The following is a 46,185-nucleotide window of genomic DNA, read 5'->3' as shown; positions in this document are numbered from 1 at the left end:
CCGCCGGCTCGGCCGCCGGCCCGGCCGCGGGCGACGCACTTCGCGAGCCCGCCGAGCTCCGCAGCCGGGCGGGACTGCTCGAGCTGCGACTGGATGCCGCCGCCGGACGGACGCAGATCGGCGGCAGGACCGCCACCACCCTCGGCTACAACGGCGGCCTTCCGGGGCCCACCCTGCGCCTGCGCGCCGGCGACCGCCTGCGGGTGAGCCTGCGCAACGGCCTGACCGACCCGACGAACCTGCACGTGCACGGCCTGCACGTCTCCCCCGAGGGGAACGCCGACAACCCGTTCGTCATGATCGACCCGGGCGCCTCCTTCGACTACGACTACCTGCTGCCGCAGGACCACCCGCCCGGCCTCTACTGGTACCACCCGCACCACCACGGCCTCGTCGCCGACCAGGTGTTCGGCGGCCTCTACGGCGCCATCGTGGTCGAGGACCCTGACCCGGTCGACGTCGCCCGCGAGCGGCTGCTGATCATCTCCGACCTCACCCTCGACGGGTCGGGACGGGTCGCCTCGGCCGGCCGGGCCGAACGGATGGCCGGCCGCGAGGGCGAGCTCGTGCTGGTCAACGGCCAGCTGAACCCGACCCTGGGCATCCGCCCGGGCGAACGGGAGCGCTGGCGGATCGTCAACGCCTGCGTCTCCCGCTACCTGCGCCTGCGGCTCGACGGGCAGGCCGTGCAACTGCTCGGCCTCGACTCCGGCCGATTCGAGACGCCCCAGGACGTGGCGGAGGTGCTGCTCGCGCCCGGCAACCGCGCCGACCTGCTGGTCACCGCCGCGGAGGGGACGGCCGTGCTGCGGGCGCTGCCCTACGACCGCGGCAGCATGGGCGGGATGATGGGCGGCACCGCCCGGTCGACGGCGGAGGTCTCCCTGGCCACGGTGACCGTGTCCGGCGAGGCCGCGGCCGCGGCATCCGTCGTTGCCCGGCGTCCGGCGGCCCGCGATCTGCGCGCCGAGCCCGTGACGGCCCGCCGGGAGCTGATCCTCTCGATGGGGATGGGCGGCGGGATGGGCGGCGGGATGAACTTCACCATCAACGGCGAATCCTTCGACGCCGGACGGGTCGACACCACGGTGCAGGGCGGCAGCGTCGAGGAATGGCTCCTCACCAACACCAGCCCGATGGACCACCCGTTCCACCTGCACGTCTGGCCGATGCAGCTCCTCGAGACCAACGGGCGGGCCGCGGACTCCCCCCCGTGGCAGGACGTCGTCAACCTGCCGGCCCGAGGGTCGGCGCGGGTGCGGATCGCGTTCGACGACTTCACCGGCCGCACCGTGTACCACTGCCACATCCTCGACCACGAGGACCTGGGAATGATGGGCGTCGTCGAGGCCCGGGGCCCTCTGCTCGGCGGATAGTCAGGCTGCTCTTCTAGACTGAGCCGGAAAGAAACGAAGGATATGAAGCACTCTGGGTTGTTCCGGCGCACGACGCCGAACCCGAGCACGACCGACAGCCAGGCCGCCCGAGCGGATGATTTCTCCTACCTCGACCCCGGCTCGACCTACCTCGACTCTGCCTGCCAGAGCCTGCGTCCGCAGCCCGTGCTCGATGCGATGACCGAGTACTACACGGCCTACAACGCCTGCGGCGGGCGCGTGAAATACGCCTGGGGCACGCGCGTCGACAACGAGGTGCAGGACGCGCGCCGCGCGGTGCTCGACCTGCTCGGGCTGTCCGCACGCCAGCGAGCGGTCTCCTTCACCCTCAACACGACCTTCGGCCTGAACCTGCTGCTGCAGCAGCTGCCGCAGGACCGGTTCGCCTCCATGGTGACCAGCCACATCGAGCACAACTCGGTGTTCCTGCCCACGATGACGGCCGCCACCCGGCTGGGGGTGCCGCGCCTCGTTCTCGACCGCACCCCCGACGGCGCCCTGGTCTACCAGCCGGCCCAGCTCGAGCGGGCGGTCGTCGTCGTCAACGTCGCCTCCAACATCGACGGGCGCCTGCTGACCAACCTCACCGACCTCGTGCGCGACACCCATGCCCGGGGCGGTATCGTCATCCTCGACGCGGCGCAGGCGATGGCGCACAGCCGCGCCCTGCTCGCCAAGACCGAGGCGGACGCGCTCTGCTTCTCGGCGCACAAGATGTACGGCGCGAGCCTCGGCGTGATCGTGGCCACGCACGAACTGATCGAATCCCTCGACCTCACCTTCGTGGGCGGCGGCATGGTGGCGGATGTCCGGGAAGACTCCTACGACCTGCTGCCGGGCGACCCCGGCGCCCTGCTCGAACCCGGGCTGCAGGCCTGGGGCGAGATCATCGCCCTTCGCCGCGCGATCGGCTGGCTCGGCACCGTTCGCCCGGGCGGGCAGACGCCGGCCGCGCACGTCGCGGCGCTGTCACAGCAGATGTTCGAGGGACTCGCCGAGATCCCCGGACTGACCCTGCTCAACACGGAGCCCAGCCCCGTGATCAGCCTCTACGCACCGAGGCAGGATTCGCACCGGCTCGCCGTGTTCCTGTCCCAGTCGGGCGTCATGGCGCGCAGCGGTTACTTCTGCGCCCATCACTACCTGAAGGAACAGCTCGGCCTGCCGCCGCTGCTGCGCTTCTCGCTCGGACTGCACTCCACCCCGGCCGACATCGACAAGGCCGTCCAGGCCCTCGCGCGCCTGATGAAAGGCCTCTCGTAATTGTTCTGTGTTGCCGCATTCATCGTTCTCGTCCTCATGGCCGCCGTCTCGGCCAGGTACCGCCGCTACCTCGGCAAGGCGTGGAACTGCACCCTCCGCCGCGTCACCTTCCGCCCCTGCGACACCACCTTCAAGCAGGACATCAAGGACCACCTGCTCGCCCCGCTGGCCGTGCGCCGTCCCGGCCTGGTCGGACCGGCGAGCGTCACGCTCGAGGTGCTCGCGGTCCTGGTGGTCCTGACCACGATCTGGAGTGGGTACACCGTCGTCAAGAGCGGCGTCAACCTCTACGTCTACGGCACCTGCAACAAGCAGGATTCCGCCTCCTGCAGCCTGGGCGCGGAGGCCTGCGCCATCCCCGACCAGACCCCGACCTTCGGTGAGTCCCTGGCCGAGGGCGACGTGATCGGGGCGTTCGGCAACGACTTCGCCAGCCTCGGCAAGACGTTCTCGGCCATTCCCGCCCGCATGCAGAACTGGGACGCGAAAGACTACCTGCCCGCCAACGCCAGTTACCTGAACCCGTTCGACGAGAAGAAGGAAACGGCGCTCGAGGTCATCGACCCCGGCTGCACCTACTGCCTGCAGCTCTTCCAGAACATCGAGAAGGCCGGCTTCGACCAGAAGCAGAACCTCACCTACATCGCCTACCCGATCGCATCCGAGGACGGCTACAAGTTCAAGAACTCGCTGCTCGTCACGCAGTACCTTGAGGCCCTGCGCCTGAACCCGCTCGACGGCGCGAAGACACCGGTCGACTGGGAGATCCTCAGCCGGATCTACACGGAGAAGAACGAGGCGGGCGTGTCCTGGCAGAGCGTGATCAACGGCGCAGACCCCGCCGTGGCCACCGCACTGCTCCAGGACTGGTCAGCCGAGTTCGGCCTGAGCCCGGCGCAGGTCGCCGAGGTGGCATCCGTCGCCGCCTCCGACGAGGTGGCCGGCATCATCGCCGCGAACACGGAGCTGGTCGAAGAGAGCATCCACACCGTGAAGATTCCGTCGATCATCTTCGACGGGCGCCGCCACGACGGACTCGTCTCGCTGGACGACCTGGACTAGACGCGGGGCGGGCGGCCGAAGCGGCCGAAGCGGCCGAAGCGGCCGGACCGGGTGGCTGCTACGGCTTCCAGACCATCAGCACGACGATGAGCACGAGGAGCAGCGACGCGATGCCGGAGCCCATGGCCACGCGGGAGTAGCCGGCGATCTTGGTGCCGGTGGCGGGCATGGCGTTCGTACTCAGTGCCTCTGTACTCAGTGCCTCGGCGGCGGAGCGCATCGCCGGGACCACCAGGAACAGGTTGATCGCGAGGGCGATCACGTACAGCACGATCGACAGCCAGACCCAGGTGGAGCCGAAGGAGAAGCCCTCGTCCGCGTCCGCCATGCCCAACGCGCCGAAGCCGAAGAACGCCACCAGCACGGACAGCAGGCTGAACAGGTAGACCGATTTCGCCAGCGCGGCGACCTGTCCGGCTTCCCCGGCGCGCATGGAGCGCATCGCCGTCATGGGCAGGATGGCCATCGGGCCGACGATGAAGACGGCGGAGACAATGTGCAGGGTGTTGAACAGAAGTTCCATGGCTTCAGAGTAGGCCCGGGGCGGCGGCGGCGGTGAACCGACACGTCTGAGGCGTTGACGGCGGCCCGCACCCCTCAGAGCCGTCGTTGGGCGGCCGTCACCTCGGGGTGGTCCTCGGGGAGGGCGTGCCGGGCTCCGGCGTGCAGCAGGGCGACGTTCTTCTTCTCCCAGTCGAGCACGGCCTGCCGTTGCGGGTCGAGCGCCCGGCCCTCGGCGCAGGCGGACGCGCTTCGGCCGCAGGCACAGACCGTCGGCTTCGCCGGGTCGGCGTGGTGCAGCTGTCCGACCCGCCAGAGCACGGCCATCGCCCAGTCGATCTGGCGCTGCGCCAGCACGGTCTTGCGCTCGGCGCGCCGCACCAGGTCGCTCTCGAGGAGGGCGCGCACCCCGTCGCTCTTCGTCCGGTCGAACTGGCCGGCCACGACGCCGCGCAGCTCCGCCACCTGGGCGGCGAGGCCGTCGATCACCGCCTGCTGCTCAGCGTCCACCACCGCCGACTTCTCCGCGAACTTGCGGTGGTTCTCCTGCTGGTCCGCATACTGGCCGACCCAGAGCTTGATGTGTTCGGCGTCGCGGCGTTCAGCCTTCTCCGGCCCGAGGTGGTGCAGGCACGACGCACACACCACCTGGTCGGTCGGCGAGGTGAACGTGAACGGCTGCAGAGACTGGCAGCAGAAACACTGGGCCCGGATGGCCACATGCAACGGATACGGATGGGTCACGGAACTCCCTGCTTAGCCCTGTGCCGAGCGTACTGCTAATGCTGCCGTGGCCGCCCGCCGGCTGCGCCCTTCGCGCAGCAGCCCGCGGCGCAGGCATCGGGCCACGGCCCGAGGGCGGTCAGCGCGGCGCGCGGCGAGGCCGGCCCGGGTGCCAGGCGCTCCAGCAGCAGGTCGACGAGTCCCGAGACGAAGGCCGGGTGAACGCCCGGAGTCGGCACCCGCAGGAATTCGATTCCCACTCGGTGTGCGGTCGCGGCCGCCTCGGTGTCGAGGTCCCACACCACCTCCATGTGATCGGAGATGAAGCCCAGCGGCACGACGACCACGGCCCGGGTTCCGGCCGCGGCAAGGCGCTCGATCGCGTCATTGACGTCGGGTTCGAGCCAGGGCATGTCTGGCGGGCCCGACCGGGACTGGAAGGCCAGCGACCAGGCGGGTGCGGGCGGCCATTGAGCATCGGGGTCAGCGACGGGCAGTGCAGCCATGACCACCGCCGCGACCGCCAAATGCTGGGCCTCGTAGGCGCCGCCGGGGCCGAGATCGCGATCCGGGAGGCCGCTGCGCACGGCATCCGCGATCGGAATGGAGTGGGTCGTGAAAAGAACGTGGGTGTCGGCGACGCAGATGCCCCGCCGGGTGAACCGGGCCAGGGCCTCCCGCACGCCCTCGATGAAGGGAGCGACGAAGCCGGGGTGGTCGAAGTAGGGGCGCACGGCGTCGAGCTGCACGCCGCCGATACCGGTGGGCAACGCCTCGGCGAGGTCCTCGCGATACTGGCGGCAGCTCGAGTAGGAGCTGTACGCGCTGGTGGTGAGGGCGAGCAGCCGGGTGTGCCCGTCGAGAACGGCGGCGGCGACCTCGCCGGGCAGGTACGGCTCCCAGTTGCGATTGCCCCAGTACACCGGGAGGTTGACGCCGCGTGCGGCGAGTTCGGCCTCGAGCGCCGCCCGGAGGGCACGGTTCTGGGCGTTCACCGGGCTCACGCCGCCGACGGCGCGGTAGTGCGTCGCCACGGTCTCGAGGCGGGCCTCCGGGATGCCCCGGCCCCGGGTGACATTTCGGAGGAAAGGGATGACGTCGTCCTGGCCCTCCGGGCCGCCGAATCCGACGAGCAGGATGGCGTCGTACCGGTACGGGAGCGGTTCGGCGCTCATCCCGCCGCTAGGCGCCGGCACCGACGGCCGCCGGGGCCGCCGCGCCAGGTTGGAAAGGACACGCGGGGTCTTCGCCGAGAGGGTCGCCGCTGTCCGCGAACGCGCGGGCCCGGGATCCTCCGCACAGGTCGGCGTACTCGCACCGGCCGCAGCGCCCGCTGAACTCGGTGGCCCGGATCTGCTTGAGCAGCGCGTTGTCCCGGTAGATCTCGGCCAGGGGTGTCGTGCACACGTTTCCGAGGCCGAGGGGCAGGAAACCGGCGGGGTAGACCTCGCCGTCGTAGGCGACGAATACGATGCCCTTGCCGTCGCGGGTCGACGCGGTCTGGGCGCGCGGCAGGCCGGCGGGCGGTCCCATCAGGGTTTCGAGCCTGGCGGACAGCGCGCGGTACCGCTCGCTTGCCGGCGCCGGGTCGCCGGCGCGGCGCCGGGCGACGACGCGACGGAAGAAGGGAGCCTCGACCGTGCGCACGATGAAGCCGTGCTGGGAGGCATCGAAGAGGAAATGGCAGATGTCCTCGTGCTCGGCCGGGGTGACGGCTTCGGTCGAGACGCCTCGGCCGACCTGCACCAGGAAGAAGACCTCCCAGATGGCCGCGCCCGCCTTCTTGATCAGGGCCGCGACATCCGCGAGCTCGCCCACGTTGGCGCGCATGACGGTCGTGTTCACCTGAACGGTGAGTCCGGCCGCTGCGAGGGCACGGATGGCGCGCACGGTGTCGTCGAAGTGGCCCGGAATCCCGCGCACACCCTCATGGGTCGCCGCGACGGCGCCGTCGAGGCTGATCGACACCGCCTTGACCCCGCTCGCCACGATCCGGTCGATCATCAGGGGGGTGAGGGTGGGGGTGACGGACGGGGAGAGCGCCGTGGGCAGTCCCAACCCGGTGGCGTAGTCGACGAGCTCGAACAGGTCGGGCCGCATCAGGCAATCGCCGCCGGTGAGCACCAGAATCGGATACGGTCGGCCGAAGCCCGCCACCTGGTCGATCAGGTCCCGGCCCTGCGCGGTGGTGAGTTCGCCCGGAAGGGCCTGCATGTCGGCGCTGGCCCGGCAGTGCTTGCAGGCGAGCGCGCAGGCGCGGGTCGTCTCCCAGAAGACCAGCATCGGGCGCTTCGCGTAGTCCGGCCCCTTGCCACGACGCGCGGCCGGCACGGCCGGCAGCACGGCGGTCTCCCCGAGCGGGATGCTCAGCCCGCTCATGCGGACGCCTCGCTCCGGGCACGCGCATCGGACAGGACCTGCGCGATGCTGTCGGCGGTGCGCTCTGCGTCCGCCACGCAGCTGGCCAGCCCGACCCCGCGGTAGGCGGAGCCGGTCAGGCGGATCCCGGGCAGCCGGCCGAGTGCCTCCTCGGCGGCCGCGAGCCGAGCCTGGTGGCCGACGACGTACTGCGGCATTCCCTGCGGCCACCGTTCGATGTGCTGTTCGGTCGGGCGCCCGGTCAGGCCCATCGCCTCCACCAGCTCGGCGTGCACCTGGCTGACCAGGGTATCGTCATCGAAGCCCACCCAACGCTGGTCACGGCGCCGGCCCACCATGCAGCGGATGAGGACGGTGTTCTCATCGGCAAGGTGCGGCCACTTGACACTGGACCAGGTGCAGCCGACGATGAGGCGACCCTCTTCTGGCGGCACCAGGAAACCGGTGCCGTCGAGGTCGTGAGCCACCGCGGAGTGCGGGTAGGCCAGACAGATCGTGGCCACGTCGACGTAGGGAATGCCGCCGAGTGCGGCCGCCAGATCCGGCGCCTCGGCGGCGATCATGCCGGCGGCCACGAATGCGGGGATGGCGAGCACGACCGCATCGGCCGGAAAGACGGTCCCATCCTCCAACGCGACCAGGTAGCCGGTGCCGTTCTCGTCCCGTGTCACGGATACCGCGGCACTGCCCAGACGCACGTCATCGCCCGCCACGCGGTCGGCCAGCGCGTCGATCAGGCGGGCCAGCCCGCCGACCAGGGTTACGAGGGCAGCGCCGCCGGTTCCGGCCGGTTTCGGCGCGTTCCGCCGGCGGCGGCGCAGGCCGAGATAGAGACTGCGGTTGGCCCGGCCCAGTGCCTCGATATCCGGTGCGGTGCTGCGAGCACTGAGCTCGTCGGCCCGGCCGGCGTGGACGCCGCCCAGGAGCGGGTCCACGAGCCGGTCGAAAACCTGCCCGCCCATCCGGGGCCGCACCAGTTCGGCGATTGTGGGGTCCTCCGGCAGCGCCGCCCGGGTCGGGAGCACGACGTCAAGGGCCGCGCGCGCCAGGCCGAGGGGCGAGAGCAGTCGCGATTTCATCAGCGGCAGCAGCCGGTCGGGGATACCGAACAGGGTGCCGGCCGGGAGGCGGCGCAGCGCGCCGCGCGACCAGATCCGGGCGCCGGACCCGGCCGGGGCCACGACAAGATCACTGAGACCGAGGTCCTCGATCAGTGCCGCCGCCACGGGCGCCCGCACCATCAGGGCGTCGGGTCCGACGTCGACCAGGTGCCCGCCGAATTGCTCGGTCGCGATCTTGCCGCCGAGCCTGGGCCCGGCCTCGACCAGACTGAGTTGCACGTCCGCGCCGAGCCGGCGATGCAGGTAGTGCGCTGTCGCCAATCCGCTGATTCCGCCGCCGACAATGACGATCCGTGGTTGAGAGAGCACTTGTATATTCCTCCAGCTGCCGGTACGTCCAGCGCAGCCGGCAACCGATGGCAATCCTTGTTGCCTCGATCCTACGACCGTCGTGCGGCCCCGTTCCAACCGGGGCACCGGCCGTGGGCGTCGAGTATCAGGCGAATCGCCGCCCGGACCGGGGCCTGATCAGATGACGGATTGCCTGGACGGCCGCCTAATATTCTCGTTTTGGCATACGCTTTTCGGTGGGTAGGGAGACCGCGGCGCGGGCTCGCTCCACCGCCTCGACGGAGCGGGCGACGTCCTCCGCATCCGTCGACCAGTTGCTCACCGATACCCGCAGCACGTCTCTGTCGTGCCAGCGGGAGCCCGACATCCAGGTGACTCCCTCGGCGAGCAGCGCCTCGGTCACCCGGCGGGTGCTCTCGTCGTCACCGAAACTCACGCACACCTGGGTGAACACCACGTCGTTCAGCACCTCGGCGCCCGGGATGCGCCCCAACCCGTCGGCGATGGCCCCGGCCTGGTCGGCCAGGCGCTCCACCAGCGCCACGGTACCGGACCGGCCCAGCGATCTCAGGGCCGCCCAGACCGTCACGCCGCGGGCCCGACGCGAGAGCTCGGGCACCTTCTCGTGCGGATCGCCCGGGCCGCGCTCATCCGCGACCAGATAACTCGTGTGCACCCCGAACGTGGTCCTCAGATCGGCGGGGCGGGCCACGATGGCCATGCCGCAGTCGTAGGGCACGTTGAGGGTCTTGTGCGCGTCGGTGGCCCAGGAATCGGCGGTGTCGAGTCCGGCCAGCTGCTCCCGATAGCGCGGGCTGGCCGCGGCCCAGAGGCCGAACGCGCCGTCCACGTGCACCCAGGCTCCGTGCTGCCGGGCGAGGGCGGCGAGTTCGCCGACCGGGTCGAAGGCGCCGGAGTGCAGGTTGCCGGCCTGCAGGCAGACGATCACGGGCCCCGTGACCCCGGTGAGCGCGGCGGCCAGGGCGTCAGGACGCATCCGGCCCTGGTCGTCGGCCGGCACCACGACGGGCGCGCCGAGGCCCAGGTAGCGCAGGGCTTGGTCGATCACCGCGTGCCGTTCCTCGCCCACGAAGACCTTCACGCGCGGCGATCCGGCCAGCCCGTTGACGGCGACATCCCAGCCGGCCCGGCCGAGCACGTGGTCCGGCCCAGCGGCCAGACCCGTGAAGTTGGCCATCGTGGCGCCCGTGGTGAAGCCCACGTCGGCCCCGGCGGGGAGCCCGAGCAGGTCGAGGATCCAGCCGCCCGCGGCCTCCTCGGCGGCCGCAGTGGCCGGCGTCGCGAACCGCATGCCCGCGTACTGGTCCCAGGCGCTGACGAGCCAGTCCGCGGCCAGGGCGGCCGGCAGCGTGCCGCCGATCACCCAGCCGAAGAACCGGCCGGACGGCATCGCCATCAGCCCGGGTTCGGCCAGGGCGGCCAGCTCGTCGACGACCTGGGCCGGGTCGGTCGGCTGATCCGGCAGGGGCGCAGCGAAGCCGGCGACGAGCGCGTCGGCATCCAGCCGGGGGCCGACGGGCCGGGTGGGAACGGAGGCGAGCCAATCCATCGCGTGCACCCGAGCCCGCTCCAGCGCTGCGCGGTAGTCCTCCGGGCGAGCAGTCATGGCGCGATTTTATCGCCGCGCACCGAGCGCGGAAAGGGTGCTGGTCTCCGGCCGCAGGTCGAGGCGGCGCAGCAGCTGCGCGTTCACGGCGACCACCACCGTCGACGCGGACATCAGCAGCGCCCCGACCTCCATCGGCAGCACGAAACCCACCGGGGCCAGCACCCCGGCGGCCAACGGCACGGCCAGCAGGTTGTAGCCGGCCGCCCACCACAGGTTCTGGCGCATCTTGCGGTAGCTCGCGCGGGACAACTCGATCACCGAGAGCACCGACCGGGGGTCGTCGCTGGCGAGGATCACGCCGGCCGAGGCGATGGCGACATCCGTGCCGGCTCCGATCGCGATGCCGACATCGGCCTGGGCCAGCGCCGGCGCGTCGTTGACGCCGTCCCCGACCATCGCGACCGTGCGGCCCTCCCCCTGCAGTTCGGCCACCTTCGCGGCCTTGTTCTCGGGCCGTACCCCCGCGAACACGCGGTCGATGCCCAGTTCGGTTGCGACCGACCGGGCCACCGGTTCGGCGTCGCCGGTGATCATCACCACCTCGATCCCCTCCGCGTGCAGCGCGTCCACGGCCTGCCGGGATTCCGCCCGCACCTCGTCGGCGAGCCCGATCGCGCCGACCACGTCACCGTCCCGGAGCACGTGCAGGACGATGGCGCCCTCCCCGGCCCATGCTTCCGTCTCCGGCAGCGGAGCCCGGTGGTGCCGCCGCAGCAGTCCGGGGCCGCCGACGCTCACCTGCCGCCCGTCGACGAACCCGGTCACCCCGACGGCCGCGGACGCCTGGAACCCGGTGGCCCGCGGCACTTCGAGCGCACGGGACCGGGCCGCGGCCACGATGGCGCGGGCAAGCGGATGCTCGCTGTCGGCTTCCACGGCGGCGGCGAGCGCGAGCGCATCCGTCGGCGACGCGTCGGCGGGGGCAGCGAGGCGAGTGAGAGTCGGCTCGCCCCGGGTCAGCGTGCCGGTCTTGTCGAACAGGACGGCGTCGACCAGGCGCATGCTCTCCAGGGCCAGCCGGTCCTTGACCAGCACGCCGCCCCTCGCGGCCCGCTCGGTCGCGATCGACACCACCAGCGGAATCGCAAGCCCGAGCGCGTGCGGGCAGGCGATCACCAGCACCGTCAGGCTGCGCACGATCGCGGTCTCGGGGGTGCCCACCAGGGTCCAGACGGCCGCGGTCAGCAGGCCGGTGCCCAGCGCGAACCAGAACAGCCACCCGGCGGCCCGGTCGGCGATCCGCTGCGCGCGCGAGGACGAGCCCTGGGCCTCCGCGACCAGGCGCCGGATGCCGGCCAGCGCCGTGTCCTCGCCCACCGCGGTGACCCGCACCCGCAGGGCCGAGTCGGTGGCGACGGTGCCGGCGACGACCTGCCCGCCCGGCCCGCGGCGAACGGGCCGCGACTCGCCCGTGATCATCGACTCGTCGACGTCGGCCGTGCCCTCCGTGACCTCGCCGTCGGCGGGCACGCGCCCGCCCGGCCGCACGATCACGAGGTCGCCCACGGAAAGCTCGGTCGGGGAGACCACGACCACTTCGTCGCCGACCACCCGCTCCGCCTGGTCGGGCAGCAGGGCGGCCAGGGACTCGAGGGCGGTGGAGGTCTGCGCGAGCGAACGCATCTCGATCCAGTGGCCGAGCAGCATGATCGTGATCAGCAGCGCCAGTTCCCACCAGAAGTCGAGTTCGGGGGCCAGGATACCGAGGCTCGCCCCCCACGATGCGGCGAACGCCACCGTGATCGCGAGCGCGATCAGCAGCATCATGCCCGGCGTGCGCGCCCGCAGCTCCGAGACGGCTCCGGTGAGGAACGGCCGGCCGCCCCAGACGTACATCACCGTGCCCAGCACCGGTGAGATCCATTCGATCCCCGGCAGGCCGGGCAGGCGGTAGCCCACGAGCATGGCGAACATGGGGCTGAACCAGACGACCGGAACGGTGAAGACCAGCATCACCCGGAACAGGCGGCGGAACCGGGCCACGTGGTCGCCGTGCCCCGCGTGCCCGGCGTGCCCGGAGTGCCCGGAGTGCCCGGGCGGGCCGGGGGCGGCATGGTCCATCTCAGCGTGGTCGTGCTCCATGCCGCCACGTTATGCCCCTTGGGGATGTCCTGCCAGAGCGCTGCCGCGGCCCGTCCTCAGCGTCCGGTGTTCGCCTCCGGACGCAGCCGGATCAGCCGCTGCGGCCCATCCTCGTCCAGTTCGGCCACGTCGCCGCGCGAGGAGAGGAAGTCGGTGAAGGAACGGAAGCCTAGCGGCTTCTCGTTGAATGAGGGGTCCATCCGGCGCATTTGGTTCTTCACCGATCCGGTGTTCAGCCACTCGTCGGCGTCGCCTTTCGCGTGACCGATCTGCAGGGCCCGCACGAGGAGCTTCGTCGCGATGGTCTGCGGGTCGGTGTCATCGGCCGGTTCGGGCTCGTCGTATTGCGAATCGTCGGTGTGCGAGAACATCGGGATCGTCGTCAACTGGCGCACCGGGATCGGGGTCGTCTGGGGCCCGGCCACCTCGGGTTCCGGCGCCGCCCTGCCCGACGGGGGCTTCTCCGCCGTCACCGGCGCGGTCACAGCGGCGGCCGCCGCGGTGGCGGTCACCTTCGCGATTCCCGGCAGGGAGTCATAGTCCTCGAATTCGTCACAGGCGGCCGCGAGCGAGGTGCTCGTCGACCCGGCGACTCCGATGCCGACGACGAAGCGGCCGAGCCTCTTCGACTTCTGGGCGAGGGCGATGTAATCGGAGTCCCCCGCGACGATGATGATGTGGGTGAGGTCGGGCAGCCGGAACAGGTCTTCGACCACGTCGACGGCGAGACGGATGTCCGCACCGTTCTTCGTTCCCCGCGTGGTCGTCGTGAACAGCTGGGTGAGGTCGACGGCTCGGGACATGAGCTGGCGTTGGTAGCTCGCGTTGACGGGCACCGACCAGTCGGCGTACGCCCGGTTGACGACCAGGGTTCCGAATGACGCGGCGAAGTCGATGATCGCGTTGAAGTCGACCGTCGCGGCGTTCAGCCGCGTGGTGACCAGGGGGTCGGAGGCAGCGCTCGATCTGTCGAAATTGCGGATGCCATCGCGCTGGAAGGCATTGCGGCCGTGCAGTTGCTGGTATCGAGAGATGACGATGTTGTCAAAGTCGATGTAGAGGCCGACGCGTGAATCGCTCGGTTCAGTCATGTGATGGGTTCCTTAGCTACCGGCGCACGAATCGGTCCGGGCCCGGCACTTCAGTCTGCTGCGACCGACGCGAGAACAGCAACTCTCCGTCCTGTGACTTCGCCGACGGATGCTCAGAAAGCGCGCACCGTGAGGTGGTTGTGCACCTCCGACACGTGCGGCGACCGCCAGGCGGCCTTGCCGGCCTGTTTCTTCTCCGCCCAGGACCGCACCGAGCCGGTGAGCGTCACCTCGCTGCCCTGGATGCCGACCGCGATGTTGTCGGCGTCGAGCTGGGCGCTGCGCAGGATGGCCTTGTGGATCAGTTCCTCCGTGTCGGTAGCCGACGGGCGCCTCGTCAGGCCGATCCGGCTGTCGACGAGGTGCACCCCCGAGATGCGCTCCACGGCTGCGCGGGCGGCTTCTCGTTGGTAGTTCCAGTCGACCGTGCCGGACAGCGTCACGATGTGGTCCCGCGCCTCGGCCTTCACCGCGTCCCGGGGGATGCCGGCCGCCCAGGAGAGCGCGTTCTGCACGGCACGGGCGATCTCGGTGTCGGTGTGCTCGGCGACCGCCGAGGAGCGCACCGTGAGGTCGTCGGCGACGGCGGTCACGCCGCGCACGCGCAGCGCCGCCTCGGTCGCGGCGATCCGCTCCGCGTGGTTGCTGACCTCTCCGGCCAGGGTCACGACCCCGTCGTTGACGGAGACGCCGATATGGGCCGGGTCGAGACCCGGCATCCAGTTCAGTTCGTCGCTGACCTCGGCCTGCACCTCGAGGTCGTTCGGTTCGTCCTCTGTTGTCGTCATGCGCCCAGCATGGGCCTGCGCGGCCCGGCCGTCTAGGGCCGGGGTGCCGAATCCGGCGAACGGGGCCGGCGGGTGGAGAATGCGACTATGACCAACGTCGATCCAGTCCCGGTTTTCTTCCTCTCGGACAGCACGGGCATCACAGCGGAAACGCTGGGGAACACCCTGCTGACCCAGTTCCCGGAGATCGACTTCGACCGCACCACCATCCCCTTCATCATGGACGTGGCCCAGGCACAGTCCGTGGTCGCCACCATCGACGGCGTGGCCGCGCACGGCGGCCACAAGCCGATCGTGTTCTCCACGGTCGTGACCAGCTCCATCCGTCATACCCTGGCCGAGTGCACCGGCACCCTGGTGGATCTGCTCGGCACCTATCTGGGCCAGCTGGAGCAGGCCCTGGCCACCCGGGCCAGCAACGAGCCGGGGCGGGCGCACGGACTCGGCAACGCCGCCCGCTACCAGTCACGTATGACCGCGGTGGAATATGCCATGGAACATGACGACGGCCAGAGCCTCCGCGCCCTGGAGAAGGCCCAGATCATCCTGGTGGCGCCCTCGCGGTGCGGCAAGACGCCCACCACGATGTACCTGGCCCTGCAGCACGGGATCTTCGCCGCGAACTTCCCTCTGGTCGACGAGGACTTCGAGCGCGAGGGTCTGCCCAAGCCCCTGCGCCCCTTCGTGGACAAGTGCTTCGGCCTCACCACCAACCCGTTGCGGCTCAGCCAGGTGCGCACACAGCGGCGGGAGGGGTCACCCTACGCGTCCCTGCGCCAGTGCGGGTTCGAACTGCGCAGCGCGGAGCGACTGTATGCCTCCCACGGCATTCCGTTCCTCAACTCGGCGAGCATGTCGGTGGAGGAGATGTCCGCCACAATCCTGCAGCAGATGAAACTCAAGCGCTGAGGCACCTGACACTATGGAAGCAGGGACTCGCCCACGACGACGAGCCACCTCACCTCGCGGCCGCACCCCTGGCCGCACACCTGCAAGGGAGCAGAAACATGACGACGGACATCCTCTGGTTTTCAGAAATCGGACTCACCGACCTGGATCGCGTGGGAGGCAAGAACGCCTCCCTGGGTGAGATGGTGCAGAACCTGACGTCCGCCGGGGTCAAGGTGCCAGACGGCTTCGCCACCACGGCCGACTCGTACCGCCGGTTCCTGGCCGATTCCGGCCTCGACCGGAGGATCATCGAGCGCCTGCGGGGCCTCGACATCGACGACGTCACCGAGCTGGCCGCCGCCGGCCAGGAGATTCGCACCCTGATGCGCGACACCCCCTTCCTGCCCGAGTTCGAGGCTCAGATCCGGGCCGCCTACGCGACCCTGGTCGGCAAGCACGAGGGCTCGGAGGAGCTGTCCTGGGCGGTTCGCTCCAGCGCCACGGCCGAGGACCTCCCCGATGCGTCCTTCGCCGGCCAGCAGGAGACGTTCCTGAATGTGCGCGGGATCGAGAACATCCTGCCGGCGATCAAGGATGTCTTCGCCTCGCTCTACAACGACCGTGCCATCGCCTACCGGGTGCACCACAACTTCGAGCACGCCGAGGTGGCCCTCTCCGCCGGGATCCAGCGCATGGTGCGCGCGGACATCGGATCCTCCGGTGTCATGTTCACCATGGACACCGAATCCGGGTTCCGGGACGCGGTCTTCATCACCTCCTCCTACGGACTCGGCGAGGCCGTCGTGCAGGGCGCCGTGAACCCGGACGAGTTCTACGTCTACAAGCCGGCCCTGCTGGCCGGACGGCCCTCCATCCTCAAGCGCACCCTCGGCGAGAAGGCGCTGCAGATGACGTTCACGCAGAACCGTGAAATCGGCCGCACCATCGACTTCGTGCCGGTGGAGGCCCGCCAGCGCAACCTGTTCAGCATCACCGACGCCGACGTGGAGGAGCTCGCCCGCCACGCGCTGGCGATCGAGGCGCACTACGGGCGACCGATGGACATCGAGTGGGGCAAAGACGGCCTCGACGGCGGCATCTACATCCTCCAGGCGCGCCCGGAGACGGTGCAGTCGCGGGCGTCCGCGGTCTCGATGAGCCGGTTCAAGATGCATGAGACCGGCAAGGTGCTCGTCGAGGGCCGCGCCATCGGCCAGCGGATCGGCGCCGGGCCGGTGCGCATCCTCTCGTCCATCGACCAGATGGCGAGTTTCACGACCGGGGATGTGCTCGTCGCGGACATGACCGACCCGGACTGGGAACCGATCATGAAGCGCGCCAGCGCCATCGTGACCAACCGCGGTGGCCGCACCTGCCACGCGGCGATCATCGCCCGCGAACTCGGCATCCCCGCGGTCGTCGGCACCGGTACGGCCACCGACGTCCTGTCCGACGGCCTCGAGGTGACGGTGTCCTGCGCCGAGGGCGAGAGCGGCCTGATCTACGAGGGCATCCTCGACTTCGGCATCGAGGAGACCGCGCTCACCCTGCTGCCGCCGGCGCCGGTCAAGGTGATGATGAACGTCGGCACGCCCGAGCAGGCGTTCACGTTCGCCCAGCTGCCCAACCACGGCGTCGGCCTGGCCCGGCTCGAGTTCATCATCAACCGCCAGATCGGGATCCACCCAAAGGCGCTGCTGAACCTCGCGGACCAGCCGGCCGACGTCGCCGCAGAGATCAACACCCGCATCGCCGCCTACGGCAGCCCGCGGGAGTTCTACATCAAGCGGCTGGCCGAGGGTGTCGCCACCATCGCGGCCGCGTTCGCGCCGGAAACCGTGATCGTGCGGATGAGCGACTTCAAGTCGAACGAGTACGCCAACCTGATCGGCGGCCCGGCCTACGAACCGCACGAGGAGAACCCGATGCTGGGCTTCCGCGGGGCGTCACGCTACCTGGAGCCGTCCTTCCGGGACTGCTTCGACCTCGAGTGCGAGGCGCTCTCGTTCGTGCGCAACGAGATGGGACTCACCAACGTCAAGCTGATGATCCCCTTCGTGCGCACCCTGGACGAGGCGCGCGGAGTGATCGACCTGCTGGCCGAGAACGGGTTCCGCCGGGGTGAGAACGGCCTCGAGATCATCATGATGTGCGAGCTGCCGGCCAATGCGCTGCTGGCCGACGAGTTCCTCGACCACTTCGACGGGTTCTCCATCGGCTCCAACGACATGACGCAGCTGACCCTCGGCCTGGACCGGGACTCCGCGATCGTGGCCGGCGGTTTCGACGAGCGTGACCCCGCCGTCAAGAAGCTGCTGAGCATGGCGATCGCGGCCTGCAAGGCCCGCGGCAAGTACGTAGGAATCTGCGGCCAGGGTCCGAGCGACCACCCCGACTTCGCCGAGTGGCTGGTCGAGGAGGGCATCGACTCCGTGTCCCTGAACCCGGACACCGTGGTCGACACCTGGCTGCGCCTGGCCGCCGCCGCGGCGGTCGAGGTCCCGGCGGTCTGACGCGAGGCGGGCCGACGCGGGGCGGTCCGGCTCGGCGCGGGCGTCAGAGGGGGCGGATCAGGTCAGGGCCGCCGTTCGGCACGCCCGCCTGGAGCTCGACCCGGTTCACCGATGTGGACACCGGGTAGCAGTCCAATTGGCCCGCGATGGCGGCCGAGTCGCTCTCGAGCATCCCCAGCAGCTCCTTCGCGCCGAGGCCGTCGCCCAGCCACGCGTCGTAGGAGCCTGCCCACAGGGCCGCCGGCATCCGGGCGAGGCTCGAGGCCCGGCGCGACGCGCGCGTCGCGGGTGATGATCGACATCGACAGCCGCCACCGGCGCGGATCCTTCTCGGCCAGGGACAAATCCGGCCAGGCGCACACGATTCCCGCCATCGCCAGCGGATGCTGCGGCTCCCGGATGAAGTACGGCTGCTTGCCCGATTCCTGTTGCTCCCACTCGTAGTAGCCGGTGGCGAAGACGATGCAGCGTGACTTCAGGAACGGATTCTTGAACAGGCCGAGCCGGTCGACAGACTCGATCCGCGCGTTGAAGACCGGCTTCCCGCCGCCGAAGGTCGGCGATCCGGGCGCGACCATGCCCCAGCGCACGTCCGCGACCTCTCGATCACCGTGACGTTCACGCATCACCGGCACCTCGTTCGTCGGCGCGATGTTGTAGTGCGGCTGTCGCTCTGCGAGCGTGGCCGGCTGCGCGCCGGGCTGCTTCGGGTCGAGCTGCTGCTCCGCAACCAGGAAGTCCAGCAGCTGGTACACCGTGCCATCCATCGCGAATCGACCGCACACCGCCGACCTCCGTCCTTTCGTCCCCTCCAGTAAACCCCTCCGCGCGAGCCTCTGCCGGAGTCCACGGGTCAGAAGCGACCGGGCCTCATCCGGTGCACCAGTCCGGCATGAAGCCGGACACGCTGCGCGTGCTGGTGCCGGTGGCCAGGTCGACGAATGTGGTGCTCATGCCGGAGAACGCGGGCACCTGCCGGTAGGCGTCGGCCCGTCCGCTGCCCGCAATCGTTTCGACCGCGAGGTACTGGCCGTTCGGGGAGGCGCAGACGTCGCGCACACGGGAGGACTCCGACGCGGGCGTGAAGACCACGTTCGAACCGTCATCGTCGGTGACGGCGATCAGGGAGATGAGGTCGTTGATTCCCGTGCTCTCCTGCAGGTACAGCCGCGCGTACCGCCCCTGCTCGTTCAGCAGGATGAGTTTGCCGGGGTACGCGGCCTCGTCGAGCGGGCTGGGCGCCAGCTCGAAGGGCGTCACCTCGCCGTCGGCGAGGTCGAGGGTCGAGCCCCGCTCGGGATCGGCCAGGATCAGCGCCCGGGAGCCGGGAACGAAGCCGCGCATCTCGGCGTGCACGCCCAGGGGCTCCAGCGCGCCGTCACCGAGCACGTCGACCAGGAACAGGCTGTGGCCGGAGTCGTGCACGACCAGCGAGGCGGTGTCCGGCACGAACGCCAGGTCCATCGCCTCCACCGCCGGCCCGTCGGCGCCGGCGACCTCCTCCGGGAGTCCGGACTCCGCGGTCAGGTCGTAGATGAAGGGCGTCTTCTGATGACGGCGCCCTTCTGCGGCCGGGCCGCTGGTGAAGGTGTAGGCGATGAGGTGCCTGGAGGGCGACGCCTGCAGGTTCTCGACCGTGCCAGCCGAGGGCAGGGGCAGCCGCACCGTCTCCCCGATCGTCTCGCCGCCCGCGAACGAGACCACCTCGATCGCGGCCGCGGCCGCGTCGTCCAGGGTGACGGCGGCGAGATGGGAGTCCAGCGCGACATACTGCTGGATGCGCGGGGCGCTGAACACGACCTCACCGTCGCCGCGGCCGCGCAGGGTGGTGCGCCGAACGGTGTCCGGCAGCTTCGCCCCGTCCTCCCCCACCCGGTCGTCGCGCTGCAGGGCGTAGAGGCCGGGATCGGGGGTCGTGAACCGGTAGTCCAGCGTGGCAGCGGCGTTCCGGGCCGACCCCGCGACATCCGTGACCGTGACGGTGTACTCGGTGTTGTAGCGAAGGATGCCGGTGAACCGCACCGTGAGTTCGGCGCCCGACACCGAGGTCGAGACCGCCGTCTTCGGGGTCACGGACACCTGGCCGGCCTCGATCTCGGCGAGCGGCTGGTTCGCCGTGAGGCTCAGCCGGGATCCGGCGTGCACGATGGACCGGTCGAGGTCGATCTCGACGGAGGCGAGCCGGGGCGCCTGGGCGAAGTTCACCGCCGCACCGGCTGCCGCGAGGCCCGCCACCAGCACCACCAGCACCACGACGACGAGACCGAACGAGCGGGTGAAGCGCCGGTTCGCGCGCCGGTCGGAGCGGATCATTTGAGTAATCGTAGCGGGCCGATCGACGCCATCTTCGCCGGATAAGCCGGGCACTCAGGCCGGGGGCTTAGGATCGATGATGTATTCAGGCGCATGCTGCCCGCCAGCCGGCCGCATCGTCGTCAATTGCGTTCCCCCGCCATTGGCGCCCATGATGACGATCCACCCCGATCGAGATCGTGACCTACTGACCGATTCGATCACCCCCCCCCCCCACTTTGGCACCTACCCAGCAAGGCTCCCCATGACATCCACGCAATATTCTCTGTCGTGCGCCGAAACGCGCGACCGCCTCCTGACCCTGCGCGGCGTTCTGTTCGACCTCGACGGAGTGCTCACGCCCACCGCCGACGTTCACATGGCCGCGTGGTCGCGACTGTTCACCCCGTTCCTCGAGGAGCAGGGCGTGAGCCCCGCCTACAGCGACGCCGACTACTTCCGCTACATCGACGGCAAGCCCCGCTATGACGGCGTGCGCTCCCTGCTTTCCTCCCGCGGGATCACCCTGCCCGACGGGGATCCGACGGATGCCCCCGAACTGAACACCGTCTGCGGCCTCGGCAACCGCAAGAACGAGGCGTTCAGCGAGACGCTCGCCGAAGACGGAGTCACCCCGTACCCCGGATCGATCGAGTTCCTCGACTACGTCGTGTCCGCCGGCCTCGCCGTGGCCGTCGTCACCAGCTCCCGGAACGGGGAGAAGACCCTCGCCGCCGCCGGCATCCGGGGCCGCTTCGAGATCCTCGTCGACGGTCTGCTGTCCGCCGAACGCGGCCTCGCCGGCAAGCCGGCCCCGGACACCTACGAACTGGGCGCCAAGCTGCTCGGGCTCACCGCCGCCGAGTGCGTCGTGGTCGAGGATGCGCACTCCGGCATCCAGGCCGGCCGGGCTGGCAACTTCGGCCTGGTGCTCGGCGTCGACCGCGGCGTCGGGGCGCAGACCCTCCTGGAGGCCGGCGCCGACGTCGTCGTACCCGACCTCCACGACCTCCTGCCCGACGCTTCCCCCGTGCACTCGAACACGTCCCACCCCACGGAGGCCGGCGAATGAACCTGAACCCCGATCCCCTGGACCGCAACCGGTTCCCCGTCGACGAATGGGCCCTGGTGGAGAAGAATTTCTCCGGGTCCGACATGGGCCGCACCGAGACCCTCTTCGCCGTCGGCAACGGCTACCTCGGCCTGCGCGGCAACGTGGATGAGGGCCGCGACGCCCACGCCCACGGCACCTTCATCAACGGGTTCCACGAAACCTGGCCCATCCGCCACGCGGAGGAGGCGTTCGGCTTCGCCCGCGTCGGCCAGACCATCGTGAACGCACCGGATGCCAAGATCATCCGCATCTACGTCGACGACGAGCCGCTCGTGCTCACCAACGCCGACCTGCTCAGCTACGAGCGCCGCCTGGACTTCGCCGACGGCGTGCTCTCCCGCGAGCTGGAGTGGCGCACGCCCTCCGGCAAGCGCGTGTCGATCCGGTCCCGGCGCCTGGTCTCGTTCACGGAGCGCCACCTCGCGATCCTCGAATACGAGGTCACGATGCTCGACGCCGACGCATCCGTCGTCATCTCCAGCCAGATCCTGAACCGTCAGGACGGTGCCAGCGAGTACGACGCGTCGAAGCTGATCTCCGACAAGAAGTTCGACCCGCGCAAGGCGGAGTCCTTCACCGACCGGGTGCTCATGCCCCGGTTCAAGCGCGCATCCGACGGCCGCTACGTCCTCGGCTTCCGCTGCACGAACTCGGGCATGACGATCGCCTGCGCCGCCGACCACGTGATCGAGACCGTGAACGAGTACGACGTGGACTCCCACATCGACGACGACCTCGCCAAGCACGTCTACCGGGTCAAGGCCAAGCAGGGCAAGACCATCCGCATCACCAAGACGCTCAGCTACCACACCTCCACCGGCGTGCCCACGCACGAGCTCGCCGACCGGTGCGACCGCACCCTCGACCGGGCCCGCGAAGAGGGCACCGCCGTGTTCCTCACCCAGCAGCGCGAGTGGCTCGCCGATTTCTGGGCGCGCACGGATGTCGTCGTGCACGGTCAGCCCGCGCTGCAGCAGGCCACCCGCTGGAACCTGTTCCAGCTGGCCCAGGCATCGATGCGCGCAGACGGCCAGGGCGTGTCCGCCAAGGGCGTCTCCGGCTCCGGCTACGGCGGGCACTACTTCTGGGACACCGAGGTCTATGTCGTGCCGTTCCTGACGTACACGTCGCCGAACGCCGCCCGCAGCGCGCTCCGGTTCCGCCACTCGATGCTTGACCACGCCCGGGCCCGCGCCACGGAGCTGAACCAGCTCGGCGCCTTGTTCCCGTGGCGCACGATCAACGGCCTCGAGTCCTCCGCGTACTACGCGGCCGGCACCGCGCAGTACCACATCGACGCCGACATCTCCTATGCGCTCAGCCAGTACGTGGCGGCCACCGGCGACGAGGACTTCCTCGCCCGCGAAGCCATCGACATCCTGGTGGAGACCGCGCGCATGTGGGCCGACCTCGGCTTCTGGCGCGGCAACGGCAAGGATGTCTTCCACATCCACGGCGTCACCGGGCCCGACGAGTACACGACCGTCGTCAACGACAACCTGTACACGAATATCATGGCGCGCTCGAACCTGCGCACCGCGGTGACGGCGGTGCGGCGGCTGCGCTACATCGATGTGGAGTCGTACAACTCCATGGTCGCCAGGCTCGGCCTGGACCTGGCCGAGGTCGCGGAATGGGCGTTCGCCGCCGAGGCGATGCACATCCCGTTCGACGAGACCCTCGGCATCCACCCGCAGGACGCCCAGTTCCTGGAGAAGGAACGCTGGGACCTCTCGAAGACCCCGGCGGCTCACCGGCCGCTGCTGCTGCACTATCACCCGCTGGTGATCTACCGCTTCCAGGTGCTCAAGCAGGCGGATGTCGTGCTCGCCCTGCTGCTGCAGGGTGACCAGTTCACGGCCGAGCAGAAACGCGCCGACTTCGACTACTACGACCCGATCACCACCGGCGACTCGACCCTCTCCGACGTCGTGCAGTCGATCATCGCAGCCGAGGTCGGCTACCACGAGCTCGCCCTGAAGTACTTCACCTCCGGGCTGTTCGTGGACCTGGCGGACCTGCACCACAACGCCGCGGACGGCGTGCACGTGGCCTCCGCCGGCGGAGTGTGGAGCGCGCTGGTCTACGGCTTCGGCGGGATGCGCGACCACAACGGCCGCATCACCCTCGACCCGCGGCTGCCCGTGGACTGGGAGGGGCTCAGCTTCCGGATCACGCTCAAGGGCACCCGGGTGCGCATCGACGTGCGCCAGACCGAGGTCGAGATCACCGTCGAAGACGGCGACGAGGCCAAGCTGGCCGTACGCGGCGTTCCCGTGCACGTTCGGGAGGGCCAGCCGGTCACGGTTCCGCTCGCGCACCAGGGCTCACGCGACCCGGGCCAGCCGGCAGCGGCGGCGATCGAGGGTGGCCGCCGTTCCGACGGCACCGTCATCACGTCCTCGATCCCGACGATCGCCCACGAGGCCGATTTCTTCGACGCGATCGACTAGCTCCCGGTCACCGCGGTTCGCCGCGACGAGGAACGGCCCCCGACGCACGTTGTCCGGGGCCGTTCTTCGTCCCCGGTTCTTCGTCCCCGCCCTGCCGCCCCAGGTCCCTCCACCCCCGGTCCCTCCGCCCCCGGTCCCTCCGCCCCGGGTCCCAACCAATTCGACGGAGATTTTGCTCTAAACGGCCAGTTTCAAGCGATACGGGTCAGTTTTCGTCAAAATCTCCGTCGAATTCGTTAGTGGGGCCCGACGGGTCAGGCGCGGCAGTCACGCTACAGGGCCGCCCGGATGGCGTCAGAGTAGGCCAGATAGCCGGCGGGGGTGGGGTGGAAGGCATCCGGGCCGGCCATTTGGATCCAGGGGTCCGTGCTCCCGATCCCGTGGCCGGAGAAGGCCTGGGCGACATCGACGTACTCGATGTCCGCGCCCGCGGCCTGGGCCTGGGCGACAGCGCCCTGAATGTTTTGGTTCAGCAGCAATGTTGCACCGTTGAGTTGGTTGATCAGCGGGTCTGTCGTGGATGGTTCGAACAGGTACGGGTAGCCGGTGACGATCGTGTGGGCCTTGGGTGCCGCCGCGTCGATCTGGGCGTAGGTGTCTGCCAGCGAAGCGGCGAGCGCACCCAGGAGGCTGCCGGCAGTGGTGATGGCATTCGAGCAGGTCATTGCGTCCGCCGAGACGCAGACGGCCGCGATCCCGGCGACGTTCAGGTCATTGCCGCCCACGGTCAGTGTCACCAGGGTGGTTCCCCGGTTCAGGGCGGAGAGCTGCGTGGCAGTGACGTCGGTGGTCTTCGCCGAGCTGCAGCTCACGTTGCGCAGCAGGTTGATGCCCTTGACCGCGTCCAGCAGCGCCGGGTAGCCGTTCGGGCTCTGCAGGCAGCCGTCCAGGTAGCCGCCGCCGCCTTGCCCGGCCGCGTAGGAGTCGCCGAGGGCGACGTATTTGCTGACCGGGGCCGTGGGCGCGGCAGTGGCCGGGAGGTCGCCGGCAGCACCCACGCCCGAAGCGGCGAGGACGACGGTGATCACGCTGGATAGGAGTCGGGTTCGTGGTTTCATGACCTGAACCTACTCGCAACGTGCACGGTCCGCAGGACTATCTTTGGCGCGGCCTCAGCGATTCCACTAGGGCGGCCCGCCGCTCGGCCATCGCGGTTTCCTGAGCCGCCCGACGCATCCGTTGCCTCTCCCGTTTAGCTCGGTTGAGTTCCCATCGGCCGCGGTCGATCGCACCGCGGATGTCCATGAGGATGCATTGCCGCCCCTCCCTGGGTACCAGCCCGCTGCGCATCACCGCCGTGGCCAGAATCTCGGCCAGGTCGAGCTGCACGCGCTGTTCCAGGTGATTCGGACGCAACCACGGCGAGGTGAGAAACAGGGGAAGCACGAAGAGCAGGTCCTCCGCGTGCATCGTCCTGGTGAAGGCCCCGTCCGGCTCGAACTGCCGCTCCGCGGCGAGCAACACCCGATCCGGCTCGACCAGGATCCTCTCGCCGTCGGTCTCCAGACATTCGCGCAGGAGTGACTCGACCAGGTCGATCCGTCGTCGTTTGACTCCCGTGGCGCGCTCACGCTCCGCGTGGATGACGTGACCGAGGATGTCGTCGATGGTGGGGACCGAGGGTGTCATGCGCCCAGTGTCACCAGAGCCTCTGACACTGCCCCCGCCGCATCCGGCCGCCGCCTGCCCGGCGTGCTCGCCCGGCGTGCTCGTCCGGCGTGCAGAGTTCACCAATTCGACGGAGATTCTGCCCAAATCACTTCGTTTTGGCCGAAATACCGTTTTTTAGAGCAAGTTCTCCGTCGAATTGGTTCGGGCGCTCGGGGACTCTCGGGCAGCGGGGAGCTCTCAGGCAGTGGGTGGGACGTAGCGGTAGTACTCGATGCCCTGGTCGTAGAAGTCGGGCCCGTTGGACGTGCCGAGGTGGTCGACGACGAACACGTCGCTGGGTTCAGCGGCGACGAACTCACCCAGGCGTCCCTCGTGCAGGGCGATGTACTGCGCCTCGGTGAGGTCGATCGGGTCGTCCAGCGCGCTCTCGAAGTTGATCCGGGCCGCCGCATCCTGCCAGCCCGGCACGACCCGCATCGGCAGCGCCTCCGCGGCGTCACCGCTGCCGTAGCCCAGGGCCAGCCACTCCTGGCCGGAGAGCTCGAGGCCGTCGGCCAGGGCCTGCTGCAGGCCGGATGCGAGCCACGCCGGCAGAGCCGCCGTGTACAGGTTGCCCAGGTCGCGCATGGCTTCGGAGCCGAGGCCGAGCTTGTCGCGCACCAGGGTGCCCCAGAGTTCGGTGCTGCGCAGGTGCTGGCGCAGGCGGCGCGACAGCGGGAAGACGTCGCCGGTGATTTCGCCGATCTCCGCCCCGTTGCCGTGGAACGGGGAGGGGGCACACAGTTCGGCGAGCAGGAGCTCCGCGTCGATGCCGGCGTCGGCGCAGTGGGCGCGCAGCTGGTCCCGGCCCGATTCCTCGTCGGCCGCCAGCGCGAACAGGTAGGCCATCACCCAGCCGGTCGCGGGCATCTGGTGGTACGGGCGGTGCATGAACACGCGTTCGACCACGTCGAAGTAGTCGAGGGCACGCCCCGGGCGCTTGCGCAGCACGGCCGCCATGGCGTGATGGGTGGCATCGATGTAGCAGCTGGTCGAGTAGCGGCCGTTAAACACGGGAAGGTCCTGCATCTGCCCGTCGTCGCGGGGCGGCTGGCCCCGAAAACGTGCGAACGGCTTGCGGAAGTCCGCCACGCGGTAGTCGGAGTCGCTGCCGGACCCGGCCAGATTCACTTCCAGCAGGCGGGGAGCGGACTCCAGGAGCATGGCAACCGCGCCGGCGCCCTGGGTGGGCTCGCCGCTGCCGCCGCGGGCGTACTCTGCGATGTCGGCGGAGACGACGATCGCCTGGCGGTCCGCGCCATCCGTCGCCAGGTAGCGCAGCGCGGCCTTGACGCCGTAGACGCCGGCCAGGCACGCCTGCTTGAACTCGGGCACCTCGCAGTCCCGGGCCAGCTGCGGCAGGCCGTGGGCGCTGAGGGCATCGTTGACCATGCCCTTGACAATGACGGCCCCGGCCGAGTTGTCACTGCTGGATTCGGTGCCCAGCGCCAGGAAACCGACCTGGGTCGGGTCGATGTCGTAGTCCCGGATCAGTCGCCACACGGCGTTGGCGGCGAGCGTGTACACGCTTTGACCGGGGCCGCGCATGCGGAAACTGCGGCCGACGACGTTCTGCACCTTGTTCCAGGGTTGATCGTTCCACTCGCACCAGTCCTCCAACTGCACACGGTACGGCGGGACAAACAGAGAGAATCCACTAATTCCAGGCGTCAAGAGGTTCCACTTCGCGGCTCGCGTGCTCGTTCACCCACACCGGGCATAAAACGCACCCTTACATTATGAAGGGAGCGGTTTGAGATGTGCTGTGCGAATAGCGGCTGAACATCGATCTGCGGCCCCGGTCAGGCACGCTAAAATCGAGGGAATTCGATCGGAGCACCACTGTGGATCAACTCATCAATGGTGGCGCCACCGCCGCGGCCCGTGCGCACAGCAATATCGCGCTGGTCAAGTACTGGGGCAAGCGCGACGCCACCTTGAACACCCCCGCCGTCGGCTCGATCTCGGTCACCCTCGACGCCCTCTATACCGACACCCGGGTGACCTTCCGCAGCGATCTCACCGACGACGAGCTCTGGCTCGACGGATGCCGCAGCGACGCCACCCGCGTCCGTCGCGTGCTCGATCTGGTGCGCGGGTATGCCGCCAGCGCCGGTCACCCCGCCGGCGGACAGCACGCCGTCGTCTCCTCAACGAACAACTTCCCGACGGGAGCAGGCCTGGCCTCGTCGGCATCCGGGTTCGCCGCCCTCGTCGTGGCCGCCACGGGCGCCGCCGGCCTCGCCCTGCCCGCCCGGGAGCTGTCCATCCTCGCGCGCCACGGCTCCGGTTCGGCGGCCAGGTCGATCTTCGGCGGTTTCGCCGAGATGCACGCCGGCACCGCGTCCGACGGGTCGGACTCGTACGCCGAGGAGCTGCAGGGCCGGTCCGCCTGGCCGCTCGCGGTGGCCGTGGCCATCACCGAGCGCGGCGAGAAGTCGATCAACTCCACGATCGGCATGGTCGAGAGCGCGGCCACCTCGCCCTTCTATCCGGCCTGGCTCGACTCGGCCGACGGCGACCTCGCCGAGATGCGGGCCGCGATCGCCGCGCGCGACTTCACCCGGCTCGGGGAACTCACCGAGTACAACTGCCTCAAGCTGCACGCGCTGATGCTGTCGACCCGCCCCGCGCTGATCTACTGGAACGCCGCTACGGTGGCGGCCATGCATGCCGTGCGCGAACTGCGCTCCGGCGGCGTGCCCGCCTACTTCACCATCGACGCCGGGCCGCAGGTCAAGGTGCTCTGCCTGCCCGGTGACGCCGAAGAGGTGCGGCAGGCGCTGGCGGCCGTCCCCGGGGTGCACGAGGTACGGATGAGCACGCTCGGCCCGGGCGCGTACCGGCTGGAGTGAGCTCGTGACGATCCGAACATCCGCGCCCGGCAAGCTTTTCCTGCTCGGCGAGTACGCCGTGCTCGAGGGTGCGCCGGCCCTGTTGACGGCCGTCGACCGACGCGTCCTGGTGTCGATCGACGACATCGACGACCTCAACGACCCGGCATCCGGCGCCTGGCAGCTGACCGCCGCCGGCCTCGGCATCGGCATCGGCATCGAGAACCTAACCCTGAACACGGATGGCGCCCTGCCCGCGGGCCTCGATCCGCGGCTGCGCGCCCGGCTCACCCTGTTCGACGCCGTGCGCGAAACCGTCCTGGCCCGGGCGCCCCGGCCGGTCCGCCCGCTGCGGATCTCGATCGACAGCACCGCGTTCTCCCGGGGCGGCCACAAGCTCGGCCTGGGGTCGAGCGCCGCCGTGGCCGTCGCGCTGACCGCCGCCCTGGCCCGGTCCGCCGGGCTCGACCTCGGAAGCGAGGAGCTCTTCCGGCTCGCCCACGCGGCGCACCGGAGCGCGCAGAACGGCACCGGCAGCGGCGGCGACGTCGCCGCGAGCGTCTACGGCGGACTGATCGGCTACACCCCGGGCGCCGACCCCGTGCGGCTGCGCTGGCCGGCGGGACTGAGCCTGATGGCCGTCGTCACCGGCGAGGGGTCCCTGACCACCCGGCTGGTCGGCCGCGTCGCCGAGTACGCCGCCACGGATGCCGCGGGGTACGCAGCAGACCTGTCCCGTCTGGCGGGCCTGGCCGCACGAGCGGAGACGGCCCTGGCCGATCCCGCCGGTTTCCTCGGCCTGGCCGCCGACTATTTCGCGGCACTCGCCCTGCTCGACGCCCACGCCGGGGCGGGCATCGTGACGGAGCGCCACCTCGAGCTGCAGGCCTTCGCGCACCGGGAGGGCGGCGTCTTCAAGACCTCGGGAGCCGGCGGCGGTGACGTCGGCCTGGCATTCAGCCTCAGCGGCGAACCCACCGAACGTCTCTCCGCGGCACTCGAAGCCGCCGGTGCCACGGTCGTCCCTCTCGGTTTCTCCGCCCCCGGTCTGCAGGAAGGTTCCCTCGAATGAGCGACTCGCGCATCCCTAAGTTCTATCGTTTATCCGTCCCCGAACGCCTGCAGGTGCTCCACGACCGCGGTGTCCTCAGCGACGCCGATCACGCCGCGCTCCGAGACGGCGACTCCTCCCTCGACGTGGAGACCGCCGACCGTCTGATCGAGAACGTGATCGGAGTGTTCTCCCTGCCGATGGGACTCGGCTTGAACTTCCGCGTCAACGAGCGCGACTACCTGGTGCCGATGGTGGTCGAGGAACCGTCCATCGTCGCCGCGGTGAGTTCCACGGCCCTGCTGGTGCGCCAGGCCGGCGGGTTCACCAGCGTCGCGGACGAGTCGCTGCTGATCGGTCAGATCCAGGTCGTCGACGTCGACGATCCCGAGGGCGCCCGCCTGGCCGTACTCGCCCGCAGCCGGGAGATCATCGCCCTGGCCGACAGCGGGCATCCGAACATGGCGGCCCGCGGCGGCGGCGCGCGCGGCGTCGAGGTGTTCCTGCGCGGGGAGACCGCGCAGAACGGCGAGCTGCTGGTCGTGCATCTCAGCGTGGACACCCGGGATGCGATGGGCGCGAACCTCGTCAACTCGATGTGCGAGGCGCTCGCGCCGTTGATCGAGGAGATCACCGGCGGGCGCGTCTTCCTGCGCATTCTCTCCAACCTCACGGATCGCGCCCTGGTGCGTGCGCGGGCCGTGATTCCGCACGCGCTGCTGGCGACCGGGGAATTCATCGGCGAGCAGGTGCGCGACGGCATCGTTCTGGCGAATGAATTCGCCGCGATGGACCCGTACCGGGCGACCACGCACAACAAGGGCATCATGAACGGGGTCGACGCCGTCGCCCTCGCCACGGGCAACGACTGGCGGGCGATCGAGGCTGCCGCGCACGCGTATGCCGCGCGGGGCATGCGCTACGCGCCGCTGACCGACTGGAGCGTCAACGAGCACGGCGAGCTGGTCGGCGAGCTGACCATGCCCCTGAAGGTGGGAACGGTCGGCGGCCAGGTCGAGTCGAACCCCGCGGTGCGGCTCGCGCGCACCATCCTCGGCGTGTCCTCCGCCCGGGAACTGGCCGAGGTGATGGCGGCCGTCGGCCTGGCGCAGAACCTGGCTGCGCTCAAGGCGCTGTCCACCAGAGGCATCCAGCACGGCCACATGCGGCTGCACGCGCGGGCCGTGGCGGCCGCGGCCGGCGCCCAGGGAGCCAGGTTCGACGAGGTGGTCGAGAAACTCATCGCCGACGGCGAGATCAAGGTCTGGAAGGCCCGGCAGATCATGCAGGCCCTCGACGGCGCCGCGGCTTCCGCCGTGGCCGAGAATGCCGCCGCGACCGAGGGCACCTCCGAAGCCGAGACTCCCGCCGCCGTGACGGCGCCGCGCCCCGCGGCATCCGTCCTCGTCGCGGCGCAGCCTCCGGTCGCCCCCGGCGCCCCGGGACCCGATGCCCACGTCGGGTACGGCAAGATCATCCTGCTGGGCGAACATTCCGTGGTCTACGGCCACCATGCCATCGCGGCGCCGATCGGCCTGTCCGTGCGGGCCGAGGCCACCCGGACGACGTCGTCGGCTGAGCCGGTGATCGCTGACTGGAGCGTGGACGGGTCCTTACGCGAACCGATCCGGGAGGATATCTCGCACCGGGTCGCTGCCCTGATCACCGGGCGCCTCGGCGTGCCCGCCGCGGGCCTCCGCGTCGAGGTCTTCTCCGACCTGCCGCGGGCGAGCGGCCTGGGAGCGTCCGCCGCCTTCGCCGTGGCCGTCATCCGCGCGGTGGCCAGCCGCTTCGACCTGCGGCTCAGCGACGCCGAGGTGTCGAACCTGGCCTTCGAGTGCGAGCGGATCGTGCACGGCACCCCGTCGGGCATCGACAACACCGTCGCCACCTTCGGCCGCCCGGTCCTGTTCCGAAAGACGGATGCCGCCGGCGGGCACGAGATCCACGATATCGTCACGCCCTATCCGATCCCGGTCGCGATCGGGCTGTCCGGGGTGCACGCCCTCACCTCGCAGACCGTCAGCCTGGTGCGCACCGCCTGGCAGAAGAACCCGGCACGCTACGACTCGATCTTCGCCCAGATCGACGCATTGGTCCTGGCCGGGGTGGACGCGCTGCGGCATGGAGACATCGCCGAACTGGGCGAGTTGATGAACATCAACCAGGGTCTATTGAACGCCCTGCAGGTGTCGAGCCCGGAGATCGAGCAGCTCGTGGCCATCGCCCGCCGCGCCGGAGCCCTCGGGGCGAAACTGACCGGCGGCGGGGGTGGCGGCGCCATGATCGCCATCGCCGAACCCGGCGGCACGGAACCGATCATTGCCGCCATGCGCCGCGCCGGGTTCGCCACTTACCTGACGGAGCTCCGTTGACGGCGAGCGACGCGCCGCAATCCGAACCTTAATTCGATTTTTCGGATTCATCTCCTCGCCCTTCGGTGTTCACTCCACCGGCCTGTAAATGCCACTTTTCACAGCGTGGGTGCGGAGTTATCCACAAGTGGAATCCCAGTCAGGACAACACACAGACGGCTGTTTTCACATTTTCTACACAGAGTTGTCCACAGGCCTGTGGAGAGAATCATCTTCTACTCTTTGGGTGCTCGATCTGTCTGACGGGCGCAGCCGGTCCCTTCATCCGAACAGGCACCGCGTAAGCCCGTCGTACCCCCGACTCAGCCGCCTTCTTCTTCCTCTTCCTCCTCGTCTCCTTCCTTTTCTTCGCCGAGCCGTGAGTATCGCCCCCTTTTCGCGCCGGCGGAGGGGCGGTACTCACGGCTCGGCGAAGTTGCGGGCGCCGCGTTATCGCCGCCGCACGCCACCCTGGTGGTCCCACGGGCAACACCAGTCTCAAGTGCCACGGGCGGCGCGGGACGAGCCCGGGCCATCCGCGGCCACGACTCCTCACCTGGAAGCAGGGCGCCGGCAACGGCCTCGACCTGATCACCCGCGTCACCGGCGCCCCGGCCGCGACGTCGGCACCGGCCGTCGCACACCACCTGATTGAGCGCCACGGACTCCAGAAACGACGAAAGGCCCCCGATTGCTCGGGGGCCTTTCTTGTCCGACCGGGGTCTTTCAACCCTGTGTGCGCGAGGGGGGACTTGAACCCCCACGTCCTTTCGAACACTGGCACCTGAAGCCAGCGCGTCTGCCAATTCCGCCACTCGCGCGAACTTTTGAAGATTAGCATTTCCGGGACCACTTCGCCATTCGAGAGCCGTGAGCCGTGAAACCGGTCCGGAAACGGAGACGATGAAGCCGAGATGGCACCACTTCCGGAGGGGAGCGATCAGGCCGAGATAAGGCGAGACAGGATCGCTCCCGTAGGATGACAACTCCTGCCGTCAGTTGCCGGGCAGGTGAGTTAACACTTGAGACAAGTAACATGCTCATAGCCGAAAGGATCGGATCGGGAGACCTGTGGGCATTCTGGATAGTTTTGAAAAGGGCCTTGAGCGCGCCGTCAACGGTGCTTTCGCCAAAACCTTCAAGTCGGGCCTGCAGCCGGTGGAAATCACCTCGGCGCTGCGCCGCGAACTCGACACGAAGGCCGCTGTCGTGTCCCGCGACCGCATCCTCGCGCCCAATCGCTTCACGGTCCGCATGAGCCACGCCGACTTCCAGCGCATGTCCGCCCTCGGCCAGACGCTCATCGACGAACTCACCGGCCTGGTGCAGCAGCACGGCCGTGAGCAGCGCTACCAGTTCGCCGGCGGCGTCTCGATCAGCCTGTCCGACGACCGCGGCCTCAGCGAGGGCATGGTGCAGATCGACTCCAGCACGGTCAAGGGCGGCGTGGCCTGGATCCCGGTGGTCGAGGTCAACGGCAAGCGCTACCCCCTGACCCAATCCCACACGGTGATCGGTCGCGGCAGTGACGCCGACATCACGGTCGACGACTCGGGCACCTCCCGCCGCCACGTCGAGATCCTCTGGGACGGCACCCGTGCACAGGTGCGCGACCTCGGTTCCACCAACGGGTCCCAGCTCAACGGGTCGCCCGTCTCGCAGGCCATCCTCGAACCCGACTCCGTCGTCACGATCGGGCGAACCCGCATCATCTTCCGGGTGATCGCCCAGGCCTCGGCCGGCGAACCCGTCAGCGAGCGTCGCAGTGATGCCGCCCGCGACCGCGACCGCCATGACATGGGCGGATTCTGGGGGCCCTCCGCATGAGCGTCAGTGAACTCACCCTGCTCGTGCTGCGCCTCGGCTTCCTGCTGTTGCTGTGGCTCTTCATCTTCGGCATCGTCTACGCCCTGCGCAGCGACCTGTTCGGCCAGCGGGCCCGCAAGATGCAGCCGGATGCCGCGACCGCCCCGCCCGCCCCGTTCCCGAGTGCCGCGCCCGTCTCCCTCACCCAGCCCCCCGTCCCGGCAGCCTCGGCCTCGGCGAAGACGGAGCAGTTCACGGCCCGGCCGAGCCCGGCCGCCGGCGGCGCTCCGGAGAACGCGAACGCCAGGAACGCGACCCGCCTGGTGATCACGTCAGGCCCGAAGGCCGGCACCGAGTTCCCGTTGACCGGTGAATCGATCACCATCGGCCGGTCGGGCGACTCCAGCCTCGTCATCCGTGACGACTACACGTCCACCCATCACGCTCGCCTGATGCTCTGGCATGACGAGTGGATGATCCAGGACCTCGACTCCACCAACGGAACCTTCCTCGCTGGCAATCGCCTCGCGGTGCCGACCCCCGTGCCACTGAACACCCCCGTCAAAATCGGCGCGACCAGCTTCGAGCTCCGGCGGTAGCTCCATGGCGACAGTCAGCAACAGCGCGGCCGTGTCCCACGTTGGAAAAATCCGGTCCAACAACCAGGACTCCGGGTATTCCGGGCGCCACCTCTTCGTCGTTGCCGACGGCATGGGCGGGCATGCGGGCGGCGACGTCGCGTCCGCCATCGCCACCAAGCGCATCGTGGAGGCCGACCAGGACTACCGGTCCCCCCAGGATGCCGAATTCGCCCTGCAGGCCGCACTCATCGCCGCCAACTCGCAGTTGGCCGAGACCGTGTTCGAACACCCCGAGCTCACCGGGATGGGCACCACCGTCAGCGCCCTGATCGTGCTCGAAGACGAAGTCGCCATCGCGCACATCGGCGACTCCCGCATCTACCTCCTGCGCGAGGGCGTACTGTCCCAAATCACCATCGACCACACCTTCGTGCAGCGGCTGGTGGACAGCGGCCGCATCACCGAGCAGGAAGCCATGGTGCATCCGCGCCGTTCCGTGCTCATGCGCGTCCTCGGTGACGTCGAAGCGTCGCCCGAGATCGACACCTCCATCCTCGCCACCTTTTCCGGCGACCGCTGGCTGATCTGCTCCGACGGGCTCAGCGGTGTGGTCTCCAACGTGGGCATCGCGGCGGCCCTCAAGTCCGACCTCGACGCCCAGGCGGTCGCGGACCGACTGGTCAAGGAGAGCCTCGACGGCGGCGCCCCCGACAACGTCACGATCGTCGTCGTCGACATCGGCACCGGTGCCGAGCGGGTCGACCTGCCCACCGTGGTCGGGTCGGCATCCGCCCCTCTGGCCTTCGGTGAAGAGCCCGGCCGCAGCCGGGCACTGCGCATGTCCAGCCTGCGCCTGCACCCGGTGCGCGAGACGCACTTCGAGCCGGACTCGCAGGATTACCTCTCCGAGCTGATCGAAGAAGACAACCGCCGGGCCCGCCGCCGCAAGATCACCTGGCTGGTCGGAATCATCCTGCTGGTCCTCGCCATCGTCGGCGCCGCGGTCCTCGGCTACCGGTGGACCCAGACCCGCTACTTCGTCGGGGTCGAAGGCAGCACCGTGGCCATCTACCAGGGCATTCAGCAGGACCTCGGCCCGATCTCCCTCTCCTCGCTCTATGAGGACACCAACCTGGAGGTGTCCGAACTGCGCGTCTTCGACCGCCAGCAGGTCGAACAAACCATCAGTGCAAGCTCCCTCACGGACGCGTTGCTCATCGTCGAACGGCTCCATGATGCCAGTGTCCAGTAACCGCTCCACGACCACGGATGCGCCCGCGCGCCCGGGTCGCGTGCGCCGCCTCCACCTGCCGCAGAAGCTGCGCAACCTCGAGCTGTTCCTGCTGCTCATCGCCTGTGGCATCAACGCCGCCACGGTCGTGCTCGTTCAGCTCGGCGCCCTCGGTCGCATCGACACCACCCTCGTGCTGCTGGGAGCCGGTCTGTCCGTCCTGGTTCTCGGCATGCACGTCGTGCTGCGCGCGGTGGCCCGCGAGGCCGACCCGTTCATCCTGCCGATCGCCACCCTGCTCAACGGTCTCGGCATCGCCATGATCTACCGGATCGACCTTGCCAACAAGGAATCTGGCTGGGCCAGCGCGGCCGTGCGCCAGACCGTGTGGAGCGCTCTGGCGATCGCCTGCGCGATCGCGGTCGTGCTGATCATCCGCAATCACCGCGTGCTGTTCCGCTACACCTACATCGCCGGTTTCGTCGGTGTCGCCCTACTGCTCCTGCCGCTGGTGCCGGGGCTGGGCCGTGAGGTCAGCGGAGCGCGTGTGTGGATCGGGGTCGGCTCCTTCGCCACGTTCCAGCCCGGCGAGATCGCGAAGATTGCGCTGGCCGTCTTCTTCGCCGGCTATCTGGTGCGCAACCGCGACAGCCTCTCCATGGTGGGCAAGAAATTCCTCGGCATGCGGTTCCCGCGCCTGCGCGACCTCGGCCCGATCCTGGTCGTCTGGGCCCTCTCGATGTCGGTCATCATCTTCCAGCGCGACCTCGGTACCGCGCTGCTGTACTTCGGCCTGTTCCTGGTCATGCTCTACGTGGCCACCGGTCGGCTCAGCTGGGTGCTCCTCGGCATGTCCCTCTTCCTCGGCGGCGCCCTCATTGCCAGCCAGACCCTCGACTACGTCAACGGACGGTTCACGAACTGGCTGGATGCGCTCAACCCCGACGTCTACGGAGCCGACGGCGGCAGCTACCAGCTGGTGCAGGGTCTCTTCGGTCTCGCCAAGGGCGGTCTTCTCGGCACCGGCCTCGGCCAGGGCCGCCCGGACATCACCCCGGTCCCCCAGAGCGACTACATCATCGCGAGCCTCGGCGAGGAACTCGGGCTGGCCGGCCTCTTCGCCATCCTCGCCCTGTACCTGCTCTTCGTTGCCCGCGGCTTCCGTATCGGCTTCGCCGGCAATGACGACTTCGGCAAGCTCCTCGCCGTCGGCCTCTCGTTCGTGGTGGCACTCCAGTGCTTCATCGTGATCGGCGGCGTCACCCGGGTGATCCCGCTCACCGGCCTGACCACGCCGTTCCTGGCGGCCGGTGGCTCCTCCCTGGTGGCCAACTGGATCATTGCGGCCCTACTTCTGCGCCTGTCGGACACGGTGCGCAACCAACCAAGGCTGGTGGTCTGATGAATCGCGAACTCAAGCGTGTCAGCATCGTGGTGCTGCTCATGTTCCTGGCTCTGCTCGGCTCGACGACGGTCATCCAGGTCTTCCAGGCCGACAGCCTGTCAGCGGATGCCCGCAACACCCGCACGCTCTACGACAGCTACGCCGTCGAACGCGGCGCCATCCTCGTCGCCGGTGAACCCATCGCCCAGTCCATGCCGGTGGACGACGACTACAAGTTCCAGCGCACTTACAGCAACGGGCCCCTCTACGCGCCCGTCACCGGCTTCATCCCACTCAACGGCGCTCCGACCGGCCTCGAACACGCGATGAACGCAGAACTGAGTGGCACGTCGAACGCGCAGTTCTTCGAAAAAGTCAACGGCCTGATCACGGGCAAGAATCCCAAGGGCGCGTCAGTGGAGGTCACGATCGACCCGGTCGCGCAGCAGGCGGCCTGGGATGCCCTCGGCAACCTCACCGGCTCAGTGGTCGTGACCGAGCCGAAGACCGGGCGCATCCTGGCCATGGTCTCCAAGCCCAGCTACGACACGAACCTCCTCACGGTTCATGACAACCAGCAGGTCGCCGACACCTACCAATCGCTGCTCAACGACGATAGCGACCCGCTGATCAACCGCGGCATCAACGCCCTCAACCCTCCCGGCTCGGTGTTCAAACTGGTCGTGGTGACCGCCGCCCTGGAATCGGGCAAGTTCACCCCCGAGAGCGCGTTCCCGAACCCGGGCACGTTCCAGCTGCCCGGATCCAGCGCGGTCGTCATCAACTCGGGCGGCGGGACGTGTGGCGGCGGCGACACCGTGACCATCGCGACGGCGCTGCGGCTCTCCTGCAACATCCCGATGGCGGAACTGGGGCTGCAACTGGGCGACAAGGCCATCCGGGACACGGCCGAGAAGTTCGGTTTCAACTCGGATTACACGGTGCCGCTCGACGTCTCCCAGAGTGTGTACCCCACCGATCTCGACGATGCGCAAACGGCACTGTCGGCGTTCGGCCAGACCGATGTGCGGGCCACGAACCTGCAGATGGCCATGGTGTCGGGCACGATCGCCAACGGCGGCATGGCGATGGCGCCCAACCTCGTGGAGAAGGTGATCGCCCCGGATCTGAGTCCGCTTCAGGTCTTTGAACCCAAAACGATGAAGCGCGTGATGAGCGCCGAAACGGCGGCCACAATCACCCAAATGATGGTCAATGGAGTCCAGGACGGCGCCGCCAGCAATGCAAGAATAGATGGGGTCAAGGTGGCAGGTAAAACGGGCACGGCGGAGAACGCCGAGGACGAGCCTTACACCTTGTGGTTTACCGGATTCGCTCCTGCGGAGGATCCGAAATACGCGATCACCGTTCTCGTCGAGGATGGCGGGGGACTTGGACAGACGGGGTACGGCAATCTTGTTGCCGCACCCATTGCAAAGCAGGTACTAGAGGCGGTGCTGAACAAATGAGACCCACATCAGGGCTCACCTTCGGGGGACGATACGAACTGCAGTCCCGGATCGCCATTGGCGGCATGGGTGAGGTTTGGAAGTCCGTCGACCTCGTAATCGGACGCACGGTCGCCATCAAGATCCTGAAGGACGAGTACCTCGGTGACCCTGGATTCCTCGAGCGCTTCCGTGCCGAGGCCCGCCACGCAGCCCTCGTCAATCACGAAGGCATCGCCAACGTGTTCGACTATGGCGAAGAGGACGGCAGCGCGTTCCTGGTGATGGAGCTCGTTCCCGGCGAGGCGCTCTCGACCATCCTCGAGCGCGACCACGTCCTCCCGACCGACAAGGTCCTCGACATCGTGGCCCAGACCGCGGCCGCACTGCACGCCGCGCACGCCGCGGGCCTGGTACACCGCGACATCAAGCCGGGCAACCTCCTCATCACCCCCGACGGCCGGGTCAAGATCACCGACTTCGGAATCGCCCGCATCGCCGACCAGGTCCCGCTCACCGCGACCGGCCAGGTCATGGGCACCGTGCAGTACCTCTCGCCGGAGCAAGCCAGCGGACGCTCCGCCTCCCCGACCACAGACATCTACTCCCTGGGGATCGTCGCCTACGAAAGCCTCGCCGGCCGGCGCCCCTTCACCGGGGAGTCCCAAGTCGCCATCGCCATGGCGCAGATCAACGAGATCGCGCCCGACCTTCCGGAGACCGTGTCCGAGCCGGTGCGCAACCTGGTGATTTCCTGCCTGGCCAAGAACCCGGCGGACCGCCCGGCCTCGGCCGCGCACCTCTCCCGCGCCGCGGCGGCCCTGCGTCGCGGCGATATTGCCGCTGCGGCGGCATCCGTTCCCGCCATCATGAACGGCGTCACGCCAACCTCCGCGACCATGCTGATGCCCGGTGCCGGCAGCATGGACGCGACCACCGTCCTGCCCACCGGCGCGCCGGCCACGCGCACCTCGGTGGCCGCTGCTGGAGCCGACGCCGAAGCCGAGGGCACCAAGAAGCGCAGCCCGTGGACCTGGCCGTTGATCGCACTGATCGCCGTGCTCGTGCTGGTGCTGACCGGAACCCTGATCGCGCTCTTCACGCAGGATGCCGGCACGCCGTCACCTTCGGCGTCAACGTCCCAGAGCGCCAAGCCGACGCCGAAGGCCACACCGAAAGCGACGCCGTCGTCCGCGCCCGCGCCTACCGCCACGACCCCGCCGGCCGCCACCACCGTGCAGGTGAATCTGTCCGACTTCCAGGGGCTGACCAGCTCGGAAGCCCGTGACAAGCTCTCGGAGATGGGATTCGTCGCCGACGTGCAGACCGGCAATGCCTCCACCACGCCGGAGCAGGTTGCCGACACCGTCTACGACGTCAACCCGACCGGGCCGGTAAAGAAGGGTGAGAAGATCACCGTCAAGGTCTACGCCCCGGCTGTATCCCCTGACGCCCCGACCGCTGCCCCGACCGCGGCGCCTGCGACGGTCGCGCCCGGGGGCACCGTGACGGTCAGCTGGGCGGCGCAGTCGTGCCCGAGTGGCCAGACCCTGTCCGGCTACGAGGTTCTCGCCGAAGGCCAGGACGCAGTGTCCCCGGGTCCCGTGGGCCCCGATGCCACCACAGCCACCGTCACGGCAGGACCGGCAGTCGGCACGTTCACGGTCAAGTTCCGCTATTTCTGCGGCCAGACGGAATCCGACTGGTCGGCATCCTCGACCCCGGTCGTCGTCAAGTAAAGGCGTCCCTCACGTTCCGGGTAAAGTTGGAAAATCTGTGTCCGCAAGCTGGGGAGTATCGCTTTGACTGATGAAGGCCGTCTTCTCGCTGGTCGGTACCGGGTCGGAGCTCTCATCGGGCGAGGTGGCATGTCCGACGTGCACATCGGCACCGATTCCCGGCTCGGCCGCACGGTCGCCATCAAGCTCCTCAAGTCCTCGCTCGCCGCCGACCCCGCGTTCCGCACCCGCTTCCGCCAGGAAGCCCAGGCCGCTGCACGCATGGCTCACCCCACGATCGTGCGGGTTTTCGACGCCGGCGAAGAGACGGTGATCGAGAACAGCGGCCAAGAGGCCCAGATTCCGTTCATCGTTATGGAGCACGTCGATGGCCGGCTGCTCAAGGACATCATCCGTGAGGGCCCGATCGACTCGGCCGAGGCCGTGCGAATCATCGAAGGCGTTCTGACCGCCCTCGAGTATTCGCACCGCGCGGGCGTCGTGCACCGGGACATCAAGCCGGGCAACATCATGATCACGAAGGCCGGCCAGGTCAAGGTCATGGACTTCGGCATCGCCCGGGCCATTTCCGATTCCTCGACGACGGTGGCGCAGACCACCGCGATCCTGGGCACGGCGTCCTATTTCTCGCCCGAGCAGGCCAAGGGCGAATCCGTGGATGCCCGCACCGACCTGTACTCCACCGGCGTGGTGCTGTTCGAGATGCTGGCCGGGCGCACGCCGTTCCGCGGTGACTCTCCCGTGGCCGTTGCCTACCAGCACGTCAGTGAGACCCCGGTCAAGCCGAGCTCGATCAACAAGAAGGTGTCACCGGCCCTCGACTCCGTTGTGATGCACGCCCTCGCCAAGGACCGGTTCCAGCGGTATCAGAGCGCGGTCGAATTCCGGAACGACGTCGAGACAGCCGCCTCGGGCCAGATCCCGGTTCACCGCAACGCCGACGATGCCGGTGCCGGGCTGTTCGGTTCCCCGCCGCCGTCCGCCTCCGGCTCCGAGCTGGCCCTCAAGCAACTCGCCGAAGACGAGACCATGGTGCGCACCCAGCGTCGCCCGCCGGTCATCTGGATCTGGGCGGGCATCCTGAGCGTCGTCGTCATCGTCATCTCGGTCATGATCTGGGCATTCAGCCTCACGCCGAGCAGCGATCTGCCGGACAACTCCCGCAGGGTGCCCTCCCTCACCGGGCTCAGCTACGACAACGCGCAGAACAAGCTTCTCGACCTGGACCTCGCGGCCACCATGGCCGAGGAGGCCAGCGCCACCGTGCCCAAGGGAGAGGTCACTCGCACCGACCCTCCGGCCGGTACGATCGCCCAGCCCGCCGACGTCATCAAGGTCTTCGTCTCCACCGGCGCACAGCCGGTCGATGTTCCCGACACCACCAATCAGCCCCTGGCAGACGCTCAGGTCGCGATCACGGCGTTCGGCCTCATCCCGGGGTCGGTCACCCGGGAGAACTCCGCGACAATCGCCTCCAACCTCGTGCTGCGCACCACCCCGGCCGGCGGGAGCCCGGAGAAGACCGGCGTCACGGTCGACTTCATCGTCTCCAGCGGTCTCGTCACGCTGGATGATCTCAAAGGCCAGACCCTCAGCGCCGCGAGCGACCTGCTCGAGGGGGCGGACGTTCAGTTGGTTGCGATCCCCACCCCGGACAACACCTGCCCGTCCGTGTCAGGTTCACCGGTACTCAAGCAGTCCCTCGCTGCCGGCGACGTGCCGCAGAAGTCACAGGTCGAGCTCTTCTACTGCGCCGGCTGAGACTTCTCGGGCCGGCCTCAGCTGCGCTTGAGCATGGGCGTCAGGCCCTTCGCGGTTTCCTGCGCCTCCGGGAGCCCGGCCAGAGCGAGCCAGTTGCCCAGCATCCGGTAGCCGCCCTCGGTCAGAACCGACTCGGGGTGGAACTGCACGCCCAGGATCGGCGCGATGACATGCCGCAACCCCATGATCACGCCGCCCTCGGTGCGCGAGGTCACGATGAGGTCATCGGGCACGGTGTCGTCGACCACTGCCAGCGAGTGATACCGCGTCGCCGTGAACGGCTGCGGAACACCCTGATAGAATCCGCTCTCGTCGTGCGTGATCAGGCTCGTCTTGCCGTGCATGAGCTCGTCCGCGTTGGTCACCGTTGCGCCGAAGGCCTCGGCGATGGCCTGGTGCCCGAGACAGACTCCGAAAAGAGGCAGCCCTGACGCGAGCGCGGCCCTGACGATGGCGATCGAGACGCCGGCGTCGGCGGGCTTACCGGGCCCCGGGGAGACCAGCACGCCGTCGAATTCCGCGATGCGCGCCGCGGCATCTTCCGGGGGGAAGGCATCATTTCGAAGCACCACGGTCTCGGCGCCGAGCTCCATCAGATAACCGTTGAGCGTGTAGACGAAGCTGTCGTAATTGTCGATGACGAGGATGCGGGTCATGGGCTTCCCACCGTGGCTTCCTGATTGTTGAGGATGACGTCCACCCAGGGGAACACCCAGGTGGAGAGAACGGACAGTACGCCCGCCAGCAGAATGAAGACGAGCAGGACCCGCACCCACACCGGGCCGGGCAGGATGCGCCACAGGACAGCGTACATCGGAGTCTCCTACCCCTTGGCCTGGACGGCGATGAGCGCCGCGAGTTCGGTCGGTGGTCCGGCGGCTATCGGCTGCCAGCTCTCGAGCACCCCGTAGGCGATGATGCGCTCGGCCGTGGAATAGAAGGGGTTGCAGCTGGTGAGGGTGACCAGCCGGTCCACCGGAGCCAGGTCGGGCTCGTGTGGAACCGCATCGAGCACGGCAACCGTTTCGGGCGAGACGTATTCGAGGTCACGGAACCGATAGGTGTAGTAACCGTCCGCGGTCTGAACGTAGATGGCGTCGCCGAGCTGCAGCTGGTGGATGAGGTGCATTGCGCCGCCGTTGGCGCTGCGGTGCGCGGCGATGGCGAAGTTCCCCACCTCCCCGGGCATCTGGGTGCCGGGATAGTGGCCGATTCCGAGACGAGGACTGTTGAGGACGTCCATGCCAGTGCCCTCGGCGATCGTGCGGTGGTAGTCGTCTCCGAAACGCGGCACGTAGAGAACGGCGAACGGATCCGCCTCGGCCGGAGGCGCCGCAACGACCGGGTTGCCATAGTCTGCGGAAGCCGGCACGGGAAGGGTGTGATCCTGGGCGGCGTGGTCGTCGGAGATCCAGACCTGACTGATCTTCGCGGCCGCCTGGGACTGCTGGTCGGCCATGATCATGTCATTCCACCAGAGCTGCCAGCCGAGGAACAGCATCACCAGAGCCCCCGCGGTGATGAGAAGCTCACCAAGAACCCCGACGACGCTGACGCGGCGACGACGATTCCTGCGCCGGGACCGACGGGTTGCCTCGACTGCGGGCAGATCGGGGCTCTCGGACATGATGTCGATTCTAATCGCGGAGGTTCCCTCCGCCCACCGGTCCGCCTGTGGGCACGCCTGCGGCCTGTTTCAGTCAATGACGCTAGAATCGCAGGCATGTCACGCACGAATCCCCGCACAAAGCCCGCCCGTACCGAGGCCGTTCGCTCCGGCGAGGCTGGGCCGAACGCCGTGTGGTTCAAACCGGTGATGTTCGGTTTCATGCTGCTCGGACTGGCCTGGATCATCGTCTTCTACGTGAGCCAGGGCACGTTGCCGGCTCCGGGCCTCGGCTCGTGGAACATTCTGGTCGGGTTCGGGATCGCCTTCATCGGCTTCCTGATGACCACCCGCTGGCGCTGATCCGGCCGCCCCGCGGGGCGTGAATGACAACGGTGTAATTATCCCCATGGTGTGGACAAACCTGTGGATAACTCCGAAGCCCGGGGATAACCGTCAGGCTGGCCGTCCCGCCGATGGGGCTCTCAGCCCAGGAACTTCACGAAGCCCAGGGCCAGCAGCACAACGCCGAAACCGGCGAGGAGTCCGGTCTGCAGCGTCTGCTGCCTGATCCGTCGTGTCTGCACGAAGATCAAGCCGATGCTCGCCCCGGCGATCAGGCCGCCCACGTGCGCCTGCCAGGCGATGTTGAAGCCGGGTACGAACCCGATCACGAGGTTGATGCCGACCAGGATCAGCAGCTGGGTCGAATTGCCGCCCAGGCGCCGCTGGATGACCAGGAACGCACCCATCAGGCCGAAGATCGCGCCGGAGGCCCCCACCACGGGCACGAGGGGATCGGACAGGAAGAGCACTCCCAGTGAACCCGCCAGGCCGCTCAGGAGGTAGAGGGCGAGGAAACGCCACCGGCCCAGCATCTCCTCGAGGATCTGACCGAAGATCCAGAGCGTGTACATGTTGAGCAGAACGTGGAAGATCAGGCCCGTGGAGTGCACGAAGACGGTGGTCAGCATCCGCCACGGCTCGAAGCTGCCGGGATAGGAATAGATGCCGGCGTAGAGCAGTTTGTCGGTCACGCCCAGGCCAGGGATGAGCTGGAGGAGGAAGACCGCGACCGTGATGACGATGATCGAGGACGTGACCGGGTGGGAACCGCTGCCGGAGAAGCGGGTCAGGATGGCCGGCTTCGTTCGAGGGGCGCTTCGGCGCTGTTCGTTCATGCACTCGGGGCAGATCACGCCCACCGCGGCCTGGGTCTGGCAATCGGGGCAGATGGTGCGGCCGCAGCGCTGGCAGAGGATGAAACTCGGCCTGCCCGGATGCCGGTAGCAGTAGTTAGCAGCGGCTGTTCCGGGCAGGTCGGTCATCGGGGTCGGAGCCTAGACCTGCTCGACGGTGACGCTCTCGATGACAACGTCGGTCAGCGGGCGGTCACGGCCGTCGGTGGGGACGGTCGCGAGCTTGGCGACGATGGCACGCGATTCTTCGTCTTCGACGGCGCCGAAGATGGTGTGCTTGCCCTGGAGCCAGGTGGTGGGGACGACGGTGATGAAGAACTGCGAACCATTGGTGCCGCGGCCCCCCTGGATACCGGCGTTCGCCATGGCGAGCACGTACGGCTGGGTGAAGTCGAGGTCGGGGTTGATTTCGTCGTCGAACTGGTAACCCGGTCCGCCGGTGCCCTGGCCGAGCGGGTCGCCGGCCTGGATCATGAAGTCCTTGATGATGCGGTGGAAGACCGTTCCGTCATACAGAGGAGCGGTGGAGGTCTGACCCGTGGCGGGGTGCTTCCACTCGATCTCGCCCGTGGCGAGACCGACGAAGTTCTTGACGGTCTTCGGCGCGTGATTGCCGAAGAGGTTGACCTTGATCGGTCCGAGGGTGGTATTGAGTGTTGCTACCGCGGTGTGCTTTGACATGGGGTCAATTCTTGCACAGCCGGTTTGGTGGATTCCGTCCGGACACCCCGCACTCAGAGCCCTCCCAGACGATTGCGTGGCAAGATGGACATTGTTCGCCACATGACATCGATGGAGGGTCCAGATGAGCCTGTCACGCAAGCGCCGCAAGGAACTTACTCGGCTGCGTAAGAGCGCAGACGAATTATGGAACAACCAGCAGGAAGTGCTGGAGCGTGTAAACGCCCTGGCACGAGAGGCCAGCCGGCAGGCGGGTGTACTCACGCGTGAAGAAGTCGTCCCCAAGGTTCGCGAAAGCTACGACCAGATCGTGCGCCCCAAAGTGCAGGCCACCCAGGAACTCGCCGAAGGCGTGCGCCACCAGGTCGTCGACAAGGTACTGCCGGGCATCGGCACCGCCGTCGGCACGCTGATGAGCGTGGGCGACGTCGCCCACGACGCCCGCATTCGTGCCGCACTCAACCGCGTTCGCTTCCAGAAGCCCATCGTGGTCCAGAAGAAGGGACCCGGAGCCGGAACCTACATCGGCCTCGGTGTCGCCCTGGCCGCCGCCGTGGGTGTCGCCTACGCCGTCTGGCAGACGTTCCGCGCCGATGACGAGCTGTGGGTCGCCGAAGACGAGCCCGCCGCCGCAACGTCGGTCGAAGACTAACCGACAGTCTTTTCAGGGAGGACCCGCATCCGTTGGATGCGGGTCCTTCCTTTTTTCGTGCCCGGCGGCTGACCCTTCCGGGCCTCGTTTCCTTCGCCGAGCCGTGAGTTTTACCCCTTTTTCTTGCCTGAAAAGGGGCGATACTCACGGCTCGGCCGGGTTTCGGGCCCGGTTTTGCGGCGCCTCACCGGCCGGGGAATCCCACGAGTAACACCAGCCTCATTCGTAACTATCTGCGAAATACTTTNGCCTCATTCGTAACTATCTGCGAAATACTTTGGTAAATAGTTGAGATAGTCTCGACACCACGTACGCTTTTTGCTAAAATCGGGGCATGGCAGGAGCATCCGCACCGCAGTCACCAGCCGCCCCGGCAGAGGCGGCAGATTCACCTGTGCAGCTGATCCGGCGGGCGGGGTTGGCTGTGGCCGCCGCACTCGACTCCCTGACGTTATCGCGGCTCACCGACACCGACGCCCTGGCCGTCCTTGGCGCGGTGGAGCAGCTCGGCCGCCGGCTCGACGCGGCCAGGGTGTCTACGGCGACGGATGTCGCGGACCGCTCCCGCAGCATCCTCGGCCACGATTCCCTGGCCTGGAAACAGGGGGCCAGCAACG

Annotated in this window: 39 protein-coding genes and 1 tRNA gene; 20 read left to right on the top strand and 20 right to left on the bottom strand. The window is 68.7% G+C overall.

Annotation, left to right across the window (positions count from 1 at the left end; all coding sequences use genetic code 11):
• The 3 genes from E3T37_RS02100 to E3T37_RS02090 all read left to right on the top strand — a co-directional run.
• A partial coding sequence (locus tag E3T37_RS02100) for a multicopper oxidase family protein (protein WP_134365200.1) occupies positions 1 to 1,376 on the top strand: 1,376 nt, incomplete at its 5' end.
• Between the two features lie 42 nt (positions 1,377 to 1,418).
• Positions 1,419 to 2,660, top strand: coding sequence for an aminotransferase class V-fold PLP-dependent enzyme (locus E3T37_RS02095; RefSeq protein WP_134365199.1), 1,242 nt, complete (start codon positions 1,419 to 1,421; stop codon positions 2,658 to 2,660).
• Between the two features lie 36 nt (positions 2,661 to 2,696).
• Positions 2,697 to 3,722, top strand: a complete 1,026-nt coding sequence (locus tag E3T37_RS02090) for a hypothetical protein (protein WP_241994525.1) — start codon at positions 2,697 to 2,699, stop codon at positions 3,720 to 3,722.
• 58 nt (positions 3,723 to 3,780) lie between these two features.
• On the opposite strand, the gene E3T37_RS02085 is transcribed toward E3T37_RS02090, so the two are convergent.
• From E3T37_RS02085 to E3T37_RS02045, 9 genes are all read right to left on the bottom strand, one after another.
• Positions 3,781 to 4,245, bottom strand: coding sequence for a DUF2269 family protein (locus E3T37_RS02085; RefSeq protein WP_134365197.1), 465 nt, complete (start codon positions 4,243 to 4,245; stop codon positions 3,781 to 3,783).
• Between the two features lie 74 nt (positions 4,246 to 4,319).
• A complete protein-coding gene (locus tag E3T37_RS02080) occupies positions 4,320 to 4,967 on the bottom strand; it encodes a hypothetical protein (RefSeq protein ID WP_134365196.1) in 648 nt (215 codons plus the stop codon).
• 35 nt (positions 4,968 to 5,002) lie between these two features.
• Positions 5,003 to 6,121 (bottom strand): ferrochelatase, encoded by a 1,119-nt coding sequence (locus tag E3T37_RS02075; RefSeq protein WP_134365195.1) that lies wholly within the window; start codon positions 6,119 to 6,121, stop codon positions 5,003 to 5,005.
• Positions 6,122 to 6,128: 7 nt separating this feature from the next.
• Entirely contained in the window at positions 6,129 to 7,325 is a 1,197-nt protein-coding gene (locus E3T37_RS02070; protein WP_134365194.1) for a TIGR04053 family radical SAM/SPASM domain-containing protein, read from the bottom strand.
• Positions 7,322 to 8,755: a protoporphyrinogen oxidase gene (hemG, locus tag E3T37_RS02065; RefSeq protein ID WP_160141039.1), complete on the bottom strand. Its 1,434-nt coding sequence runs from the start codon at positions 8,753 to 8,755 to the stop codon at positions 7,322 to 7,324. The genes E3T37_RS02070 and hemG overlap by 4 nt, the downstream gene beginning before the upstream one ends.
• A gap of 187 nt (positions 8,756 to 8,942) precedes the next feature.
• Positions 8,943 to 10,364, bottom strand: coding sequence for an aminotransferase class V-fold PLP-dependent enzyme (locus E3T37_RS02060; protein ID WP_134365192.1), 1,422 nt, complete (start codon positions 10,362 to 10,364; stop codon positions 8,943 to 8,945).
• A gap of 9 nt (positions 10,365 to 10,373) precedes the next feature.
• The gene (locus E3T37_RS02055) at positions 10,374 to 12,449 is read right to left on the bottom strand and encodes a heavy metal translocating P-type ATPase (RefSeq protein ID WP_134365191.1); all 2,076 of its coding nucleotides are present in this window, start codon (positions 12,447 to 12,449) and stop codon (positions 10,374 to 10,376) included.
• Between the two features lie 56 nt (positions 12,450 to 12,505).
• Positions 12,506 to 13,540: an NYN domain-containing protein gene (locus E3T37_RS02050; RefSeq protein WP_134365190.1), complete on the bottom strand. Its 1,035-nt coding sequence runs from the start codon at positions 13,538 to 13,540 to the stop codon at positions 12,506 to 12,508.
• Between the two features lie 113 nt (positions 13,541 to 13,653).
• Positions 13,654 to 14,328 carry a BON domain-containing protein gene (locus tag E3T37_RS02045; RefSeq protein WP_134365189.1) on the bottom strand — a complete coding sequence of 225 codons (675 nt, stop codon included), beginning with the start codon at positions 14,326 to 14,328 and terminating at the stop codon, positions 13,654 to 13,656.
• Positions 14,329 to 14,415: 87 nt separating this feature from the next.
• On the opposite strand from E3T37_RS02045, the gene E3T37_RS02040 reads away from it, so the two are divergent.
• Positions 14,416 to 15,237, top strand: coding sequence for a pyruvate, water dikinase regulatory protein (locus E3T37_RS02040; protein WP_134365188.1), 822 nt, complete (start codon positions 14,416 to 14,418; stop codon positions 15,235 to 15,237).
• Positions 15,238 to 15,335: 98 nt separating this feature from the next.
• On the top strand, positions 15,336 to 17,732 hold the full coding sequence (gene ppsA / locus E3T37_RS02035; RefSeq protein WP_134365187.1) for a phosphoenolpyruvate synthase: 2,397 nt from the start codon (positions 15,336 to 15,338) through the stop codon (positions 17,730 to 17,732).
• A gap of 62 nt (positions 17,733 to 17,794) precedes the next feature.
• Here the strand turns inward: ppsA and E3T37_RS02030 are convergent, their stop codons facing one another.
• Positions 17,795 to 18,517 (bottom strand): SOS response-associated peptidase, encoded by a 723-nt coding sequence (locus E3T37_RS02030; RefSeq protein WP_134365186.1) that lies wholly within the window; start codon positions 18,515 to 18,517, stop codon positions 17,795 to 17,797.
• A gap of 85 nt (positions 18,518 to 18,602) precedes the next feature.
• A complete protein-coding gene (locus tag E3T37_RS02025) occupies positions 18,603 to 20,045 on the bottom strand; it encodes an Ig-like domain-containing protein (protein WP_134365185.1) in 1,443 nt (480 codons plus the stop codon).
• Positions 20,046 to 20,289: 244 nt separating this feature from the next.
• Between E3T37_RS02025 and E3T37_RS02020 the strand changes: the two genes are divergently transcribed.
• On the top strand, positions 20,290 to 21,096 hold the full coding sequence (locus E3T37_RS02020; protein WP_134365184.1) for an HAD family phosphatase: 807 nt from the start codon (positions 20,290 to 20,292) through the stop codon (positions 21,094 to 21,096).
• Positions 21,093 to 23,591, top strand: coding sequence for a glycoside hydrolase family 65 protein (locus E3T37_RS02015; protein WP_134365183.1), 2,499 nt, complete (start codon positions 21,093 to 21,095; stop codon positions 23,589 to 23,591). The genes E3T37_RS02020 and E3T37_RS02015 overlap by 4 nt, the downstream gene beginning before the upstream one ends.
• Positions 23,592 to 23,863: 272 nt before the next feature.
• Here E3T37_RS02015 and E3T37_RS02010 read toward each other — a convergent pair whose 3' ends face one another.
• The 3 genes from E3T37_RS02010 to E3T37_RS02000 all read right to left on the bottom strand — a co-directional run bounded on the left by E3T37_RS02010 (position 23,864) and on the right by E3T37_RS02000 (position 26,915).
• Positions 23,864 to 24,649, bottom strand: a complete 786-nt coding sequence (locus tag E3T37_RS02010; RefSeq protein WP_134365182.1) for an SGNH/GDSL hydrolase family protein — start codon at positions 24,647 to 24,649, stop codon at positions 23,864 to 23,866.
• Positions 24,650 to 24,686: 37 nt separating this feature from the next.
• Entirely contained in the window at positions 24,687 to 25,220 is a 534-nt protein-coding gene (locus tag E3T37_RS02005) for a hypothetical protein (protein ID WP_134365181.1), read from the bottom strand.
• 219 nt (positions 25,221 to 25,439) lie between these two features.
• Positions 25,440 to 26,915, bottom strand: coding sequence for a hydroxymethylglutaryl-CoA synthase (locus E3T37_RS02000; protein ID WP_134365180.1), 1,476 nt, complete (start codon positions 26,913 to 26,915; stop codon positions 25,440 to 25,442).
• Positions 26,916 to 27,085: 170 nt separating this feature from the next.
• Here E3T37_RS02000 and mvaD point away from each other — a divergent pair, with 170 nt between their 5' ends.
• From mvaD to E3T37_RS01985, 3 genes are read left to right on the top strand one after another with little or no spacing between them, the layout of a single operon-like run.
• Positions 27,086 to 28,096: a diphosphomevalonate decarboxylase gene (gene mvaD, locus E3T37_RS01995; RefSeq protein WP_198415943.1), complete on the top strand. Its 1,011-nt coding sequence runs from the start codon at positions 27,086 to 27,088 to the stop codon at positions 28,094 to 28,096.
• A 4-nt stretch (positions 28,097 to 28,100) separates the two neighbouring features.
• Complete coding sequence (locus E3T37_RS01990; protein ID WP_134365179.1) at positions 28,101 to 29,147, top strand: mevalonate kinase; 1,047 nt, start codon at positions 28,101 to 28,103, stop codon at positions 29,145 to 29,147.
• Positions 29,144 to 31,501, top strand: coding sequence for a hydroxymethylglutaryl-CoA reductase, degradative (locus E3T37_RS01985; protein ID WP_134365178.1), 2,358 nt, complete (start codon positions 29,144 to 29,146; stop codon positions 31,499 to 31,501). Before E3T37_RS01990 ends, E3T37_RS01985 begins: the two co-directional genes overlap by 4 nt.
• Before the next feature lie 716 nt (positions 31,502 to 32,217).
• Here E3T37_RS01985 and E3T37_RS01980 read toward each other — a convergent pair.
• Positions 32,218 to 32,301 (bottom strand) — tRNA-Leu (locus E3T37_RS01980).
• A gap of 250 nt (positions 32,302 to 32,551) precedes the next feature.
• On the opposite strand from E3T37_RS01980, the gene E3T37_RS01975 reads away from it, so the two are divergent.
• The 7 genes from E3T37_RS01975 to pknB all read left to right on the top strand — a co-directional run bounded on the left by E3T37_RS01975 (position 32,552) and on the right by pknB (position 41,430).
• Complete coding sequence (locus E3T37_RS01975) at positions 32,552 to 33,307, top strand: DUF3662 and FHA domain-containing protein (RefSeq protein ID WP_134365177.1); 756 nt, start codon at positions 32,552 to 32,554, stop codon at positions 33,305 to 33,307.
• Complete coding sequence (locus E3T37_RS01970; protein ID WP_134365176.1) at positions 33,304 to 33,885, top strand: FHA domain-containing protein; 582 nt, start codon at positions 33,304 to 33,306, stop codon at positions 33,883 to 33,885. Before E3T37_RS01975 ends, E3T37_RS01970 begins: the two co-directional genes overlap by 4 nt.
• A 4-nt stretch (positions 33,886 to 33,889) precedes the next feature.
• A complete protein-coding gene (locus tag E3T37_RS01965; protein WP_134365175.1) occupies positions 33,890 to 35,119 on the top strand; it encodes a PP2C family serine/threonine-protein phosphatase in 1,230 nt (409 codons plus the stop codon).
• Positions 35,103 to 36,500, top strand: a complete 1,398-nt coding sequence (locus E3T37_RS01960) for an FtsW/RodA/SpoVE family cell cycle protein (protein ID WP_174235688.1) — start codon at positions 35,103 to 35,105, stop codon at positions 36,498 to 36,500. The genes E3T37_RS01965 and E3T37_RS01960 overlap by 17 nt, the downstream gene beginning before the upstream one ends.
• Complete coding sequence (locus E3T37_RS01955; protein ID WP_134365173.1) at positions 36,500 to 37,951, top strand: penicillin-binding protein 2; 1,452 nt, start codon at positions 36,500 to 36,502, stop codon at positions 37,949 to 37,951. Before E3T37_RS01960 ends, E3T37_RS01955 begins: the two co-directional genes overlap by 1 nt.
• Entirely contained in the window at positions 37,948 to 39,669 is a 1,722-nt protein-coding gene (locus tag E3T37_RS01950; RefSeq protein WP_134365172.1) for a protein kinase, read from the top strand. The genes E3T37_RS01955 and E3T37_RS01950 overlap by 4 nt, the downstream gene beginning before the upstream one ends.
• Before the next feature lie 63 nt (positions 39,670 to 39,732).
• Positions 39,733 to 41,430 carry a Stk1 family PASTA domain-containing Ser/Thr kinase gene (gene pknB / locus E3T37_RS01945; RefSeq protein WP_134365171.1) on the top strand — a complete coding sequence of 566 codons (1,698 nt, stop codon included), beginning with the start codon at positions 39,733 to 39,735 and terminating at the stop codon, positions 41,428 to 41,430.
• Positions 41,431 to 41,447: 17 nt separating this feature from the next.
• Here pknB and E3T37_RS01940 read toward each other — a convergent pair whose 3' ends face one another.
• The 3 genes from E3T37_RS01940 to E3T37_RS01935 are packed head-to-tail and all read right to left on the bottom strand — an operon-like array spanning position 41,448 to position 43,057.
• A complete protein-coding gene (locus E3T37_RS01940) occupies positions 41,448 to 42,086 on the bottom strand; it encodes an aminodeoxychorismate/anthranilate synthase component II (protein WP_134365170.1) in 639 nt (212 codons plus the stop codon).
• The gene (locus E3T37_RS16675; RefSeq protein WP_166789101.1) at positions 42,083 to 42,244 is read right to left on the bottom strand and encodes a DUF4175 domain-containing protein; all 162 of its coding nucleotides are present in this window, start codon (positions 42,242 to 42,244) and stop codon (positions 42,083 to 42,085) included. The genes E3T37_RS01940 and E3T37_RS16675 overlap by 4 nt, the downstream gene beginning before the upstream one ends.
• A gap of 9 nt (positions 42,245 to 42,253) precedes the next feature.
• Positions 42,254 to 43,057 (bottom strand): class E sortase, encoded by an 804-nt coding sequence (locus E3T37_RS01935; RefSeq protein ID WP_134365169.1) that lies wholly within the window; start codon positions 43,055 to 43,057, stop codon positions 42,254 to 42,256.
• A 96-nt stretch (positions 43,058 to 43,153) separates the two neighbouring features.
• Between E3T37_RS01935 and E3T37_RS01930 the strand changes: the two genes are divergently transcribed.
• Positions 43,154 to 43,399 (top strand): cell division protein CrgA, encoded by a 246-nt coding sequence (locus E3T37_RS01930; RefSeq protein WP_134365168.1) that lies wholly within the window; start codon positions 43,154 to 43,156, stop codon positions 43,397 to 43,399.
• A gap of 122 nt (positions 43,400 to 43,521) precedes the next feature.
• On the opposite strand, the gene E3T37_RS01925 is transcribed toward E3T37_RS01930, so the two are convergent.
• Together E3T37_RS01925 and E3T37_RS01920 are read right to left on the bottom strand one after the other, a co-directional pair.
• On the bottom strand, positions 43,522 to 44,364 hold the full coding sequence (locus E3T37_RS01925; protein ID WP_134365167.1) for a rhomboid family intramembrane serine protease: 843 nt from the start codon (positions 44,362 to 44,364) through the stop codon (positions 43,522 to 43,524).
• A gap of 12 nt (positions 44,365 to 44,376) precedes the next feature.
• Complete coding sequence (locus tag E3T37_RS01920) at positions 44,377 to 44,916, bottom strand: peptidylprolyl isomerase (RefSeq protein WP_134365166.1); 540 nt, start codon at positions 44,914 to 44,916, stop codon at positions 44,377 to 44,379.
• Between the two features lie 124 nt (positions 44,917 to 45,040).
• Between E3T37_RS01920 and E3T37_RS01915 the strand changes: the two genes are divergently transcribed.
• Positions 45,041 to 45,568 (top strand): hypothetical protein, encoded by a 528-nt coding sequence (locus E3T37_RS01915; protein WP_134365165.1) that lies wholly within the window; start codon positions 45,041 to 45,043, stop codon positions 45,566 to 45,568.
• A 334-nt stretch (positions 45,569 to 45,902) separates the two neighbouring features.
• Positions 45,903 to 46,185, top strand: a 283-nt coding sequence (locus tag E3T37_RS01910; protein ID WP_134365164.1) for a hypothetical protein, incomplete at its 3' end; no start/stop codon positions are given.

This window comes from Cryobacterium sp. TMT2-10 (assembly GCF_004403075.1).
GTDB lineage: Bacteria > Actinomycetota > Actinomycetes > Actinomycetales > Microbacteriaceae > Cryobacterium > Cryobacterium shii.
The sequence above is the reverse complement of the archived record's forward strand: the minus strand, read 5'-3'. Positions and strand labels throughout refer to the sequence as shown.

Bases quoted from the DNA above. Each gene is read 5' to 3' on its own strand.
- E3T37_RS02095 (WP_134365199.1), top strand. From the start codon at position 1,419: ATGAAGCACTCTGGGTTGTTCCGGCGCACGACGCCGAACCCGAGCACG.
- E3T37_RS02090 (WP_241994525.1), top strand. From the start codon at position 2,697: ATGGCCGCCGTCTCGGCCAGGTACCGCCGCTACCTCGGCAAGGCGTGG.
- E3T37_RS02085 (WP_134365197.1), bottom strand. From the start codon at position 4,245: ATGGAACTTCTGTTCAACACCCTGCACATTGTCTCCGCCGTCTTCATC.
- E3T37_RS02075 (WP_134365195.1), bottom strand. From the start codon at position 6,121: ATGAGCGCCGAACCGCTCCCGTACCGGTACGACGCCATCCTGCTCGTC.
- E3T37_RS02070 (WP_134365194.1), bottom strand. From the start codon at position 7,325: ATGAGCGGGCTGAGCATCCCGCTCGGGGAGACCGCCGTGCTGCCGGCC.
- E3T37_RS02060 (WP_134365192.1), bottom strand. From the start codon at position 10,364: ATGACTGCTCGCCCGGAGGACTACCGCGCAGCGCTGGAGCGGGCTCGG.
- E3T37_RS02055 (WP_134365191.1), bottom strand. From the start codon at position 12,449: ATGGAGCACGACCACGCTGAGATGGACCATGCCGCCCCCGGCCCGCCC.
- E3T37_RS02050 (WP_134365190.1), bottom strand. From the start codon at position 13,540: ATGACTGAACCGAGCGATTCACGCGTCGGCCTCTACATCGACTTTGAC.
- E3T37_RS02045 (WP_134365189.1), bottom strand. From the start codon at position 14,328: ATGACGACAACAGAGGACGAACCGAACGACCTCGAGGTGCAGGCCGAG.
- E3T37_RS02040 (WP_134365188.1), top strand. From the start codon at position 14,416: ATGACCAACGTCGATCCAGTCCCGGTTTTCTTCCTCTCGGACAGCACG.
- ppsA (WP_134365187.1), top strand. From the start codon at position 15,336: ATGACGACGGACATCCTCTGGTTTTCAGAAATCGGACTCACCGACCTG.
- E3T37_RS02025 (WP_134365185.1), bottom strand. From the start codon at position 20,045: ATGATCCGCTCCGACCGGCGCGCGAACCGGCGCTTCACCCGCTCGTTC.
- E3T37_RS02020 (WP_134365184.1), top strand. From the start codon at position 20,290: ATGACATCCACGCAATATTCTCTGTCGTGCGCCGAAACGCGCGACCGC.
- E3T37_RS02015 (WP_134365183.1), top strand. From the start codon at position 21,093: ATGAACCTGAACCCCGATCCCCTGGACCGCAACCGGTTCCCCGTCGAC.
- E3T37_RS02010 (WP_134365182.1), bottom strand. From the start codon at position 24,649: ATGAAACCACGAACCCGACTCCTATCCAGCGTGATCACCGTCGTCCTC.
- E3T37_RS02005 (WP_134365181.1), bottom strand. From the start codon at position 25,220: ATGACACCCTCGGTCCCCACCATCGACGACATCCTCGGTCACGTCATC.
- E3T37_RS01985 (WP_134365178.1), top strand. From the start codon at position 29,144: ATGAGCGACTCGCGCATCCCTAAGTTCTATCGTTTATCCGTCCCCGAA.
- E3T37_RS01970 (WP_134365176.1), top strand. From the start codon at position 33,304: ATGAGCGTCAGTGAACTCACCCTGCTCGTGCTGCGCCTCGGCTTCCTG.
- E3T37_RS01965 (WP_134365175.1), top strand. From the start codon at position 33,890: ATGGCGACAGTCAGCAACAGCGCGGCCGTGTCCCACGTTGGAAAAATC.
- E3T37_RS01960 (WP_174235688.1), top strand. From the start codon at position 35,103: ATGCCAGTGTCCAGTAACCGCTCCACGACCACGGATGCGCCCGCGCGC.
- E3T37_RS01955 (WP_134365173.1), top strand. From the start codon at position 36,500: ATGAATCGCGAACTCAAGCGTGTCAGCATCGTGGTGCTGCTCATGTTC.
- E3T37_RS01950 (WP_134365172.1), top strand. From the start codon at position 37,948: ATGAGACCCACATCAGGGCTCACCTTCGGGGGACGATACGAACTGCAG.
- E3T37_RS01940 (WP_134365170.1), bottom strand. From the start codon at position 42,086: ATGACCCGCATCCTCGTCATCGACAATTACGACAGCTTCGTCTACACG.
- E3T37_RS16675 (WP_166789101.1), bottom strand. From the start codon at position 42,244: ATGTACGCTGTCCTGTGGCGCATCCTGCCCGGCCCGGTGTGGGTGCGG.
- E3T37_RS01935 (WP_134365169.1), bottom strand. From the start codon at position 43,057: ATGTCCGAGAGCCCCGATCTGCCCGCAGTCGAGGCAACCCGTCGGTCC.
- E3T37_RS01930 (WP_134365168.1), top strand. From the start codon at position 43,154: ATGTCACGCACGAATCCCCGCACAAAGCCCGCCCGTACCGAGGCCGTT.
- E3T37_RS01925 (WP_134365167.1), bottom strand. From the start codon at position 44,364: ATGACCGACCTGCCCGGAACAGCCGCTGCTAACTACTGCTACCGGCAT.
- E3T37_RS01920 (WP_134365166.1), bottom strand. From the start codon at position 44,916: ATGTCAAAGCACACCGCGGTAGCAACACTCAATACCACCCTCGGACCG.
- E3T37_RS01915 (WP_134365165.1), top strand. From the start codon at position 45,041: ATGAGCCTGTCACGCAAGCGCCGCAAGGAACTTACTCGGCTGCGTAAG.